The following is a 56,421-nucleotide window of genomic DNA, read 5'->3' as shown; positions in this document are numbered from 1 at the left end:
GCCGCTTCCCGTCATGGTCTGGCTACACGGCGGGGGGTTTACCATTGGCGCGGGTGGCCTGCCGCCCTATAACGGTAAGGCGCTGGCAACGCGCGGCGTGGTGGTTGTGACGATCAATTACCGTCTTGGTCACCTTGGCTTCTTTGCCCATCCCGCGCTGGAAGGAGAAGAAGACCGGGTGGTGCATAACTTTGCGCTGCTGGATCAGATTGCCGCCCTTGAATGGGTTCGGGAGAATATTGCCGCTTTCGGTGGCGATCCTGACAACGTCACCCTGTTTGGCGAATCCGCCGGCGCGCGCAGCGTGCTGTCGCTGCTGGCGTCTCCGCTGGCGAAGGGACTCTTCCACAAGGCGATTGTGCAAAGCGGATACACCCTGCCGGATACGCCGCGGGAACAGGCCCTGCAAAAAGGGGAAGCGCTGGCGGCGCATTTCGGCCTTGAGGAGGCGTCAGCAGAACAGTTACGTGCCATTCCCCCCGAAGCGTTCTGGCCGCTGGCCGCGCCGCTGAACATCGCCCCGGCACCCATCGTCGGAGACTGTGTTCTGCCGGAATCAATGCTCGATGTGTTCTTTGCCGCGCGTCAGCATCCTGTTCCGGTGATGATCGGGTCGAACAGTGACGAAGCCAGCGTGATGGCGGTATTTGGTATCGATCTCGCCGGTCAGATCCAGAAGCTTCGCCGTGAACGTCGTTTTGGACTGGGGCTGATCAAACTGCTCTATCCGGGTGTGAAAGGGGATGTGGAGCTTGGCAGGCAGGTGTGCCGGGATATGGCTTTTACCACCATGGGATATGTGGTGATGCAGGCCCAGCAGCGCGTGGGCGGCTTGTGCTGGCGTTACTGGTTCGACTATGTGGCGGAAGCAGAGCACGCAACCTATATCAACGGTGCCTGGCACGGTAATGAGGTGCCGTACGTGTTTGACACCCTTGGTGAGATTGAGCCTTCCTGCCACTACGTTAATGCGCGAGACCGGCAATTCGCTGCGCAGGTTGCAGATTATTGGGTGAGCTTTGCGCGTGACGCCGGTCACCGGGAAAGTCTTCCTGGCCCGACGCACTGGCCGGCCTGTCGAAAAGGAAGGGACGTGCTGCTACGTATCGGCGTGAATAAACATGCAGGTTTCAGGCTTGAAAACCGCTTTATGCGCGCGCGCATGAGCCTCTTTAAGCGCGTTATGAAACACCATGTGAGCCTCGACTGAGCAGGCAGGCGCGAAACGCCGCCAGCCCATTTTCCTGGCCAGGCGATTCGCGCAGAACCAGTCTGTAGCTCGCACCCGTTTTGATGCTGCTCTCAAAAGGCCGCGCCAGCCTCCCGGCGCGGACGTCTTCTTCCACCAGCGTTTCGTCAGCAATGGCCACCCCCAGCCCCTGAATGGCGGCCGTGATGGCAAGGTCCATCGTGTCGAAGTGTTGATTTTTGTGCATAACAACCCCCGGGCCTTCCTGCTTCGCCAGCCACAATGACCAGTCTGTCTTATCCCGTGTCGGGTGAAGGAAGGTTAACGCACCCAGTTCGCAACCTGCTCGCAGGGGGCTCATTACCGGGGTTAACGCCTCTTCAAACAACAGATCGCCCGCGCTCATATGGGTGCCAAATACAATGGCCGCGTCGTAAGATTCCGTTTTGAAATTGACGTTATGGTCGGTAGTGGTGGTCAATGCGATCTGCAGATCCGGCTGCTCACGCTCCACCTCCAGCAGACGAGGCACCAGCCAGCGCATGGCGCAGGTGGGTGCTTTGAGTCGGATCACGGTTTGCTGGGTACGGGCCCGATCGGCCAGGGTCAGCAGCGTTTCAAAAGTGGATTGCAATTCCGGAAGCAGGGCGCTGCCCTGTGGGGAGAGGCGCAGGCCGCGCGCATGGCGCTCGAACAGCGGAAAGCCGAACCACGCTTCAAGGGTGGCGATTTTACGACTTACGGCTCCCTGCGTCAGACAGAGTTCTGTTGCGGCATGGGTCAGATTCAGATGACGCGCGGTGACTAAAAAGGCATCGATGGCATTAAGCGGGAGCGAACGGCGCGACATTAAACACCTCAGGTATGCGTTTTTCTCATGGCTATTATGACAACAATTCGATTGTCCCGACAACTGACTTGTTGTTTGAATAGTTATGCATTCATCAAGAGAAAGGAAAGAGGATGACGTTACACACTCCGGTGCACACCCGTTCCAAATTACCCGATGTGGGGACCACGATTTTTACCGTTATCGGCCAGCTCTCCGCCCGGCATAACGCCATCAATCTTTCTCAGGGTGCACCCAATTTTTCCTGCGATCCTAAACTGGTCGCCGGGGTGACCCGGGCGATGGAGGCAGGGCACAACCAGTACGCGGCAATGACCGGCCTGCAGCCGCTTAAAGAGCGTATTGCGGATAAAATTGCCACCCTCTACGGCACGCACTATGACCCGGCCAGCGAAGTGCTGGTCACCGCCAGTGCCAGTGAAGGACTCTATTCGGCGATCAGCGGGCTGGTGCACCCGGGCGACGAAGTGATCTACTTTGAACCGTCGTTTGACAGTTACGCCCCGATTGTTCGCCTGCAGGGGGCCACGCCGGTTGCCATTAAACTGACGGTGCCGGATTTTGCCGTCAACTGGGATGAAGTCCGTGCGGCGATCACCCCGCGTACGCGCATGATTATCATCAATACCCCGCACAACCCGAGCGGGCAGGTCTTCTCGGCAGAGGACCTGCAGCAGCTGGTGGCGGTGACCCGCAATAACGATATCATTATTTTGTCTGACGAAGTGTACGAACACGTCGTCTTTGATGGTGAACCGCACCACGGTATGGCGACACATCCGCAGCTGGCGGAGCGGAGCGTCATTATCTCTTCCTTCGGAAAAACCTATCACGTGACCGGCTGGCGCGTGGGTTACTGTGTTGCTCCGGCGGTACTGATGGATGAGATTTGTAAAGTCCATCAATTTCTGATGTTTTCTGCCGATACGCCAATGCAGCATGCGTTTGCAGAGCACATGATTGACCCGCAAACCTGGCTGTCGCTGGCGGCGTTTTATCAGCGCAAACGCGATCTGCTGCAAAGTTTGCTGGAAGCATCACCGTTCAGACTCTTGCCGAGCGCCGGTTCGTTTTTCCTGCTGGCCGACTACAGCCAGTTTAGCGATGAGCGCGACAGTGAACTGGTGAAACGGCTGATCGTTGAATATGGAGTGGCCACCATTCCGCTGTCGGCGTTTTATGCGGATGGTACGGATAATAAATTGATTCGTCTCTCTTTTGCGAAAGATGAGGCGACGTTACGGGCAGGTGCCCAGGCCCTGTGTCGGGTTAAACCACGCTAAGGAGTTGGAGATGAAATTACGCGCGTTAGTTGTCGGCATGGGATTGCTGTGTACGTTTTCGTCATTCGCGGCTACCGAACTGCGGTACGGGCTGGAGGCGGAATATCCGCCGTTTGAAAGCCGAAATGCTGCTGGCGAACTGGAAGGGTTTGACGTTGAGCTGGGCAATGCCATCTGCAAAGCCGCAGCGCTGAAATGCACCTGGGTTGAAACCTCTTTTGATGCGTTAATACCGGGCCTGGTGGCGAAGAAATTTGATGCCATTAACTCGGCGATGAACATCACCGAACAGCGACGTAAAAGTATTGATTTTACCCAGCCGATTTACCGCATCCCATCGCAGCTCGTTGGCAAGGCCGGTACCGCGGTAGAGGCAACGCCCGCGGGGCTTAAGGGCAAAACCATCGGTGTCCTGCAGGGCTCCATTCAGGAAACCTATGCGAAAGAGCACTGGGAAAAGCAGGGTGTCACCGTGGTGTCTTATAAAGATCAGAATATGGCCTGGGGCGATCTGCTGAATGGCCGTATCGACGCCTCGCTGGTCATGTCCGCGGCCGGGCAGGCAGGTTTCCTCAGCAAGCCGCAGGGGAAAGGGTTTGGCTTTATCGGCAAACCGGTGTCGGACGACACTATCCTCGGCAGTGGGATCGGCTTTGGGTTGCGTAAAGGGGACGAGGCCACCAAAAAGCAACTTGATGCCGCAATTGATAAAGTGCGTGCCGATGGCACGATCGCTAAACTCGCTGATAAGTACTTCCCAGGTATCGATGTCAGCGTAAAATAACCGCCTCATTTGCCCCGACTGACGATGTCCAGCCGGGGCATTTTTATACACGTCTTTATACCTTTCTTTACACCTTTTTCGGGTCGTTCTGGTCGACAGAAAATATTTCGCACTTTGTACAGATAATCGCCGCCCAACAATTGGATTCTTAACCATTTTTGTTTAGGCTGTGCGTTCTTTCTTGCCGTCATTTCGCCGAGTGCGAAACACATTCACACGACCATAAGGACGTTTTTCCAGGCATGAATCGCAGACGTTTTCTAAAAGGCTCGCTGGCAATGGCAGCCCTGAGCGGCACAACTGGCCTTGCTTCCCTGTTTTCCAAAGCGGCTTACGCTGCTGACTCTGACATTGCTGACGGTCAGAGCCGTCGTTTTGACTTCTCCGTACTGCAATCCATGGCCCATGACCTGGCGAAAACCCCATGGGGCGGAGCACCGCGACCGTTACCGGACACGCTGGCGACCATGACGCCGCAGGCCTATAACGCCATCCGTTACGATGAAAAACAGTCACTGTGGAATAACATTGAAGGCCGTCAGCTGGATGTGCAGTTCTTCCATATGGGCATGGGTTTCCGTCGCCGCGTGCGCATGTTCTCGCTGGATCAGTCAACGTCACAGGCGCGCGAAATCCACTTCCGTCCTGAGCTGTTCAGCTACGGTGAAACCGGTGTTGATACGAAGCAGCTGGAAGGGCAAAGCGATCTTGGGTTTGCCGGTTTCCGCGCCTTCAAGGCACCAGAACTGGCGCGTCGTGATATCGTCTCATTCCTGGGGGCGAGCTATTTCCGTGCGGTTGATGATACCTATCAGTATGGTCTTTCCGCGCGGGGTCTGGCGGTGGATACCTTTACCGACACGCCGGAAGAGTTCCCTGACTTCACCGCGTTCTGGTTTGAAACCGTCAAACCGGGCGATACTACCTTTACCGTCTATACGCTGCTGGACAGCCCAAGCATCACCGGTGCGTATAAGTTCGTGATCCACTGCGAGAAGAGCCAGGTGATCATGGAGGTGGAAAACCATCTCTATGCGCGTAAAGACATTAAACAGCTCGGCATTGCGCCGATGACCAGTATGTTCAGCTGCGGTACAAACGAACGCCGCATGTGCGATACCATCCACCCGCAAATTCATGACTCCGACCGTCTCGCCATGTGGCGCGGTAACGGGGAGTGGATTTGCCGTCCGCTGAACAACCCGCAGAAGCTGCAGTTTAATGCGTTTGTGGACAAAAACCCGAAAGGGTTCGGCTTGCTCCAGCTCGATCGCGATTTCTCGCATTATCAGGACGTCATGGGCTGGTATAACAAACGCCCAGGCCTCTGGGTGGAGCCGCGTAACGACTGGGGTAAAGGTGCGGTTGGCCTGATGGAGATCCCGACAACGGGTGAAACACTGGATAACGTGGTCTGCTTCTGGCAGCCAGAAAAACCGGTGAAAGCGGGCGATGAGCTGGACTTTAAATACCGTCTTTACTGGAGCGCCATGCCGCCGGTCCGTTCCCCACTGGCGAATGTCTTCGCGACCCGTACCGGTATGGGTGGGTTCCCGGAAGGCTGGGCGCCGGGCGAAAACTACCCGAAAGTGTGGGCACGTCGCTTTGCTATCGACTTCGTCGGGGGCGATCTGAAAGCTGCCGCGCCAAAAGGCATTGAGCCGGTCATTACCCTCTCCAGCGGTGAGGCGAAGCAGGTTGAGATCCTCTACGTTGAGCCGTTTGACGGCTATCGCATTCTGTTCGACTGGTATCCTACCTCGGATTCAACCGATCCGGTGGACATGCGCATGTTCCTGCGCTGTCAGGGAGATGCGATCAGTGAGACCTGGCTGTATCAGTATTTCCCGCCTGCGCCGGACAAACGTAACTACGTTGACGATCGCATCATGCGTTGACCATTTATTCCCTCTCCCCGGCGGGGAGAGGGTGACGGGAAGGGACCATGACCGCCACTGAATCTGAAATAATCCCGGTGACTGACCATCTCGAGCTTCGCGCCGTCGAAGAGCGCTATACCGCCGATCTGCACAACATGGTCATCAGAAACAAAGCCTGGCTGCAAACCGCCTTTGACTGGGCGCAGCATGTGGGCACCGAAGATGACACCCGTCGTAATGTGCTGAGTAATCAGATGCTGCACCAGCGCGGCTACGCCAAAATGTTTCTGATTTTCAAGGATGAGGACCTGGTCGGCGTGCTGTCGTTTAATGCGATTGAACCCGCCAACAAAGCCGGATACATCGGTTACTGGCTGGACGAGGCGCATCAGGGTCAGGGCATTTTGTCGCAGGCGCTGCAGGCGTTTATGCGCTATTACGTCGAGCAAGGTGAGATCCGCCGTTTTGTCATTAAGTGTCGGGTGGCGAATAAACCCAGCAACAACGTTGCCCTGCGCAACGGTTTTACGCTGGAGGGGTGCCTGCGGGAAGCAGAGTTCCTGAATGGCCGTTTTGACGATGTGAATCTCTACGGCAAAATTTACCCGCTATAACGCCCCCAACAGAGGCGTACGGGTGATGCGCTGGTCGCCGTTAATCACCTTTTCGCCGCGCAGGTGGATGTTCTCACCGGCAAAAGCCTCAATCACCGCATCGTCGGTGATTTCAACCCGATGCTCAATAAGCACATCGCCGCTGATACGCGCCCGTCCCTGGATCACGACCTTATCGTCAAGCAGGATAGGGCCGCCGCGCAGCCAGGCCTGACCGCCAATCAGGACGTGGTGTTTAATGACACAATTTCCTTCCACCACCGCGTTCTCTGCCACCTGAGAGCTGTAGCGGACGGTAGGGATGGCATCGTCGTCAAAACCGGCAATGACGCGGGCGTTACCGTACACTTTTGCGCAGTCACATACCCAGACGTTATTGAGATCGTTGCCTTCGAGGATGGCGCTGTCGAAAACCTCCGCCCGGTGTTCAACGAAGGCATAATTAACCATTGCCTCGCCGTAGATTTGCGCCTGATGCACAATGCGTGACTGGCTCACCGTCGCCTTGTCATAAATTTTCAGGATCTGCTCATGGTCCGGCGTAAGCCCTTTGGCAGCAATCACCACGCTGTTATGAAGCACCCGCGCCTCGCCGAAAATATGGCATTCGCCGCGCACGCAGGATTGCTGTATCGTGACGTTGTCACTTATGCGTGCGCCGTGACTGACCTCTGCGCCGTCGAGCCAGCAGTTGTCGCCAATCTGCGCGTCATGACTGACGATGCAAGGCAGGGTAAGGCGCGCGTTGCCGGACACCGTCGCACCGGCAAAGACGACGCTGTTTTCATCGTAGATCCAGCAGTCGCCTTCGTGCGCGAGGGCGCTCTCATCTTCAACCCAGCCGCCTTTCGTGCCGCTCACGATGTCGTTAAAATTCGCCGTGGCAATAATCTGTCGTAACGACGTCGTGTGCGTTGTCTCGCCGTTTTTCCATTGCCAGAGGCGGGTGTCCTCGCTGAGCCTGTACTTTTTCATCATGGAGTCTCGGGTAAGCGTCTCCACTAAACGTAGCAAACTTTCGGCGTTTCGTAGTGCTGGCATCCGTCGCGGAAACCCCTTAAAATGGCATTTAAAATACATTTTAAAAATTCAAATTAATGAATAAAAATAACAACGCTCAACAAGTGCTTAACCTGCCCGCGGGTTACTTCGGTATGGTGCTTGGCATCATTGGGATGGGGTTCGCCTGGCGATACGCCAGCACGCTCTGGCCCGTGACGCGCTGGCCGGGTGAGAGCCTGGTGGCCCTTGCGATTGTGATTTGGTTTTTGCTGACGGTGGCGTTTATCGCCCGGGCGATCCGTTTCCCGCGAAGTGTGCTGGCCGAGATGCGCCACCCGGTGATGAGCAGTTTTGTCAGCCTTTTTCCCGCCACAACGATGCTGGTCGCCATCGGTTTTGTGCCCTGGCTGCGCCCGGTGTCACTGGTGTTATTTGGCGTCGGGGTGGTGATACAGCTGGCCTATGCTGCCTGGCAAAGCGCCGGATTATGGCGCGGTAACCATCCGCAAGAGGCCACCACGCCGGGGTTATATCTGCCCACGGTAGCAAACAACTTTATCAGCGCCATGGCGTGCGGCGCGCTGGGGTTTAACGATGCCGGGCTGGTGTTTCTCGGGGCGGGCGTTTTTTCCTGGCTCAGCCTTGAGCCGGTGATTTTGCAACGACTTCGTAGCGCCGGGGAGTTGCCTTCCGCGCTGCGAACCTCGCTGGGTATTCAGCTGGCCCCCGCGCTGGTGGCCTGCAGCGCCTGGTTTAGCGTCAATGGCGGTGAGGCGGATACATTTGCCAAAATGCTGTTCGGCTACGGCCTGTTGCAACTGCTGTTTATGTTACGGCTGATGCCATGGTATTTATCCCAGCCGTTTAACGCCTCGTTCTGGAGCTTCTCGTTTGGCGTGTCGGCCCTGGCCACCACGGGGCTTCATCTGGGGCAGAGCAGTCCGTCGGGCTTTTTCCACGCCATTGCCGTCCCACTGTTTATCTTTACCAATGTCATCATCGGGATGCTGCTGGTACAAACGTTTATCTTGCTGATACAGGGCAAACTTCTGGTGCGCACTGATAAAGCGCTGCTTATGCAATCTGAGGAAAAATAATGGCTGTTGATGAAAATTACTTCACAGAGAAATATGGCTTAACCCGTACGCACTCAGAAGTGCTGTACAGCGCGGGCATTGTGAAACCGGGTAAAACGCTGGATCTGGGCTGTGGTAACGGGCGTAACAGCCTCTATCTGGCAGCCAACGGTTACGACGTGACCGCGTGGGATAAAAATCCACTGAGTATCGAGAATATTGAGCGCATCAAAGCGGAAGAAGGCATCGTAAACCTGCAGACGGCAATCAAAGATCTGAACAACCTGAGCTTTGAGGGCGAATACGATTTTATTCTCTCTACCGTGGTGCTGATGTTCCTGGAAGCGAAAACCATTCCGGGTCTGATCGGCAATATGCAGCGCTGCACCAGACCCGGCGGTTATAACCTGATTGTTGCCGCGATGGACACGGCGGATTACCCGTGCACCGTCGGCTTCCCGTTTGCGTTCAAAAGCGGTGAACTGAGCAACTACTACGAGGGCTGGGCGTTGCTCAAGTACAACGAAGAGGTGGGCGAACTGCACCGCACCGACGAGAACGGTAACCGCATCAAACTGCGTTTTGCCACGCTGCTGGCGCGCAAGCCCGCTTAACGGGCGGCCAGCAGGCAGAGCTGCAGGGCCGTGTTGTATGAGGCCTCGAACGACGACAGCGGCAAAAACTCAAACTTTGAGTGGAAGTTATGCGCGCCGGTGAAGAAGTTTGGCGTGAGCAGGCCTTTTGCCGAGAGCGCCGCGCCGTCAGTACCGCCGCGCATTGGCGTCGGTTTCGGCGTGATCCCAAGGGATTTCATAGCCTCAAACATCAGGTCGATAGCGCGACGATCCTCACCAATCGCATTGCTGATATTGCTGTAGGTATCTTCAATGCGATACTCCACCTTTGCCGTAGGATGCTGTCCGGCAATCAACGCCGCGACATCGGCAATCTGCTGCTTGCGGGCGGCAAACTGTGCTTTATCGAAATCACGGATATTCGCTTTTAAGACGGCCTCGTTTTGCCCCGCCTGAATGCCGTTAAACCAGATATAGCCTTCACGCCCCTCGGTGCATTCCGGGGTTTGCTGGCGGTCAAAATGGCTGATGAAGTCTGTCGCCATCAGCAGTGGGTTAACCAGCACGCCTTTGGCGGACATGGGGTGAGCCGTTACGCCGGTAAAGCGAATCTCTGCCGCCGCGGCGTTGAAGTTCTCGTAAACAATCTCACCCAGCTCACAGCAGTCGATGGTCCAGGCAAAATCAACGTCAAAGCGTTTTAGATCCAGCGCCTTCGCGCCACACAGGCCGATCTCCTCATCCGGCACAAACGCGACCACAATGTCGCCATGCTGATGTTCTGGCGTCAGGTTTTCCAGCAGCGTCATGACCACGGTGACGGCGGCTTTATTATCTGCGCCTAATACGCTGGTCCCGTCGCTGAAAATAATCTCTTCACCCGGGTAAGCCAGAATTTCCGGATGCTCTTTTACGCGTAACCAGATTGATTTCTCTTTATTCAAACAGAGGTCTTCACCCGTAAATTTTAATATTTGTGGATGAATATCCGGTGATAAACCGACATCGACGGTATCAATATGGGTAATAAAACCGATGCGTGGCGCCCCGGCTACATTACCTTTTTTAACCGCAGTAACCGTCGCGTATTCATCAATCACAATATCGTCTAAACCCAGCTGGGCCAGCTCCTGGGCCAGCTCACGCGCCATGTCGTGCTGGCCCGGCGTAGAGGGAAGGGTGTTCACTCTGGGATCGCTCTGGCTGGTGATGGCGAGATAGCGGAAGAAGCGGTGCGTTAATTGTCTGGAGAGTGCCGAGCCCATAGTGATTCCTTCTGTATTTATTTTTCAGGTGTTTGCTACATCACTTTAATGATATTTATGAAATGGCAAAAGAATTAATTAGCCGTCGAATTAAAAAGACAGGAATAAATGATGAAAAGCAAACTCACAATGTTAACGCTGGCACTTGCTGCGCTCACGGTCAGTTCCACCGTTGCGGCAAAAACGCTGGTGTATTGCTCTGAAGGATCGCCGGAAAACTTTAATCCTCAGTTATACACGTCGGGAACCAGCGTGGATGCCAGTGCCGTGCCGGTCTATAACCGGCTGGTCGATTTCAGGGCGGGTACAACGGAACTGGTCCCGAGCCTGGCGGAACGCTGGGAGGTGAGCGAGGACGGCAAGGTTTATACCTTCCATCTGCGTAAAGGGGTGAAATTCCAGAGTAATAAATCGTTCAGGCCGACGCGCGACTTTAACGCCGACGACGTGATTTTCTCGTTTATGCGCCAGAAGGATGTAAATCATCCCTATCACAACGTCTCTAACGGCAGCTATTCCAACTTCGAGAGCCTTGAGTTCGGTAGCCTGATCACGGCCATTGATAAAGTCGATGAGCACACCGTGCGCTTTACGCTCGCCCATCCGGAAGCGCCGTTTGTCGCCGATCTGGCGTGGTATTTCGCCTCGATCCTGTCGGCGGAGTATGCCGACGCGATGCTGAAAGCCGGCACGCCGGAAAAGGTGGATATGGACCCGATTGGCACCGGGCCGTTTAAGCTGGCGCAGTACCAGAAAGATTCGCGCATCCTGTTCACTGCGTTTCCGGAGTACTGGCAGGGCAAATCGAAGCTGGATCGGCTGGTGTTTAGCATCACGCCCGATGCCTCGGTGCGTTTTGCCAAAATCGAGAAGAACGAATGTCAGGTGATGCCGTTTCCAAACCCGGCGGACCTACCGCGCATGAAGGCGAACAAAGACATTAATCTGATGAGTAAAGCCGGGCTGAATACCGGTTTTCTGGCCTTCAATACGCAAAAACCTCCGCTGGATAACGTGAAGGTTCGCCAGGCGCTGGCAATGGCCATCAATAAGCCGGCCATCATTGACGCGGTATTCCATGGCACCGGTACGGCGGCGAAAAACCTGCTGCCACCGGGTGTCTGGAGCGCCGACAGCGAACTGAAGGATTACGACTACGATCCGGAAAAAGCGAAAGCGTTGTTGAAGGAGGCTGGTTTTGCAAACGGCATCAGCATCGATTTATGGGCGATGCCGGTTCAGCGCCCCTACAATCCGAACGCAAAACGGATGGCGGAGATGATTCAGGCCGACTGGGCGAAGGTTGGCGTCCAGACCAAAATCGTCACCTATGAATGGGGTGAGTATCTTAAGCGGGTGAAGGGCGGTGAACACCAGGCCGCGCTGATGGGCTGGACGACCGCAACCGGCGACCCGGATAACTTCTTTGGTCCGTTATTTACCTGTACATCGGCTAACGGTGGATCTAATTCCGCCAAATGGTGCTACAAACCATTTGATAAAATTATCGCTGAAGCGAAATCGATAACCGATCATGATAAACGCGTGGCGCTGTATAAAGAGGCCCAGCAGATGATGCATGACCAGATGCCGGCAGTAATGATTGCCCATTCGACGATTTTTGAACCGGTGCGCAAGGAAGTCACGGGCTATGAAATCGATCCGTTTGGCAAGCATTTGTTCTGGCAGGTTGATATTAATCAGTAGTTTTTCACTGCCCGGCGTTCAGTCGGGCAATCTTTTCGCAATTTGTGCTGCTTACATCATTTTTTGTCACAACAAACCCGCCAGACTTTTGCTATAACTTCAAATGCATACTTGCAGATAACATGGAATACCATCATGCGTACTCACACTTTTTTTAAAGTTGCAGTGCTTTCTGGTCTGTTGGCGTTAGCGGGCTGTTCGTCTAAAGTCGCCGCCCCCGAACAATATTCAGGCTTTTTAAAAGATTATTCTGGATTGCAGCAAACAACGTCCGCAACGGGTAAACCGACGCTGCGTTGGGTCGACCCGTCGTATAACGAGGCAAATTACGACAGTATTTTATGGACGCCAATCACCTATTATCCAGCGCCAAAACCAACGACCCAAATTGGTCAAAAAACGCTTGATGAGCTTCTGGCTTATACCAACACCAAAATGAAAGCGGCAATCAGCCAGCGTAAACCTGTTGTTACGACACCAGGTAAACACAGCCTGATTTTCCGCGGTGCGATTACCGGTGTGAGTTCACAGAAAGAAGGTCTGCAGTTCTATGAAGTAGTGCCCGTCGCGTTAGTGGTTGCAGGTACGCAGATGGCAACGGGGCACCGCACCATGGATACCCATCTCTTCTTCGAAGGCGAGCTGATTGATTCGGCGACGAATAAGCCGGTCATGAAGGTCGTGCGTAAAGGCGAAGGTAAAGAGCTGGCGAACGAAAACACGCCAATGGGCTTCGCAACGTTAAAACAGGTTGTGGATGACATGGCGACGGATGCCACCATGTTTGATGTTAAGAAAACCGCGAAATAATCAAAACGGCCTGCAGCAATGCAGGCCTTTTTTTTATGCCATACGCAAACGTCTGAACCAGGTTTCCGGTTTCGTAAACATCACCATATTCCCGCCCAGAATCAGCAGTAATCCAATGATGCCGTTGAGATGCCACACGTAACCTTCATAGACCGTGGAGATGGACAGCGCCACCAGCGGGAAGAGCAGCGTACTGTATGCCGCTTTGCCCGGGCCAATGCGTCCCACCAGCGTGAAGTAGGCACCAAAAGCGATGACCGAACCAAAAATGGCGAGATAAAGCAGCGCGCCAATGTAACTCACCGTCCATTCGGGGATAAAACTGTCACCCCGGAACAGGGCAATGCAGCCCATAATGACCGTACCGTAAAACATCGCCCAGGCGTTGGTGGTCATGGTCTCCAGCCCTTTTCGCTGGTGGCGCATGCTGATCATATTGCCCAGCGAGAACCCGTAGGTCCCCAGTGCTGAAAGGCCAATCCCCGTCAGCAGGGAGGCACTCCAGCCACTCGCCAGCAGGTCGTCCCAGAAGAGGGTGATGATCCCGATAAGTCCCAGGGCCGCCGCCGTCCAGAAGCGTGCGGGTGGGCGCTGACCGAAGAAAATAAAACTGTTGATAGCGTTATACAGTACGGCCATCGAGAAAATCACCGACTCCAGCCCGGTATTAATGTGCGCGGCGGCGGTATAAAAACACCAGAAGTTGAAGCAAAAAACGCAGCATCCTTGCAGCATGCAAAAGAGATGATCCCGCAAGGCCAGCTTACGAAGCCGGCGCAGGGCAATTAAGACGATCATGATCGTGGCGCAGGCCACGGCAAAACGCCAGAAAATTGACACCGGAGCTGCGACTGGCCCCTGTTGCAGGAAAATGGCAATCCAGGTTGTTCCCCATATCACCACCACCAGTCCATAGAGTAATGCGTTCATTGTTGCTCTCTTCTCACACAGCGAAAAGTGCAGTCTGGCGCGAGTGGCATGACATTGCTTTCACCGATTTGCGGTGGACTTGCATATTCTTGCGCTTTTTTGTGGCTGCAGATCTGGCATCGTGGCGCAACACTTCATAGACTGAGAGTCTGATTACTCACCCGTTAATAGCTATGTCTCGCGCTTACGATACCTTTGAAACGCTACGCCAGCAGAACGCCGTGCTGCGGGAAACCGTTGCGCTGAATTCCGGTATTCAACTGGCAGCCTGGTACAACAAGCACGACACGATAACCGTAAAAAGTAATCACCATACCCTCAGCCTGTACGTGGCGGACGGGTATGAGAGCTATCAAAAAACGCCGGGCGGCTGGAAAAACGGCGGCGGCCCGGACCGTTTCTGTCTGATGCCAAAAGAGAGTGAATCGACGTGGGATATTCGCGATGACCTGTCGTTTGTCCATCTCTACTGCACCGATGAGCATCTGCGTGATGTCGGGGAAAAAATCTGGGACAAGCGCCCGCTGTCCCTGACGCTGGATGAAAAGATTTTCGGCAGTGACCCGAAAATTACCGCACTTTACCGTCAGTTTTTGCTCGGCTGCGACTGGCAGCAAAAAGCTAACCAGCTCACCCTGAGTACCGCGTCTACGCTGTTGATGACCCACCTGTTACAGCATTACTCCAGTGTGCAGTGGAAGCTGCCGGTGGTGACCGGCGGGTTGTCACCGTTTGTGCTGCGTAACGTGCTGGCGTTTATCGAAGAGAACCTTTCCCAGCCGCTGACGCTGGCGGAACTGGCCGAACAGGCCGCGCTGAGCGAGTATCATTTCGCCAGAATGTTCCGTCAGTCCATGGGGCTGGCGCCACATCAGTACGTGATGCAGCGTCGAATGGAGAAAGCCAAAGCGCTGGTGCAGCACACAACCACACCACTCACGGATATCGCGCTGGCTTGCGGGTTTAACTCCGCCAGCCATTTCAGTAACCGCTTTCGCAGCATGATGGGCATAACGCCCTCGCAGCTACGCGCGGCGAAGGTGTGAAAAGACCGTATAACATACGCCGCCCAGCACCAGCCCCCAGAACGCAGAGCCAATACCCAGGATCGTGACGCCGCTGGCGGTCATCAGAAAGGTGACAATTGCCGCGTCGCGCTCCGTTTCGTTGTTCAGTGCCTGATACAAGCTCCCGCTGATGGTGCCCAGCAGCGCCAGGCCGGCGAGCATCTGGATCCAGCTCAGGGGAAGGGAGGCCATCAGCCCGGAAATGGATCCGCCAAAAATGCCCGCCAGCAGATAAAACCCGCCTGCGGCCACGGCGGCAAGCCAGCGTTTGCTGGCATCCGGGTGCGCATCCGGGCTCTGGCAAATCGCAGCGGTGATCGCGGCGATACAGATGGAAAAGACGCCGAGCGGGGATAACACCAGTGCCAGCCCTCCGGTGACGATCATCAGCGGTGATACGGCCAGCGGATAGCCGGAAGCCTGCATCGTGGCGAAGCCCGGCGCATTCTGGGACGCCATGGTGACCAGGAAAAAGGGCACGCCAATGCTTATCAAACTGGTAAACGTAAAGGTTGGCGCGATAAACGTGGGCATCACCACGGAAAGGGTTAACTCTTTTGTGACAACGTCACCTCCCGCCCAGGCCACTATACTACCCACCAGCAACGTGGCGACAATGGCGTAGCGGGGTGCCAGCGCTTTGGCGAACAGCCATGCCGCCAGCATGCTGCCGCACAGCAAAAAATGCCCCTCAAGATTGCTGAACGCCTGCAATCCAAACCTGAGCAGCACCCCGGCGAGCATAGCGGCGGCAAGGGAATGCGGGATAAGCTTCATCAGGCGAGCAAACAACCCGGTTACGCCGCACAGCAGAATGAGCGCGTTGGCAAAGATAAAAATCCCGATGGTCTCGGCAAGCGTTACCCCGTGCAGGCTGGTGGCTAACAGTGCCGCGCCGGGTGTAGACCAGGCGGTGAGCACCGGGGCTTTATACCGCCAGGAAAGCGCCAGCGTGCTGACCCCCATACCTATCCCCAGGGCCGTCATCCAGCCAGCGATCTGCTGCGCGTTTGCGCCTGCGGCGGCAGCGGCTTGCCAGATAATGGCGGCGGAACTGGCATATCCCACCAGAACGGCGACAAAACCGGCGAGAACGGCAGGAAAGAGTGAGGATGAAGGGCGCATAAAAACTCCGTTGTGCGTTATAACGTCCGCCCTAAGGTAACACTGTGCGTTATAGCGTACAAGTGGTATGATCGGTCGCATCAGGAGGGAACATGGACATCACACAACATCTTGCTTACACACTGAAAACCGAGCGTCAGGCGCGTGGCTGGAGCCTCGCCAGACTGGCGGAAGAGACCGGCGTTTCAAAGGCCATGCTCGGGCAAATCGAGCGTAATGAATCCAGCCCGACGGTATCCACGTTGTGGAAAATCGCCACGGGGCTGAACATCCCTTTTTCTGCCTTCATCACGGCGGCAGCTGACAGGCAGGCGGTATTCGACCCGGAACAGCAGGCGATGGTGGTGAAACCGTTATTCCCGTGGGATGAGACGCTAAAGTTTGACCACTTTTCGATAACCCTCGCTGCCGGCGCCCTGAGCGAATCCACGCCCCACGAGGCTGGCGTGATTGAACACGTGGTGGTGATCAGCGGCGAACTGGAGATGAACATTGATGGCGAGTGGCAGACCATTACTGCCGATTCTGGGGTGCGTTTTGCCGGGGATAAACCGCACGCCTATCGCAACAGCAGCGACCGGCCGGTGCATTTTCACTCCCTGATCCATTATCCCCGCTGAAGCGACGCAAAACTGTTTCGCTGCCGCATACTTCTGACTACAATAGCCGCCATTTTGACCATAACGGATAACGACGAAGTATGCGCCTGCAATCCCATCATCTCGAACTCTTAAGCCCGGCCCGCGACGCCTCCATCGCCCGTGAAGCGATCCTTCATGGTGCTGATGCCGTCTACATTGGTGGGCCTGGCTTTGGTGCCCGCCATAACGCCAGCAACAGCCTGAGCGATATTGCTGAACTGGTGCCGTTCGCCCATCGCTTTGGGGCGAAAGTGTTCGTGACCCTGAACACCATTCTGCATGATGATGAGCTGGAGCCTGCGCAACGTTTAATTACCGATCTCTACCAGACCGGCGTCGATGCCCTGATTGTGCAGGATATGGGCGTGCTGGAGCTGGATATTCCCCCCATTGAACTGCATGCCAGTACCCAGTGCGATATCCGCACGGTAGAGAAGGCGAAGTTTCTTTCTGATGTGGGTTTTTCCCAGATCGTGCTGGCGCGTGAGCTGAACCTGAACCAGATCCGCGATATTCACCAGGCGACCGACGCAACCATTGAATTCTTTATCCACGGCGCGCTGTGCGTCGCCTATTCTGGTCAGTGCAATATTTCCCACGCCCAGACGGGGCGCAGCGCCAACCGCGGCGACTGCTCTCAGGCCTGTCGTCTGCCGTATACCCTGAAAGACGATCAGGGCCGCGTTGTGGCGTTCGAAAAACACCTGCTCTCGATGAAAGATAACGATCAGACCGCCAACCTGGGTGCGCTGATTGACGCTGGCGTGCGCTCCTTCAAGATTGAAGGGCGTTATAAAGACATGAGCTACGTGAAGAACATCACCGCTCACTATCGTCAGATGCTGGATGCCATCATTGAAGATCGCGGTGACCTGGCGCGTGCGTCGGCCGGTCGTACCGAGCATTTCTTTATTCCGTCAACGGACAAAACTTTCCACCGCGGCAGCACTGACTACTTTGTGAATGCCCGTAAAGGGGATATCGGTGCGTTTGATTCACCGAAGTTTATCGGTTTGCCGGTAGGTGAAGTGCTGAAAGTGGCAAAAGATCACCTCGACGTGGAAGTGACCGAGCCGCTGGCCAACGGCGATGGACTGAACGTGATGATCAAGCGTGAAGTGGTGGGCTTCCGTGCGAATACGGTGGAAAAAACCGGTGAAAATCGCTATCGCGTATGGCCAAACGAGATGCCTGCGGATCTCTACAAAGCGCGCCCTAACGCGGCACTGAACCGTAACCTTGACCACAACTGGCAGCAGGCGCTGCTGAAAACCTCGAGCGAACGTCGTATCGCGGTGGACATTGAACTGGGCGGCTGGGAAGAGCAGCTGATCCTGACCATGACCTGTGAAGACGGTATCAGCGTGACGCACACGCTTGATGGTCTGTTCGAGGTGGCAAACAACGCGGAAAAAGCCCTTAACAACCTGAAAGATGGCGTGGCGAAGCTGGGGCAGACCCTTTACTACGCGCGTCATATCGACGTTAACCTGCCGGATGCCCTGTTTGTTCCGAACAGCCTGCTGAATCAGTTCCGCCGCGAGACGGCAGAAATGCTGGATGCCGCCCGCCTGGCTAACTATCCACGCGGCAGCCGCAAGGCCGAAACCGTTCCTGCGCCGGTTTACCCTGACACGCACTTGTCCTTCCTGGCGAACGTCTATAACCACAAAGCGCGTGAATTCTATCACCGTCACGGCGTACAGCTGATTGACGCAGCCTATGAAGCGCATGAAGAGAAGGGCGATGTGCCGGTGATGATCACCAAGCACTGTCTCCGCTTCGCCTTCAACCTCTGCCCGAAACAGGCGAAAGGGAATATTAAAAGCTGGAAGGCCACACCGATGCAGCTGGTGAATGGCGACGAAGTGCTGACCCTGAAATTTGACTGCCGTCCGTGCGAAATGCATGTGATTGGCAAGATGAAAAATCATATTTTCAAAATGCCGTCGCCGGGTAGCGTTGTGGCCTCCGTGAGCCCGGACGATTTAATGAAAACCCTGCCGAAGCGTAAGGGTAATTAATTACCGAAAGTGCGTGTCAGGTTTGCGCGATTTCTGCCACAGGTGGTGTTCGCGCAAACCTTCCGCTGACTCTTCTGCAACGCTGCGTAATTCATCGCTATCCGCTTCATGGCGGAGCTGATGCTCCACATTCTTTACCCACACATATTCATGGCCTTTATGTCCTGCCATCAGCTGACCTGAAAATAACCCACACACCAGCAATATCAGCGTTAACCCTTTTCTCATCATTATTTCACCGTTGAATGCCATCGCAGGACTATCATGCCAATAATTTCTTCGGGAAATTATTCAAAAAATCAAATTAGCGCAAAGAGAGTGTCAAATTCTGTGCGGCGACAGCTGTGATGAGACTTTTCCTAAAATTAGCATCAAGTTTGTTAACCGCCAATTCTGGTACGTAATTAGCCACTAGCTTTAAGGATAAATCCTATATAATGGTTAAACTCTGGCTAAGGAATGGGTCTTGTTAAATGAAAAAAATGATAGCGCTTGCGCTGCTGGTGGTTGCTGTTGGGGCGGGTGCAGGTATTTACTCTATTAGTAATGACGAACCAGAATATATTCAATCCGCGAAAGCGCGTGTTGGGTCATATTTAACCAGCGATTACGGACGCGTGGCCTGTAATAGCACCAAAATTGATGACCAGCGCTGGCAATTAGGCTGCACCAATCAGGCAAGAGGTAAAACATTCGAGTTCGCGGTTTATCCGTCTGAAAAAGCACCGTATGGTGTGTCGCGTTCGTTTTATCTGGAAGCCATCAATGATGATGCAAAACAGAGCGCGGAGCAGGGTCTGATGCGTTATTTGCAAATCAATACCAAAGCGGGTTAATCAGGCTGTTTACCTTTCATTGAGACTATGGATGTTAGTTTGTAAGAGATCCGCTGCCCGGCCATGGAGTGTCGGGACGTAGAGACCAAAATACAAATCTATCCATGCAAGCATTTACCGCCATATTATGGCGGTTTTTTTTGTCTGCAATCCGGCCACTAGCGGGCAGGACGCGAATAGTGTTTGCGATACTGGGCCGGGGAAAGGGCGAACTGCTGCCGAAAATGGTGACGCAGGGTCGATGCCTGACCGAATCCGGTCTGCTCCGCGATGCTGTCGATACTTAAGCGACTGCTTTCCAGATAATCTTTTGCCCTCAGCAGGCGCTCATTGAGCAGCCAGCGCGCGGGCGTGGTGCCGGTCGCATCCTGAAAGCGGCGCAGAAAGGTGCGTTGACTCATGCCGACCCGACGCGCCAGTGAATCAACGCTGTGCGATACGGCAAGATGGGTATGCAGAAAATCAAACAGCTGACCGAGACGCTGACTTTCGCGCAGTTGCGCCACCGGGCGGCTTAGCTGCTGCGGCTGTGAGCCATCCCGGTGCGGGGGAATGACCAGACGACGCGCTACGGTGTTGGCGATTTCCATCCCATAATCCCGCCGGACTACGTGCAGGCATAAATCGATGCCTGCCGCGCTGCCCGCCGAGGTGAGAATGTCGCCGTCGTCCTGATAAAGTACATCTTCAACCACCTCGATGGCCGGGTAACGGGCCTTAAGCGCCTCAATATAGCGCCAGTGCGTTGTGGCTTTACGCCCATCCAGCAGCCCGGCAGCGGCAAGAACAAACACGCCGGAACAGATCGACAAAAGCTGGCATCCCCGCGCATTGGCCTTACGTAATGCCGCGCAGAGCGCGGGCGGAACCGGTGAATCCAGTCCTCGCCAGCCGGGCACAACGATCAGGTCGGCCGTCTCAAGCAGGGTTAAATCACCGTCGGTGATGAGGCGAATCCCCCCGGTCGCCCGAAGTTCACCGCTGTCTACGCCCGCCACGGCAAAACGATACCATTCGTCTCCCAGCTCCGGACGCGGCAGACCAAAGATTTCCACTGCCACGCCAAACTCAAAGGTACACAAACCGTCGTACGCCAGCACAATGACCTGAGGGCGGGAAATCTGTCTTAAGTTTGTCATCTTTTTGCTGTTTTCTGGCATAAGCGAGCGCATTCACGGGCTGAATTTGTGGATAGAGTAGTGTTAACACAAACGCCAAAGATGAGGAAGGATCATGAGTTATGTTACTGAATTTCCGGCTGCTGAACCCCAGGAAGCCGTTACCCATTTTCTGCGCCGCCTGAGCGTCGAGACCGATTGCGCCGATGTGCATCATGCCATCACGAATCATGAACAGGATTTCGTCCTGCTGCACGTCGTCGGGAGCCCGCAGCATTTCGCCCGCCGTCACGTTCCCGGTGCGCTACATATGCCGTGGCGTCAGATCACCGCCGAACGCATGGCCCAGTGGCCTGACGGCACGCTGTTTGTGGTCTATTGCGCCGGGCCTCACTGCAACGGTGCGGACAGAGGCGCGCTGAAGCTGGCGCGTCTGGGGCTGCCGGTGAAAATTATGCTCGGCGGGATCACCGGCTGGGAAGATGAAAAGTTTGAGTTTGCGAGCCAGGAATCGCTCTCCGCACTGTGAAGATGAATTTTTTTCAACACCCGTGAAATTTTCTCGTTTGCCGGCTGGCGGCAGGTATGACATCTTTTTTTGGACATTTAGACATCCAGAAGTCTAAAGATTCAAATAATGAATTATCACTGCGGGCAATTATTGTCGGCAGATAAAGGAGATTTCCATGCAACGACACCATGCCCCATACCGCGCCGATGTAGTTGGCAGCTTTTTACGTCCGGATGCCATCAAACAGGCTCGCCTGAAATACGCCAGCGGCGAAATTGATGCCGGGCAGCTACGTGCGGTTGAGGATGAGGCGATCCGCCATGTTGTCGAGCTGCAGTGCGCCTGTGGGTTGCATGTGGTGACCGACGGTGAATTTCGTCGTGCCTGGTGGCACTTTGATTTCTTCGACGGTCTGCAGGGTGTTGAGCGTTACGATTCTCAGCAGGGTATTCAGTTCAACGGTGTTCAGACCAAAGCCCACGGCGTGCGCGTGACCGGCAAGCTGGGCTTTGGCGATCACCCGATGCTGGAGGATTTCCGCTACCTGAAAAGCATTAGCGGCAATGCTCAGCCGAAGATGACCATTCCCAGCCCGAGCGTGCTGCATTTCCGCGGTGGGCGCAAAGACATTGATGCGACGGTCTACCCGGATCTGAAGGACTATTTTGACGATCTGGCGACCACCTGGCGGGACGCGATTCGGGCGTTTTACGACGCGGGCTGCCGTTATCTGCAGCTGGATGACACTGTCTGGGCCTATCTCTGTTCGGACGATCAACGTCGTCAGATCCGCGAGCGTGGTGACGATGCCGACGAGCTGGCGCGTATATATGCCCGCGTTCTGAATAAGGCACTGGAGGGCAAGCCGGACGATCTCACCATCGGGCTGCATGTCTGTCGCGGAAACTTCCGTTCAACCTGGATTTCCGAAGGGGGCTATGAGCCGGTGGCTGAAGTGCTGTTCGGGACGGTCAACGTGGATGCCTTTTTCCTTGAGTACGACAATGACCGGAGCGGTGATTTTGCGCCACTGCGTTTTGTTCGCCCGGGCAAGCAGCAGGTGGTGCTCGGCCTTATCACCACCAAAAATGGCGAGCTGGAGAACCCGGAAGGGGTGAAGGCGCGTCTGGAGGAGGCGGCGAAATACGTGGCTAAAGAGCAGATTTGCCTGAGCCCGCAGTGCGGGTTTGCCTCTACCGAAGAGGGCAACAGCCTGAGCGAAACCCAGCAGTGGGACAAAGTCCGTCTGGTGACGCAGATCGCCAGCGAAGTCTGGTAAACCTTCCGCCACAGCGCTGCATTATAAAAGTGCAGCGCTGTACCATTCTGAGTCGTTCTTTTTACATCCTTCGTTACTTCTCCTGTCATAGCGCTTTATCCATCCTGGCATCCTTTTTGCTCTCTTTAAGCTGACGTTTTTATTTTCTGCGTCCACGCCGTAACGGACGCCTTTGCACAGCTTTCTTTTTCAGGAGTGAAAATATGCACCGTCGTACCTTATTAAAAGCCTTCGCATTGTCCGCGTCTGTCGTAGCTATGGGGATGAGTTTTGGCGCTCAGGCGGCCGATACCATCAAGGTGGGGATCATGCATTCCCTTTCCGGCACGATGGCGATTTCCGAAACGCCGCTTAAAGATGTTGCGCTGATGACCATCGATGAGATCAACGCCAAAGGAGGCGTGCTGGGTAAGAAGCTGGAACCGGTAGTGGTTGACCCAGCTTCGAACTGGCCGCTGTTTGCCGAAAAAGCGCGCCAGCTGCTGAGCCAGGACAAAGTGGCAGTGGTGTTTGGTTGCTGGACGTCGGTGTCGCGTAAATCGGTGCTGCCGGTGTTTGAGGAGCTGAACGGACTGCTGTTTTACCCGGTGCAGTATGAGGGTGAAGAGATGTCACCTAACGTCTTCTATACCGGTGCCGCGCCAAACCAGCAGGCAATCCCGGCGGTGGAGTACCTGATGAGTGAAGACGGAGGCAGCGCGAAACGCTTCTTCCTGTTAGGCACCGACTACGTTTATCCCCGCACCACGAATAAAATCTTGCGTGCTTTCCTGCATTCGAAAGGGGTGGAAGACAAAGACATTGAAGAGGTATACACCCCGTTTGGTCACAGCGATTACCAGACAATCGTTTCCAGTATCAAAAAATTCTCTGCCGGAGGGAAAACCGCGGTGGTTTCCACCATCAACGGCGACTCCAACGTTCCGTTCTATAAAGAGCTGGCTAACCAGGGCCTGAAAGCTACCGATGTTCCTGTTGTGGCCTTCTCCGTGGGAGAAGAGGAGCTGCGCGGGATCGACACCAAACCGCTGGTGGGCAACTTGGCGGCGTGGAACTACTTTGAGTCCGTTGATAACCCGACCAACCAGGCGTTTGTGGCGGATTACAAAGCGTATGCCAGGGCACACAAATTGCCGAACGCCGACACCGTGGTCACCAACGACCCGATGGAAGCCACCTACGTCGGGATCCACATGTGGGCGCAGGCGGTTGAAAAAGCAGGTACCACCGACGTCGATAAAGTTCGGGCGGCAATGGCCGGTCAGTCCTTCAAGGCACCTTCAGGCTTTACGCTCACCATGGATGCCACCAACCACCATCTGCATAAGCCGGTCATGATTGGCGAAATTGAAGGTAACGGCCAGTTTAATGTGGTCTGGCAGACGGAACAGCCGGTGCGCGCCCAGCCGTGGAGTCCCTTCATTGCCGGTAATGACAAAAAGCCCGATCAGCCGATGAAAACCGCCAGCAACTAAGTTATCACCGCAGGGAGAAAAGTCATGAACGCCATACGCACGATCATCGCTATTGTGTGGCTTACCGGACTGCTGCCAGGGATGGTGCAGGCATCGGATGCCGACCAATTCGTGGCCGCCAGTCGCAGCCAGCAGGCAGAACTGTTGACGCAGTGGGCAACCGCGCCGGAGGCGGCACGGTTGCCGCTGCTCCAGGCGCTGCAGAGTGAAAGTCTCTACACCGACAGCCAGAAACATGCGTTTGCACAACGCCAGGGGGCAATGGTTCCCCTGGGTGAAACAAAAGCCGCAGCAGGCCAAACCAAAGCCGTGCGTCTGACCAACCGGCTGCGCAATCTGGTGGCGACGGCAATGGCAACCCATCAGCTCGTGAGTGACAGTGTCACGGAAAGGCGTGCGGCAGCCCGTCAACTCCAGCGGGATGCGCAGCCTGAAATGCTCGATTTCCTGCAAAAACAGGTGAGCAGCGAAACGGATGATGTGGCCCGTCAGTCGCTGAAGCTGGCGCTGGCGAACCTCCAGCTGGCAAGTCCGAAGGCTGCGGTGCGCCTGAACGCTGTGGCGCTGTTAGGGCAATCAGACGATCCGGACGTTCAGTCCCGGCTGATGCCGTATACGCAGGCAGGATCGGAGCCGGATGCCGGCGTGCGTGCTGCCGCTGCCGAAAGTCTGAAACAGATTGAGCATCGCCTGATGTGGGGCGATCTGCTTGGTCAGGCGTTTATGGGGCTCTCGCTGGGGTCGGTACTGTTGCTCGCCGCGCTGGGGCTGGCAATTACCTACGGCCTGCTGGGGGTGATTAACATGGCTCACGGGGAGATGCTGATGCTGGGCGCGTACGCCACCTGGATGGTTCAGCAGCTGATGGCCGGCTTCGCCCCACAGTGGCTGGCGCTCTACCCGATCGTTGCGCTGCCGGTGGCGTTTATTGTGACCGCCAGCATCGGGATGGTGCTCGAGCGTACCGTTATTCGTCATTTGTATGGCCGACCGCTGGAAACGCTGCTGGCGACATGGGGTATCAGCCTGATGATTATTCAGCTGGTACGCATGACGTTTGGCGCCCAGAACCTGGAGGTGGCAAACCCGGCATGGCTGTCCGGTGGCGTGCAGGTGTTTGCCAATCTGACGCTGCCGTGGAACCGCATTGTGGTACTGGGTTTTGTGCTGCTGGTGCTGTTCTTCACGTGGCTCATTCTGAACAAAACCCGTCTTGGACTGAACGTGCGCGCAGTGACGCAAAATCGCAGCATGGCAGCCTGCTGCGGGGTACCGACAGGTCGCGTCGATATGCTGGCCTTTGGGCTTGGCTCGGGGATTGCGGGTCTGGGGGGCGTGGCGTTATCGCAGTTAGGCAACGTTGGGCCAGAACTGGGCCAGGGTTACATCATCGACTCGTTCCTCGTGGTGGTGCTTGGCGGGGTGGGTCAACTGGCAGGTAGCGTGGCCGCGGCGTTTGGGCTGGGGATCTTTAATAAAATTCTCGAACCGCAAATGGGGGCGGTATTGGGCAAGATCCTGATCCTGGTGGCGATTATTCTGTTTATTCAGAAACGTCCGCAGGGGTTATTCGCACTGAAAGGGAGGGTTACTGACTGATGAGCCAGCCGCTTACCTTAACGCTGGCGCGCAAAGCGCCACGCACGACGCAGATAGCCGGTAGCCTGATCGTGGCCTGCCTGCTGATTTTACCGTTTTTCGCCTTACTGCCCTCGACGCATCCGCTGGCGATCTCGACCTGGATGCTCACGCTCACGGGTAAGATCCTCTGCTATGCCATTGTCGCCGTGGCGCTCGATCTGGTGTGGGGCTATGCCGGAATGCTCTCCCTGGGCCACGGTATCTTCTTCGCGCTGGGCGGCTATGCGATGGGCATGTACCTGATGCGCCAGGCGGCGGGTGACGGGCTGCCCGCGTTTATGTCGTTTCTCTCCTGGAGCGAACTGCCATGGTTCTGGTGGGGGACGCAGCACTTTGTCTGGGCACTGGTATTAATTGTGATGGTGCCGGGGCTGCTGGCGCTGGTGTTTGGCTGGTTTGCCTTTCGCTCAAAAATCAAAGGGGTCTATTTTTCGATCATGACCCAGGCGCTGACGTACGCGGGGATGTTACTGTTCTTTCGCAATGAAACCGGCTTTGGCGGGAATAACGGCTTTACCGGTTTTACCACGCTGCTCGGGTTTTCCGTTACCGCGACCACCACCCGTATTGCGCTGTTTCTGGCTACCGTGATGCTGTTGCTGATAGCGCTGGGCACAGGCTTCGCGCTGGCGAAAAGTAAGTTCGGTCGCATTCTGACCGCGGTGCGTGACGCCGAAAACCGCCTGACGTTTTGTGGGTACGATCCCCGCGGTTTCAAGCTGCTGGTGTGGACACTTTCAGCCGTACTCTGCGGTCTGGCCGGTGCACTGTATGTGCCGCAGGTGGGCATTATCAACCCGGGTGAAATGTCGCCAACCAACTCAATTGAAGCGGCCATCTGGGTTGCGCTGGGGGGGCGCGGCACGTTGGTCGGCCCGGTGATAGGCGCGGCGCTGGTGAACGGTGCGAAGAGCGTCTTTACCGTTGCCCTGCCGGAATACTGGCAGCTGTTTCTGGGGCTGATTTTCATCGCCGTGACGCTGTTTCTACCGCGCGGTGTCTACGGTCTGTTTCGTAAGGGAGAACACTGATGCAGCCAGCCGAAGGATTATTTACCCGCCAGTTACCCGGGGATCGCTATCGCGACCAGACCGATCCGGTACTGCAGCTTGAAGCCATCAACGTGAATTTTGATGGTTTTCAGGCGCTGACGGACCTCTCACTGAACATTGGCGTGGGTGAATTGCGCTGTGTGATTGGCCCCAACGGTGCGGGAAAAACGACATTAATGGACGTGATTACCGGCAAGACGCGGCCTAAAAGCGGCAGAGCGCTGTACGATCAATCCATCGACCTGACGGCGCTTGAACCCGCCGAGATTGCCCGCCAGGGCATCGGACGTAAGTTCCAGAAGCCCACGGTCTTTGAAGCGCTCACGGTGTGGGAAAACCTTGAGATTGCGATGAAAACCGATAAATCCGTCTGGGCGAGCCTGCGGGCCAGACTCAACGGCGAGCAGCGGGATCGTATTGACGAGATGCTGCTCTTGCTGCGGCTTGGCGGTGAGCGCGATCGCCGCGCCGGGCTGCTTTCGCACGGGCAAAAGCAGTTTCTGGAGATTGGCATGCTGCTGGTGCAGGACCCGCATCTGCTGTTGCTGGATGAACCGGCGGCCGGAATGACCGACGCGGAGACCGACTATACGGCTGAGCTGTTCAGAACCCTTGCGGGCAAACACTCCCTGATGGTGGTCGAGCACGATATGGGCTTTGTCGAAACCATTGCCGATCACGTGACGGTACTGCACCAGGGACGCGTGCTGGCGGAGGGGTCACTTCGCCAGGTGCAGGCGAATGAGCAGGTCATAGAAGTCTATCTGGGACGCTAAGGAGCCGTCATGTTACAGGTGAATGAACTGAATCAGTATTACGGCGGCAGTCATATTCTGCGCGGGGTCAGTTTTGAAGCGGCGACCGGTGAAGTGACCTGTCTGCTGGGGCGCAACGGGGTGGGGAAAACCACGCTGCTCAAGTGTCTGATGGGCCTGATCCCGGTAAAAACAGGAGACATTATCTGGCAGGGAAAAAAAATCACCCACAGCAAACCGCACCAGCGCGTGCAGTCCGGTGTGGCCTATGTTCCACAGGGGCGTGAGATTTTTCCACGCTTAACGGTCGAGGAGAATCTGTTGCTCGGGCTGTCACGCTTCCCCGCCCGCGACGCAAAGCGCGTCCCGGAGGATATCTGGCAGTTGTTCCCGGTGCTTAAAGAGATGAAGCATCGTCGTGGAGGCGATCTCTCCGGCGGTCAGCAGCAACAGCTGGCGATTGGTCGCGCCCTGGCGAGCCGGCCACAGCTGTTAATCCTCGACGAACCTACGGAAGGTATTCAGCCGTCGGTAATCAAAGAGATAGGCCTGGTTATCCGCAAGCTGGCGGACAGAGGGGATATGGCAATCCTGCTCGTAGAGCAGTTTTACGATTTCGCCGCTGAACTTGCCGACAGCTATCTGCTGATGTCGCGCGGGACCATCATTCAGCGTGGACGGGGCGATACAATGGAACAAGAGGGCGTTCGCGGACTGGTTGCGATTTGAAATGTTATATTATAACATCCTCATTCTTATAAAACGGAGTGAGGAGTTTGTTTTGGCTGCACATATTGGCAAATTTGCAATGACTCTGGGGGCGCTGCTGGTAAGCGGTCAGCTGTTTGCCCATTCGCATGGACATCAGATGACGGAAGCGGAACAGAAGGCGGCGAGCGGCGTCTTTGAGGATAAAGACGTCAAAGACAGAAAGCTGTCTGACTGGGATGGGACATGGCAATCCGTCTATCCGTTTTTGCTCGATGGCGCGCTGGATCCGGTTTTTAAACAGAAAGCGCAGAAGGATAAAAAATCCTTCGACGAGGTGAAAGCCTACTACCGCACAGGGTATGCGACGGACGTTGAGGCTATCGGCATCGAAAACAACGTGATGGAATTCCACAAAGGTAAGGCTATCAGTCGCTGCCAGTATGATTACAGCGGCTATAAGATCCTGACTTATGCATCAGGTAAGAAAGGGGTTCGCTATCTGTTCGAGTGTAAAGATCCGGACAGCAAGGCGCCGAAGTTTGTCCAGTTCAGCGACCATACCATCGCCCCAAAAGCCTCTTCCCATTTCCATATCTTTATGGGCAACACCTCCCACGAGGCGCTGCTAAAAGAGATGGATAACTGGCCGACGTACTACCCGAACGAAATGTACAAACAGCAGGTGGTCGACGAGATGCTGCACCATTAATGGCCTGCCCGATGCCGGGTGGGCGTCATGCCGCCCGGCGTCGAGGACTTAAGCCACTTTCGGCATTTCGCACCACGCCTTCACGCTCATTCCACGCAAAATCATCAGCCAGGCAATCACGATGGCAACCATCATGATCGCAAACAATGACCAGTGCGGCAGGTTGGTAAGGATAATACCGGTGATCATCGGGTTTGCCGCCGCCCCAAGCCAGCCCAGCGCCTGTGCAGAGAAATAACTCGCTTTCATACCCGGCGGGGCAATATTGTCGATCAGCATATATTCGCCAGGTGCATAGATAATCTCACCCAGCGTAAACACCGCTGCCGCAATACCCCAGTAGACCAGGTTTTCCCCGGAGAGCATAAAACCGCCCAGACCCAGGACGAAGAAGAGTGTTCCCACCGTCATCAGCGGACGTATATTGGTGGCGGAGATCTTGCGACCGATAACGTATTGCAGGGTGACGACCACCGCAGCATTCACCGGCAGCACCACAGCGACCACGTTTTGCGCAAAGTTGCTGTCGGCATTCGCAGCCAACACGTACTGCGAAATACAGCTGGCGAATGACCCGCCCACATACGACGCCAGCAGGCCGGAAAGGGTATACCAGAAGAGCGCGCGGTCTTTAAGCAGTACTGACGGTTGCCACGGCATTTTCTCTTCGGTGGCATCGAGCGCAACGCTTTTTTGCACGAAGAAATGGATAAAACCGAGCGGCAGTGCGGCACAAAAAGCGGCCAGCCAGAACGGCAGCTGCAGGCTGTACATCACCAGTAAGGTGCCCACCGGCGGCCCGATCGTCCAGCCAATGTTCAGGAAGCTATAGTTTAGCGAGAAAACGCGCGCTTTTTGGCTCGAGGTCAGCACATCGGCAAACCAGGCCTTCAGCACCGTTGAAAATACCGAATAGGCGCAGTTAATCAGGGAAAAGAAGAGCACCACCAGCGTGACGTTATCCACCAGCGGGATAGCAACAAACCCGGCAATAAAGGCGACGATAGAAATCAGCATGTAGCGCTTTTTATCAAACTTATCGGCGAGGATGCCAAACCCCATACTGAATACCACACCGACGGTAAGCGCAATGGTCAGGGCATAACCAATATTCTCAACGCTCATATTAAATACGCGCGTGAGATAGATGGTCATAAACGGCAGCGTTGCCCCACGACCAATGGTTAATAATAACGACGACGCCAGCAGCGCTGCGGTTGAGCGCCTGAGTGATGGTTTCATATTCCTGCCTGACAATTGCGTTTGGTATTTTGAGCCGCAGAGATTCTGGCCGCGCTCGCTCGCCGCCATCCTGCAACGTGTATTATTTTAGGTATATATCAGGAGTATCACGACATAAGGGGCTTGTATAGCACCTAATTTATCCGTAAGTGCTTCAGTTGACTGCCAGAAATAATGATCTTCTCGTGGCATGTTTTTTTCGTTACCTTGAAGTGTTTACAAAAATTTAATCATTCAGGGGCAGAGTATGACGCGAAAAGACGGGCTGCTGGCGTTGCTGGTGGTCATCGTATGGGGTCTGAATTTTGTGGTCATCAAGCTTGGGTTGCATAACATGCCCCCACTCATGCTGGCCGGTTTGCGTTTTCTGCTGGTAGCCTTCCCGGCGCTCTTCTTTGTCGCGCGCCCGAAAATTCCGTTCAGACTCTTACTGGGATACGGCCTGACCATCAGCTTTGGCCAGTTCGCGTTTCTGTTCTGCGCCATTAAGTTCGGGATGCCCGCCGGTCTGGCTTCTCTGGTGTTACAGGCTCAGGCGTTCTTTACCATTATTCTCGGGGCGTTTGTCTTTGGCGAGCGTCTGCAGGGTAAACAGCTGGCGGGGATCACCCTTGCGGTGTTCGGCGTGCTGGTGCTGATAGAAGCCAGCCTGAACGGGCAGCACGTGGCGTTACTGGGCTTTATGTTAACGCTGGCGGCGGGGCTGAGCTGGGCCTGCGGGAATATCTTCAACAAGCTGATTATGCAGCATGAGGCGCGCCCGAAGGTGATGTCGCTGGTGGTCTGGAGCGCCTTGATCCCCATTGTTCCGTTTATGGTTGCGGCGCTCATTTTTGATGGGCCGGACGTGATGCTGAAAAGCCTGGTGGAAATCGATCTCACCACCATTTTATCGCTGATCTACCTGGCGTTTGTGGCCACCATTATTGGTTACGGGATCTGGGGATCGCTGCTGGGTCGCTACGAAACCTGGCGCGTTGCGCCGTTATCCCTGCTGGTTCCGGTGGTAGGGTTGGCCAGCGCCGCGCTGTTGCTCGATGAAAAGCTGAGTGCGCTGCAGCTGCTGGGGGCCGTGCTGATCATGGCCGGGCTGTACATCAACGTGTTTGGTTTGCGCGTGCGTCGGGTAACGCGGGCAAGAGGATAGGCATAAAAAAAGCCCCGCATCCGCGGGGCAAAAACGAATCAGAAGCTGTGCTGATTATAATAAGGCACGCCTAACTCGTCGGATTTGTCACTACCAGCACCCATGTGGTTGAAGTCATAAGGTGACTGGTCATGTGCTGACGGCAAAATCATCGTGTCACGATTATTTTGCTGCGTTGCACGAGGGGTTTGCTCCGCGAAGGTCTGGCTGGAAAACAGCACCAGCAAGGCGAGGGCGGCGGAGGCTGTAACTTTCATGATTTCCTCGGTTACGTCTTTACAGGCGATGATTAACTACAATGTTTTAGTGGATACAGGTATCGGGATTCACCCGGCACGCTGGTAATACGGTATTTGTGAGGCGGCACGTCGAAGTAGTTCTTAAACGTACGCGTCAGGGTTTGCTGTGATTCAAAACCGTAACGTTCCGCCAGATAAAGGATCGGCTCATTGCTTTCTTTCAGCTTCTGGGCAATTTCCGTCAGCTTGCGGCTGCGAATATATTGACCTAATGAATGGCCGGTCTCTTTTTTGAACATCCGTTGCAGGTGCCATTTGGAGTAACCTGAACGCTCTGACACTTTTTCAAGGGAGAGCGGCGATTCCAGGTTATCTTCGATCCAGTCCAAAATGCTATGAATAGTAATAGCGTCAGTATTGCGTCTGGACATCGTCATACCTCTTTTTCTGTTTACGGCAGTATTTTCTTAAGCAAAAGCTCAAGCGTTGCCACTTCATCTGCCGTTAAATTTTTTGTTAGTTCCTGATGCAGTGTTTGTCCTACTAGTTGATGACATTGCTCGCACATAGCCGCGCCATCGCTGGTGAGTTTCACCAGGACGCCGCGTTTGTCATTCGGGTTAGGGCTTCGTTCTATCCATCCTTTGCAAACGAGACGATCGAGCATGCGGGTTAGCGCACCCAGATCGACAGAGAGCACCTTTTTCAGCTCAACCGGCGTGATACACACTTCGCAGCGAATGGAGCACAGCACTTTGAACTGCGTGGCGGTGATATCCAGCGGTGACAGATAGTCATTGAGCAGGCGATCTTTTTTCTGGTTAACCATATGAATAAGACGACCCAGCGGAATAATGTCGTTAAAGAGATCACTGGTGCTTTTCACAATGGTTGCCCTGGCAAGTAGTTTAGTCACGGCAGATATTATTGCTCAGGCAAGTATAAGTCAACTGAATGGATCAGCGGATGCCACGAATTGCTAAAACGTTTCATGAACTTTTTTTGCATGCTTTCAATTCAAATAGATAACGAAGGGTTATCGTTAATGACCGTAAATAATCGTTACGTTGAGCGAATGGCTGAACGTCACACTTTCACCCTATAATTGCGGTGATAAACATGGATAAGGACAACGACGCACTATGTTGGATTTGATTAAAGCAATTAGTCTGGGGCTGGTGGTATTGCTGCCGTTGGCTAACCCGCTAACGACGGTTGCGCTCTTTCTGGGGCTGGCAGGGAACATGAACAGCGCCGAGCGTAACCATCAGTCGATGATGGCTTCAGTCTATGTGTTTGCCATCATGATGGTGGCTTACTACGCCGGACAGCTGGTGATGAACACCTTCGGAATCTCCATCCCGGGTCTGCGTATTGCTGGCGGACTGATTGTTGCCTTCATCGGGTTCCGTATGCTGTTCCCTGCGCAGAAAGCGCATGAGTCACCTGAGGCCAAAAGCAAATCCGAAGAGCTGGAAACCGAGCCCAGCGCGAATATTGCTTTTGTCCCACTGGCGATGCCCAGTACGGCGGGGCCAGGAACGATTGCGATGATCATCAGCTCCGCGTCAACGGTGCGGGATGGCTCGACCTTTCCCGACTGGGTCATCACGGTTGCGCCCCCGCTGATTTTTGCACTGATTGGTATCATCGTATGGGCATCCTTGCGCAGTTCAGGCGCGATCATGCGCTGGGTCGGCAAGGGCGGTATTGAGGCGATTTCCCGCCTGATGGGCTTCTTACTGGTGTGTATGGGCGTGCAGTTTATTATCAACGGCGTGCTGGAGATTATTAAGACGTACCATTAATCACCCGCCCGGTAACGTAAAACGGCAACCTTGGTTGCCGTTTTACGTTGACTGCGGTCTACCCGTGATGGGCCTGTTCTTCCAGTGCGACCGGCCATTTACGGAAGATGAGCAGGGACCAGATGAGCGCCACCAGTGCCGGAATGGCACCCAGATAGCCAATCGCCGACATCGACACGTGAAGGCTAATCTGATTTCCCAGCAGCGCGCCCGCGCCAATACCGAGATTGAAAATCCCCGAGAACAGTGACATCGCCACATCCGTTGCGTCCGGGGCGAGGGCCAGCACCTTCACCTGCATACCCAGACCGATAATCATGATCGCCACTCCCCAGAACAGGCTCAGGACGGCCAGATGACCCTCGCTGCCCGCCGCTGGCATGAGTAACACCAGGCACGCCAGCAGTAAACCAATGGCGCTGCTGACCAGCGCCGACGCGTGCTGATTGCCGAGCTTACCAAACAGAATACTGCCAATAATGCCCGCGCCCCCCAGGATCAACAGCAGAACGGTGGCAAAGTTGGCGCTAAAGCCGGCCACGACCTGAACGAACGGCTCAATATAGCTGTAGGCGGTGTAATGCGCCGTGACCACAATGACCGTCAGCAGATAGATACTCAGCAATGCCGGACGACGCATTAACAGCGGCAGGCTTTTCAGCGAGCCGGAGTGTTCGCTTGGCAGCTTCGGCAGCAGTTTAATCAGGCAGACCAGGGTGATCATTGCCCCCATGCCGATAGCGAAGAACGTGGTTCGCCAGCCAAAGTATTGCCCAACGATACGGCCAATCGGCAGGCCCAGGACCATAGCCAGTGCCGTGCCGGTGGCGATCAGGCTCAGCGCCTGCGCGCGTTTACCCGCAGGTGCCAGGCGGATGGCCAGTGACGCGGTGATCGACCAGAATACGGCATGGGCAAAGGCGATACCGACTCGGCTGATGACCAGCACCGTAAAGTTCCACGCCAGAAACGACAGGACGTGGCTGACGATAAACAGGGCAAACAGCCCGATCAGCAGCTTTCGCCGTTCCATCTGGCTGGTCAGCAGCATAAACGGCAGTGACATCAGTGCCACCACCCAGGCATAGATGGTCAACATAATGCCCACCTGCGCGGTTTCCATCTGGAAACTTTCAGCGATGTCAGACAACAGCCCAACCGGAACAAATTCTGTGGTATTAAAAATAAACGCGGCAATTGCCAGCGTGACCACGCGTAGCCACGCGACTCTGCGGGTAACTGTGTTCGTTGTCATAGCGATGTCGGAGATTCGTTGCTGAAAAGAAGAGGAGACGATCTTAAAACGTCAACCGGCGAAAACTCAACCATTATGTGATGCAGATCTCAAAATTCACCTGGTAAAAGCGGTAGCCGGGGGAATGGTTTTCATTGAATATAAAAGAACATCACAACAAAAACAGGCGGTAAGACAATGCAGGAGATTGATTTTTATCTGGTAGATGCGTTCAGCAATGCCTCGTTTGGTGGAAACCCGGCGGCCGTGTGCCCGTTAGACGCATGGTTGCCTGATGAGACACTGCTCAGAATGGCACAGCAGCATAATCAGTCGGAAACGGCGTTTTTCGTCTGCAGTAAAGCGGGAATTGAGTTACGCTGGTTTACCACCCTTACCGAAGTCAACCTTTGCGGACATGCCACACTGGCAGCCGCGTACGTCCTGTTTAATGAACTCAACTATCCTGACCCGCGTATCCACTTTGATACCGCCTCTGGCCAGCTGACGGTTAGCCGGGAAGGGGACTGGATGACGCTGGACTTCCCGGCATGCCCGACGCAGGAAGAGACGCCCCCGCCGGCGATGCTTGCAGCGCTGGGGATCGGCCATTACGTAGAAGCCCGTAAGGGGCGAGCCTGGGTGGTGGTTCTGGAAAACCGCCAGCAGGTTGAGGCGCTCTCGCCGAATATCTCGGCAATGACGCCTGGCGAACATAAGGTCAGCGTGACGGCGCGGGGAGAGGGGGATTATGATTTTGTGAGCCGCTTTTTCTCACCGGGAGTTGCCGTCTGGGAAGATCCGGTCACCGGATCCGCGCATACAATGCTTATTCCCTACTGGAGTGAAAAACTGGGTAAAACAGCGATGTTTGCCCGCCAGGTGTCGGCTCGTGGCGGTGATCTGCGCTGCGAACTGAAAGGTTCACGCGTGCTGATGAGCGGGCAGGCCTCGCTTTATCTGAAAGGCACCGTCTTTCTGCGCTAAATAACCATAACAAAAGAGGAAGAGACAATGCAGGAAATTGATTTCTATCTGGTCGATGCCTTCAGCGACAGGGCGTTTGGCGGCAACGCAGCGGCGGTTTGCCCCCTGGAAGAGTGGCTGCCGGACGAGACGCTGCTCAACATGGCGCAACAGCACAATCAGTCTGAGACGGCCTTTTTCGTACGCACTGACGGCGGATTCGAGCTGCGCTGGTTCACTACCCTTGACGAAATTAACCTGTGTGGACATGCCACACTGGCGGCATCGCATGTCATTTTCGAATACCTTGATTATCCACACACGGAAATCACCTTCACCACCCGTTTCGTCGGCGAGCTGACGGTAAAACGCAGCGGTGACTGGCTGACGCTCAACTTCCCGGCCTGGCCGACGGCGGTCGTCGACAATCCGCCAGCGCTGCTGTTGAGCGCGCTGGGCATTGAGCGGGCAAAAGAGGTGCGTGTCGGGCGCGACTACATGGTGGTGCTGGAGAACCAGCAGCAGGTAGAGGCCCTTACGCCGGATATCTCGGCAATGATTCCACTGGATAAGATGGTCTGCGTCACGGCACCGGGCGATGAATATGACTTCGTCAGCCGCTTCTTCTGTCCGGGAGAAGGGGTGCCGGAAGATCCGGTTACGGGGTCCACTCACAGCATGTTGATTCCCTACTGGAGCGAAAAGCTGGGCAAAACCGTGCTGAACGCGCGCCAGGTCTCGCGACGGGGCGGGGATTTACGCTGTGAGCTGGCGGGGGACCGGGTGTTAATCGGCGGTCAGGCCACCCTGTATCTGAAAGGGCATATCTATTTACGCCAGGCGATGTAAGCCAGGAATGGGCCACCGTCATTTCATCATCGGGAATGACGGTGGCTTGCGTTAATCAAACGTTCGTTTTTCCCCTTGCCAGCCAGACGTAATCAGAAATTCACGCCACGTTAAGGTGGCAGGGTTTATGGTTCTGCTCCAGGTGAGATCCCGGTCTTTTCCGTAATAGCCGTAGTTCACGGCATATTCCGTCATGCCGGTAATTTCACTGACCAGTGCCGCGTTGTCTGCGAAATCGGGGAAGTGGTGAAGGAGTGCTTCTCGCGTGTAGGCTGAGCGATACCGGGCTTTTATGCCGGTGACCTCCGTGAAGGTTTCCACCATCTCACGCGGCGAAAGACACTCACCGACAACGGGTAACGTCATGCCGTTGTAGTGTTCAGGGTTATCGAACATCTCAAGCACCGCAGGGCCGGTCGCCGTGAGCGGGTCGACAAAGGGCGCCCGAACGTCTTCCGGGAGATAGAGGGGAAAGATCAGCTCGTCGCCTTCTTTACGCGGCGGATAATATTCGGCCAGATTGGTGTAAAAGAACGCCAGTTGAATAAACGACGCGCTGACGGGGAGTGTGCGGATGTACTCCTCAATTCGGCCCTTATCGCTGAAATGAGGAGCCCATAGAGTTCCGCCCGTTATTCTCTCGACGTTTTCCAGACTGCTGAAGACAAGGTGTTTTACCCCGGCGTTGACGGCGGCATCTGTAAGCCTGTAGCCCAGCGCCGTTTCACCCGTTGGCATCTGCGTCGATACGGGGATGAAACCCGGTGTCATCAGAAACGCTCCGTCTGACTCGGCAAACGCCCCGATCAGATGCGCATCATTGCCCGTCTTAAGGGTGATTTGTCTCAGTTCAGCACCCCGTTCCGCCAGCTGTTTCGCCGCAGGAGAGTCCGTGTTTTGCGTTAAGGCGCGCACCCGATAGCGCCCACTTTGCAGCAAGGTTGTGGTTACGCTACGTCCTTGTTTACTGGTGGCACCAAAAACTGTTATGAGTGGTTTTTTATCATACGACATTTCATTCTCGCTCTGTGTTGTTGCGGTAGTGCATTATCGGAATGCGGGCGGCGAGCGTGAAATCGATTTATTTCTTACATGATATCCATCCTATGAATACCAAAAAGCCTGACGTAAACCTGCTGCTGACTCTGGAAGCGCTGGTCGCGGAGCAAAATGTCACCAGGGCCGCCAGCCGGCTTTGTCTTAGCCAGCCTGCCGTCAGCGCGCAGCTTAACCGGCTGAGGGGGATGTTTAACGATCCGTTATTGATCCCGGGGCGCAGGGGGATGACGCCAACCCCCAAAGCTCTAGAGCTGATGGCGACGCTTGGCGGGGCGCTGGCAAAAATACGGGATACGCTGCAATCACATGAGGACTTTGATCCGCTGCACGATTCGCTAACGGTCTCTCTGGCCTGTACTGATTACGTGCAGGCCGCGGTCATTATGCCGCTGATTGTGACCCTGCAAGAGATTGCCCCCGGCGTGCGTATTGCTGTCAGGAATTACGATCCGCATCAGCTAGCCCATCAACTGAGCTCAGGCGATGTTGATGCTGCCATTGCTACGCCAGACCCTGCGCAGGCGCAGCTCAGAACGCAACATCTTTATGACGAATCGTACGTGCTTATCGGGCGCCCTCAGCATCCTGAACTGAACGACCAACTGACAATGGAAGCGTTCGCAAAACTTGAGCATATTATCGTGTCCCCCTCGGGAGGCGGTTTTACCACGCCGCTCGATGTCATGCTGGCGGAGTCAGGGTTGCAACGTAAGGTTGCGGTGTCTGCGGCATCATTTCTGTTTGTTCCCGGCATGGTGCAGATGAGCCATCTGGTAGCACTGGTGCCCCGACGATTGATTATGGGAACCGTTAACCCGCTCACCGTGGTGGAACTCCCCTGGCTGAAAGAGACGTTTGACGTCAGTCTTATCTGGCATGAACGCAGCCATAACCACGCCGGACACCGCTGGTTAAGGAATACCCTCGTCAGCCTGAACGGCAATGCTGATATAAGTTAACGGTATGAAGCACGTGTGCAGGGCTGCGCTATGTTGAAATAAAAACAACAAGGAGCCCGCCATGTATTCCATTACCGCTGAATCTGCACATCACCCTGATATTTTGCATCTGATTGCCGCGCTTGACCGCTATCAGAGCGAACTCTATCCCGCTGAAAGTAACCACCTGCTCGATCTGACCGAACTGCCGACAGCCTCGCTGATCCTGATGATTATTCGGGACCGGCAGCTTCATGCCGTCGGGTGTGGTGCCGTGGTGCTCAACGGCGACGGGACCGGTGAAATGAAACGGGTGTATATCGATCCGGCTCATCGCGGGCAACATCTCGGCGAGATGCTGCTGGCGGCGCTGGAAGATGAAGCCCTGAGCCGTCACTGCCACACGCTTCGCCTGGAGACGGGCATCCGGCAACATGCCGCCGTCCGTCTGTATGAGCAGTGCGGCTATGAGCAACGTCCGGCGTTTCCGCCGTATGTTGATGACCCGCTGAGCCTGTTTATGGAGAAGGCACTGGTGGTTGACGTTCGTTTAGCAGCGCTATAAAAGCCTCCAGCGGGCGGGTCATAGCCCCGCGGCGCCAGACCAGCCAGGTGGTAAGCCAGCGCCAGTTTTCTGCCAGCGGCCAGGCTTCCACCTGATGGTGGCCTGGCATACTTTCCAGCATCGAACGAGGCATCAGCGCGATACCGGCGCCCGCGATGACGCAGGCGAGCATGCCGTGATAAGACTCCATCTCATGAATACGCCCGGGCGTGGCTCTGTCGGCGTGAAACCAGCTTTCCAGATGTCGGCGATACGAACAGTTTGCGCGAAAGGCGTAGACGTCACTGCCGCTTACCTGCGTGGCGCGTGCCACTTCTGCATGCCCGGCGGGCGTGACCAGCATCATCTCTTCCCGGTAAACCGGCATGCCTTCCAGCTCCGGATGCGAAAGGGGGCCGTCAACAAACGCGGCGCTTAAGGTTCCCTCCAGTACGCCGTCAATCATTGTGCCGGACGGCCCGGTAGAGAGGGCAAACTGGATACGTGGATAACGCTGGTTAAACTGCGCCAGGCTTTCCGGAATACGCACGGCGGCGGTACTCTCCAGCGCGCCAAGCGCAAATAATCCCTGTGGTTCATCACCGGCGACGACCATTCGTGCCTCATCGACCAGTGCCAGGATCTGCTTGCTGTAGCGCAGGAAGTTATGCCCGGCGGGAGATAAACGTAAACGCTGGTTCTCACGAATAAACAGCTCAACGCCAAGATCGGCCTCCAGCTGGCGGATGCGGGTGGTCAGGTTCGACGGAACGCGATGCACCTTTTGCGCCGCCTGGGTGATGCTGCCGGTGAGCGCCACGGCGTTAAACATTTCAAGCTGAGTTAAGTCCATACCATTCTCGATTCGTGAACAAGGTGGTTAGTATTATTCATTTTTAAGAAATAGCAGAGTGCGCCACAATGAATCAACCGTTATTACGTGGAGACCATCATGACTTATTCCTCTGCTACACATGCCCTCTCTGTTAACCCAGCCACCGGTGAGACGCTCGCGGCGTATCCGTGGGCGAGCACCGACGACGTTGAACGCGCAATTGCGCAGGCTGATGCCGGTTTTCGTCAGTGGAGACGCGTAAGCGTTTCAGACCGGGCGCAAAAGCTGCGCGATCTCGCCAGCGCGCTGCGCAACCGTGCAGACGAGATGGCCCGAATGATCTCCCGTGAGATGGGCAAACCCATTTTGCAGGCGCGTGCTGAAGTGGCAAAATCCGCCAGCCTCTGCGACTGGTATGCGGAACACGGTCCGGCAATGCTGCAGCCTGAACCGACCCTGGTAGAAAACCAGAACGCGGTGATTGAATACCGACCGCTGGGACCTGTTCTTGCCGTCATGCCGTGGAACTTCCCGCTCTGGCAGGTACTGCGTGGCGCGGTACCCATCCTGCTGGCCGGGAACAGCTATCTGCTCAAGCATGCGCCAAACGTACTCGGCTCGGCTGACCTTATTGCGCAGGTATTTGCTGACGCCGGTTTTCCGCAGGGTGTCTTTGGCTGGGTGAATGCCACGAATGAGGGCGTGAGCCAGGCGATCAACGACCGTCGTATTGCCGCCGTAACCGTAACCGGCAGCGTGCGCGCGGGTGCGGCGATTGGTGCGCAGGCAGGGGCAGCACTGAAGAAATGCGTTCTGGAGCTGGGCGGTTCAGATCCGTTTATTGTGCTCAATGATGCTGATTTGGATCTGGCGGTGAAAGCAGCCGTGGCCGGACGTTATCAGAATACCGGACAGGTTTGCGCCGCCGCTAAGCGCTTTATTGTGGAAGAGGGCATCGCTGATGCTTTCACCCAGCGTTTTGTCGAGGCGACGGCAGCCCTGAAGATGGGGGCGCCGGATAGCGAAGAAAACTTTATTGGCCCGATGGCGCGATTTGACCTGCGTGATGAACTGCATCAGCAGGTGCAGGCCACGCTGGCCGAAGGCGCCACGCTGCTGCTTGGCGGGGAGAAAGTTGCCGGTGAAGGTAACTACTATGCACCGACCGTGCTGGGGAATGTCACTGCCAGCATGACGGCATTTCGTCAGGAGCTGTTTGGTCCGGTTGCGGCGGTTAGCGTTGCGAAAGACGCGGAGCACGCCCTGCAGTTGGCTAACGACAGCGATTTTGGTCTGTCCGCAACCGTCTTTACCGCGAACGATACGCTGGCGGAGAAATTCTCCCGTGAGCTGGAGTGCGGTGGGGTGTTCATCAATGGTTTCAGCGCCAGCGATGCGCGCGTGGCCTTTGGCGGCGTGAAGAAGAGCGGTTTTGGTCGTGAGCTTTCCCACTTCGGTCTGCACGAGTTCTGTAACGTGCAGACGGTATGGAAGAACAGAGTCTAGTTCGCTCTCCGATGACGGCCTTCAGCACGAAGGCCGTTGTCATTTTCCTGCAATGGTTCTGTCATTTTCGTTTCGTAGACTCGCACGCGTCTAACGTCTTGTTACTGAAGAAAATTATGAACCTAACGCAAATTTTTCGCCGTATTGCGCAGCGCCTCATCCCTCGTCAGTTTGGCCTGCTGACCGGTATTTTCTGTATTATTGGTCTTTTCTCCGCACTGCAACTCTCCTCTTCATTTTTGCTCAATGCTTCCCTGAAGGACGCTCAGCGCAACGAGCAGCAAAATCTGCTGGCGTACCAGCAACAGAGCAAACTGGATCTGGCCCGCGTGTCTCTGCTGGCAGCAAGCGATCTGCTTAACCGCTCCGGCGTCTGGTTTATGCAGGATAAAGAGACCGGCTCTGAAGGAAGCTGGCACAGCCTGATGGACGAAGCTCAGGCGTCGCTGACGGTTTCTCAGCAGGCCTGGAACGCCTGGCTGGCGCTCAATCCGCCAAAAGATGATGCCCTGATCACCAGCTACCAGCTTTTCTACGGTGCCATCAAGGAGCAGGCGGAAGGGCTCATCAAGACCAACACGATCGACGCCTTTTTTGCCGTACCTGCCCAGGCTTTTCAGACTGACTTCAACGAAAACTATGCCCGCTATCAGCAGGCCAGCGAGAAGCAGGCGATGCAGGGCCGCCAGAGTCTGATGGCGCAACTCTCTGGCCTGCAAACGCTTTTTCTGATAGCGCCGGTTCTGCTACTTGCCATCGCCGTTCTGGTGTGGTTCGGCATGTCCCGCTGGGTCATTACGCCGCTGCATCGGTTGATTGCTCACATTAACCAGCTGGCGGCAGGAGACCTGTCCGGTACACCGCCGGGCGTACTGCGCTTTAACAAGGAGATCGGACAGTTAAGCGACAGTGTTTCCACCCTGCAGCACGGACTGCAGGAACTGGTGACCCAGGTCAGCAATGCCACCCACGCAATGGTCGAAAATATAGGCTCGCTGGCGCAGGGCAACCAGAAGCTGTATCTGCAGTCGGCTCGTCAGGCGAAAGAGCTTGAGGATGTGACGACACACATTGCCGCGCTGGAAAACCACGTGGAAGGGAATACAGGTTATGCAAAACTCGCCAGCTCCAGGGCGGACGAGGCGCGCCAGGTAGCCGCGGGTGGCGATCGGATGATGACGACCGTCAATGCCTCCATGCAGGCGATCGTTGACCGATCGTCAGAGATGCGCGGGATCGTGGCGATGATCGACAGCGTGGCGTTTCAGACCAACATTCTGGCACTGAATGCGGCCATCGAGGCCGCCCATGCGGGGAACCACGGGCGCGGGTTCGCCGTTGTCGCCCGGGAAGTGGGGCTGCTGGCCAGAAAGAGCAGCCACTCGACGCAGACTATTCAGGCGCTGATCAATCACTCTTTGCAGGGCATCGAAGACGGTTCCCGGGCCGTTAACCTGCTGGAAGATAATCTGCAGCAGGTGATCGGGCTGGTGGCTAATTTAAGCAGTCTGCTGAATGAGATCTCGGTCGCGACCCTGAGCCAGGGGGAGAGCATTCATCAGATGACGCGGCAGCTTCAGGCGCTGAATCAGGTTTCCCGTCAGACCGACATGCTGGTGTCTGACGCGTCGGATGCCTCTGAACGGCTGCATAAGCAATCCGATCTTTTATTGCAGGCGGTTTCGCGTTTTCGTCTTAGCGCCTGACGCAACATATAAGCCTCTGTTATACTCGCAGCCCGTTTTAGCCTGAGGGCAAGGAGCAAAGTGTGGCTGCGGTCATCCATAATGAGATGTTGGACGAGATTCTGTCGCAGGTTCGTCCGTTAATTGGAAAAGGGAAGGTTGCCGACTATATTCCGGCCCTTGCCTCGGTCAGCGGGAATAAGCTGGGTATTGCCATTTGTACGGTAGACGGGCAGCGTTACCAGGCCGGTGACGCCACCGAGCGTTTTTCAATTCAGTCCATTTCAAAAGTACTCAGTCTGGTTGCGGCCATGCGCCAGTATGAGGAAGACGAAATCTGGCATCGCGTGGGGAAAGATCCGTCCGGGCAGCCTTTCAACTCACTGCTTCAGCTCGAAATTGAACAGGGTAAACCGCGTAACCCGTTTATCAATGCCGGTGCGCTGGTGGTTTGCGATATGCTGCAAAGCCGTCTCAGCGCCCCTCGCCAGCGTATGCTTGAAATTGTCCGCCAGCTCTCGGGCGTCGCCGATATTGCCTACAATGCGGTGGTGGCGCGCTCGGAGTTTGAACACTCCGCCCGTAACGCGGCTATCGCCTGGCTCATGAAATCGTTTGGTAACTTCCATAACGATGTCGCCACCGTGCTGCAAAACTATTTTCATTACTGCGCGCTCGAAATGAGCTGTGTTGAACTGGCACAGACATTCTTGTTCCTCGCCCATCAGGGGCATGCGCCGCACCTCGCGCAAGATGTTGTCTCGCCCATGCAGGCGCGTCAGGTGAATGCCCTGATGGCGACCAGCGGGATGTATCAGAACGCCGGAGAGTTTGCCTGGCGCGTCGGTCTTCCGGCTAAATCGGGTGTCGGGGGCGGGGTGGTGGCAATCGTGCCTCACGAAATGGCGATTGCCGTCTGGAGCCCGGAGCTGGATGAAACGGGAAATTCACTTGCCGGTGTGGCAGTTCTGGAGAAACTGACCCAACGTCTGGGACGTTCCGTATACTGATGTCGACCCTGGATCCGCTTTTTGCCCGCCTGGCACGATCGCCTTTTCGTTCGCGCTTTCGCTTAGGCACGAAGGAACGGCAGTACTGCTGGGACAAAGGTGCCGAAACCATTGACCAGCACGCCGCCGATTTTATTGCCCGGCGTCTTGCACCGGCCCATCCCACCAATGACGGGAAACAGACGCCCATGCGCGGTCATCCGGTGTTTATCGCTCAGCATGCCACCGCCACCTGTTGTCGTGGCTGTCTGGCAAAGTGGCATAACATTCCGCAGGGTGTTCAGCTCAGCGCGCAGCAACAGCATTATATCGTCAGCGTGATCCACCACTGGCTGGTGCTGCAGATGAACGCCTAAATTTGACGAGTTATGATCCTGTTGTATTTGTGTTATAGATGCAGGTTAAGTTAGTTCAGATCCTGCTGACGATCGACATAATCGCCATAAGTTATTATACGGAATGATATTTAATGCGTTCTGCTCTCTCTGCCTTCAGGTTTTTTCAACCCGATACTCCGCTGCGTAATGCGTCGTGGATCTTTATTCTCACCACCTTATTCTATTTTGTGGGTGCTGAATTGCGTCTGGTTGAAGCGTTGTCGCTGTTCTGGCCACTGAATGGCGTTATGGCGGGAGTATTCGCCCGTTATGCTTATCTGAATCGTCTGCATAACTACGCGGTCGCGTATGTTGCCATGCTGATGTACGACGCGGTCACCACCAGCTGGGGAATGGCCTCGCTGGTGATTAACCTGTCGAATATGATTTTTATCGTCGTGGTCGCCATACTGGTTCTGCGTGATAAACGGCTGATGAAAACCCCCGATCCGCTTAATGCGCTGCGTCTGTTTAACTACTGCCTGATTGCTGCGCTGCTGTGTGCCTTGCTTGGCGCGGTGGGGTCGGTCGGTATCGACAGTCACACCTTCTGGCCGCTGTTTGCCGACTGGTTTAGCGAGCAGTTTTCAACGGGGGTGCTGATTGTGCCGTGTATGCTGACGATTAGCCTGCCCGTGCGTGATATTCAGTTACGCCTGGAACAGCTGTTCCCGGTTATGGCGTTGATTGTCTCGGTGGTCGCGTCGGTGGTGATTGGCGGCGCGGGGAGCCTCTGTTTCCCGCTGCCGGCGCTTATCTGGTGTGCGGTACGCTTCCCGCTGCCCGTCACCTGTTTACTGACGTTTCTCACGGGCGCCGTTGAGATCATTCTGGTTGCCAACTCCATTATCAATATTGCCGTCGCGACACCGCTTTCGACCCCGATGATGTTCTCAGCCCGGCTGGGCATTGCCACCATGGCTATCTGTCCGGTGATGGTCTCCGTCAGCGTGGCGGCCATTAATTCACTGATTCGTCAGGTGTCACTGCGGGCAGATTATGATTTTCTGACGCATGTCTATTCCCGCTCCGGGCTTTATGAAGCGTTAAAGCAAGAAGAGGCGCACCGGCATTCGCGTTTTTTAACCGTCATGCTGCTGGATATCGATTACTTCAAAAGCATCAATGATAACTACGGTCACGAGTGCGGTGACCGCGTACTGGCGGCCTTTGCCCGGCAGGTTCAGCAGGTTGTCGGTGAGGACGGTATGGTAGCGCGAATGGGCGGAGAAGAGTTCGCGGTGGTCGTGAACTCCGGGGATGCGCAGCACGGTTTTGAACTGGCTGAACGCATTCGAACCACCGTCGCACATCATCCGTTTACCTGGCGCCAGCAGACGCTGTATCTGACCGTCAGCATTGGCCTGGGCAGCGGTAAATCTGAGTCATGGCAGTTGACGGAGGTCTTTAATAAGCTGATGGCTGAAGCGGACGATCATCTCTATCGTTCAAAGAAAGCGGGGCGAAATCGGACCAGCGCCCGGTTGTCGGATGAGCAGGTTACTGCAACGTCCGGCAGCGAAACATCACTGCATTAGTCGTCATGAGCCAGTGACGTTAACAAATAGCGTCTGAACAGGATATTCGTACACTGACAATGTCTCTGTTTAAGCTACGCTTTTAGTAAAGCTTGCGTCAGGAGACGTTATGAAAACACCTGCAACCCCTGAAAACGAAACGGAACGTCTGAACTCGCTGCGCGAATCAGGCCTGCTTGAAATCGACAGTTCGCCGGCCTTTGACCGCCTGACGCGTCTGGCAAAACGCTTTTTCCAGGTGCCGCTGGCGATGGTCAATCTTATCGATGAGCATTCGCTGATCGTGAAGTCGGCTGATGGCCAGGCACCGGACTCTGTCCCGCGCAATATCTCATTTTGTGGCCATACGATCCTCAGCGAAGCGCCGCTGGTGGTGGGGGACATGCGTCAGGATGACCGCTTTGCCGATAATCCGCTGGTGGCCGGTGAGCCCGGCGTTCGTTTCTACGCTGGTTTCCCGCTGCGTCTGCGCGACGGCGCGAGCGTCGGATCGCTTTGCCTGATTGATTATTCTCCGCGCGAGTTTACGGCGGCCGATCTTGCCGTGCTGGGAGACCTGGGCGCGCTGGCAGAAGATGAATTTGCCGCCGTCAGTGCGGCGACTACCGATGAACTCACCGGCTTATTCAACCGTCGGGGCTTTAATCAGCTCGTCCGGTTTACCCTGTCCGTCGCCCGACGCCGTGCAGAGCCGTTAACCCTTGGCTGGCTGGATCTGGATCGTTTTAAGGAGATAAACGATCGGTACGGCCACGAGGAAGGGGATAAGGCGCTGAACGTGATGGCGCAACTGATGCGTTCCTCCTTCCGTGAGGCGGATCTGCTGGTTCGCTTTGGCGGGGATGAGTTTGCCGTGCTGTTCGCCGATACGGATGAGCAGGGGGCCTGGATTGCGATGCAGTATCTGGCCGAGCAGGTCGAAAATTATAATGCCCGCAAACTGCATCCGTGGTCGCTTCTGTTCTCGTGGGGACTCAGTGAATTCGACCACAATGGCCATGACCTGCAACAGTGGCTAAAAGAGGCCGATGAAAAGATGTATGCCATGAAGCAGCAACGCCACCGCGAAAGATGACATAACAAAAGCCTATGATCGATCCGTTTGCGTTAATAAGATGTTAATTGCACAGTGACGGTATTCAACGTAAGGAAAAACAATGAATACCTCACTGCACATCAAAAACCTCACCCGGGAAGAGATCCTCACCCACCTTGATGCGTTGTCCGCGATCCTCGAAAACTGCGTTAACGGCGGCGCATCCGTCAGTTTTATGTTGCCCTTTAGCCCGGAAAAAGCGCGTGCTTTCTGGCGCGGTATTGCTGAGAGCGTGGGACGCAATGAACGTCTTGTGCTGGCCAGTATCGATCCGCAGGACGGTGTTATCGGCACGGTACAGTTGATCACCGATCAGCCGGAGAATCAGCCGCATCGCGCGGATGTGGCAAAACTGCTGGTCCATGAAAAAGCGCGCCGTAAAGGGGCGGCAATGGCCCTGATGGAAGAACTTGAAGTACAGGCCAGAGCCAGAGGCATTTCGGTCCTGGTACTGGATACGTCCACCGGCAGCGGTGCCGAGACGTTCTACCAGCGTGCTGGCTGGCAAAAAGTGGGGGAGATCCCGCGCTATGCATTGATGCCGGATGGCGAGATGACCGCCACCTCCGTGTTCTATAAGTTCTTATAATTATTTTTCACAACTCCATCATGAATTGATCAAAACAGGGTTCCCGGTCGTAAAGTTTTGATAAGTTATCGTACCAATCTTATCAGGCTGTATGACTAATTATAAAAGGAACCCATTGTGAACACACTTAACCGTCATGATTTTCCCGGTCCACACTATCCGGAACGTATCATTCAGTTTGGTGAAGGCAATTTCCTGCGGGCGTTTATCGACTGGCAAATCGACCTGTTAAACGAACATACCGATCTCAACGCCGGTGTGGTGGTCGTTCGTCCCATTCAAAGTGATTTTCCGCCGTCGCTGAATACGCAGGATGGTCTGTATACCACGATCATTCGCGGCCTGAACGAGAAAGGCGACGCGGTGAGCGATGCACGTCTTATCCGTTCCGTTAACCGCGAAATCAACGTTTATAATGAATACGATGCGTTCCTCAGGCTGGCTCATAACCCGGAGATGCGCTTTGTGTTCTCGAATACCACGGAAGCGGGGATCGGTTATCACGCGGGCGACACCTTTGAAGATGCGCCTGCCGTCAGCTACCCGGCGAAACTGACGCGATTGCTCTTCGAGCGTTTCAGTCATTTTAACGGTGCGCCAGACAAAGGCTGGGTCATCATTCCGTGTGAACTGATTGACTACAACGGGGATGCGCTGCGGGAGCTGGTGCTGCGCTACGCGCAGGAGTGGGCGCTGCCGACGGCCTTTACTGAATGGTTGAACGATGCCAACTGCTTCTGCTCGACCCTGGTTGACCGCATTGTAACGGGTTACCCGCGTGACGAAGTGGCCGCCCTGCAGACTGAACTGGGTTATCAGGACGGGTTCCTGGATACCGCCGAACACTTCTATCTGTTTGTGATTCAGGGCCCTGACTCCCTTGCCAGCGAACTGCGTCTTGATAAATTCCCGCTCAACGTATTGATCGTGGATGACATCCGGCCTTACAAAGAGCGTAAAGTCGCCATTCTGAACGGTGCGCACACGGCGCTGGTACCGGTAGCCTTCCAGGCCGGGCTGGACACGGTAGGCGAGGCGATGAACGATGCTGACGTGTGTGCTTTTGTCGAAAAAGCTATCTATGAGGAAATTATTCCGGTACTGGATTTGCCGCGTGATGAGCTGGAATCGTTCGCCAGTGCGGTAACGGGCCGTTTCCGTAACCCTTATATCCGACATCAGCTGCTGTCGATTGCCCTCAACGGGATGACCAAGTACCGCACCCGCATTCTGCCGCAGCTGCTGGCAGGGCAGAAAGCAACCGGGTCATTGCCTGCGCGACTGACGTTTGCTTTAGCGGCACTGATTGCGTTTTATCGCGGGGAGCGTAACGGGGAAAGTTACCCGGTTCAGGACGACGCGAACTGGCTGGCGCGTTTCCAGCAGCTGTGGACACAGCATCACGATCGCCAGATCACTACCCGCCAACTGGTAAAATCGGTACTGAGCGTGAGCGAACACTGGGAGCAAGATCTTACGCAGGTTAACGGCCTGGTCGAGCAGGTTACACGGGATCTGGATGCTATTCTGCTTCAAGGAATGCGTGCGGCCGTTAAACCGCTCTGTTAACACCGTTGCCCGGCTTCGGCCGGGTTTTAATGGGGATCTTATTAGTTACAACATACTATTTGCTCTGTTTTTAAAAAACACCTCTGGCACCGTGCGGTTTAGGCTAGCCAGGTCAGAAAATTCAATGTTTTATTAACATGCTTGCAACCGTGAGGGGGATCACGTTTAATAGCCACGCTCTTTTTCTTTCCTGAAACTCACTATGATTGTTCGTCCTAAACAGCACTGGTTACAACTCATCTTTGTCTGGCATGGCTCGGTACTGCCAAAAATTTATACCCGCTTGCTACTCAACTTTTTGCTTTCTATCGCCGTGATCCTGATGCTGCCGTGGTACACGTCCCTTGGCATCAAATTTACCGTTGCGCCCTTTAGCATTCTCGGTGTGGCGATCGCTATCTTTCTCGGTTTCCGAAACAACGCCTGCTATTCACGCTACGTTGAGGCGCGCCAGCTTTGGGGGCAACTGATGATAGCGGCACGCTCTCTGTTTCGCGAGGTAAAAAACACCTTGCCGGACGATAAACATCTCGGCGAGTTTGTCCGCCTGCAGATTGCCTTTGCCAACTGTTTGCGCATGACCCTGCGCCGGGAAACGAACGCCGAACAACTTTCCCGTTATCTTACGGAAGATGATTTACGCAAGGTGATGAACGCCAACTCGCCGGCGAACCGTATTTTACTGATCATGGGGGAGTGGCTTGCCGTCAGGCGTCGCAATGGTGAGCTCTCAGATATCCTGTTCCACAGTCTCAACAACCGACTGAACGACATGTCCATCGTCCTGTCGGGTTGCGAGCGTATTTTGACGACACCCGTACCGTTTGCTTACACGCTGATCCTTCATCGTACGGTGTATCTGTTCTGCATCATGCTGCCGTTCGCGCTGGTCGTCGATCTGCACTACATGACGCCTTTTGTGTCGGCGCTGATTTCTTACACCTTTATCTCGCTGGATACGCTGGCGGAAGAGCTGGAAGACCCGTTTGGTACCGAAGATAACGACCTGCCGCTGGACGCCATCTGCAACATGATGGAACGTGACCTGTTGCAGATGAACGATGAAGAAGAGATCCCCGAAAGACTGTTACCGGATAAATATTATCAACTGACCTGACGGGCATTCCATTCGTCACGGGTGATTTCCCACAGCTCGGAATCCAGCATGCCGCTGACGTACGCTTTCTTTTCTGTCCTGATAAGCCGCATGCCGCTACTGTCTGAAATACGGCGGGAGCGGCTGTTAGCAGCCGCTTTTGGCGCACGCAACACCGGCTTGTTCAGGGTGTTAAACCAATAATCCGTCGCCGCAATACTGGCCTCACGCATGTATCCCTTACCCTGAAACTCCGGCGCCAGCCAGAACCCACGGTTGTTATCTTCGACATCGTACAGGCAGATAATCCCCATCAGCTCATCCGGCGCCTCGCGACGTCGAATACTCCAGAACCAGGCAATGCCTTTTTCCATATCCGGCAGCGCAACGTTATTAACATAATACTCCGCGCCGTTATCCGGGTAGGGCCAGGGCACTGAGGAGACCATATAGCGAACGATTTCCCAGCGCGGATAAAGCCGCTGTATCTGGACGGCATCTTCCGCGACCAGGGGAATGAGTAACAGGCGGTCTGTCGTTAGCGTCGGTATTGTCATCCGTGGTTCTCCCTGTTTAAGCGTTATGTTTTTGTTCACCTTCTGGTATTTTCATCTCTATCACATTCTTTTTCGGTGTGCTGGAATTCTTTACTACCAATAACTGCTTTTAAAAGGCTTTCGATTTGTAATATGAGGAATATATGGCTGTTACGGTAAGAGCTTTACGCGCAGAAGATTATTCCCAGTGGCGTCCGCTGTGGGACGGCTACACCCATTTTTATGACTGTGTCCTCGATGAGTCCGTGACCGCCGCGACATGGCAAAGGGCGATCGACGAGCGATCATCGATGTTTTGCCGGGTTGCGGAAAGCGACGGCAACGTCATCGGCTTCGCCATGTGTATTTTGCACGAAGGAACCTGGTCGACAGCGCCCGTTTGTTATCTGGAAGATCTGTTTGTTGCTGCCAGCCAACGGGGAGCAGGGACCGGAAAAGCACTCATTGACGCCCTGATGGACGAAGGCAAGCGCGAAGGGTGGTCAAAACTTTACTGGGTCACGCGGCAGAACAACCCGGCACGTAAACTCTACGACCAATATGGCGAAGCCGACGATTACGTTCGTTATCGCGTCTCGCTTTAAGACGCAATGACCTGTGTTTGTATCACATTGTATCAACGCCTCTGATACATACACAGGCTTGCAATAAAGGCCCATTCGCACATATCCGCTATACAAACCGATGTTGTTATATCCCCGTGAATCGTACTCAATCGGAGATAACAACATGTTCAGCAAACTCGCATACTCAACTCTCGCATTAACCGTTTCTCTTGGTACCGTCATGTCCTGTCAGGCCGAAGCAACCGGTACTGATTTCACGACGGCGTTTGATCATCCTCAGCAGATTAACGCCGGCGACCTTAACGTCGGTTATGTCGACATCGGCCCGAAAGATGGCCAACCGATCATTTTATTACACGGCTGGCCCTACGATATCCATAGTTATGCGCAAGTTGCTCCCGCGCTGGCTGCCAAAGGATATAGGGTGATTGTGCCTTCTCTGCGTGGCTACGGAACTACCCGTTTCCTCTCAGACAAAACGCCGCGTAACGGCCAGCCTTCGGCCATGGCGAAAGACGTTGTGAACCTGATGGATGCCCTGAACATCAAGCAGGCCGTTTTTGCAGGATACGACTGGGGGGCTCGTACGGCGGACATCGTCGCGGCGCTGTGGCCAGAACGCGTTAAATCGCTGGTCTCCGTCAGTGGATACCTGATCAGCAGCCAGCAGATTGGCAAACAACCCTTACCGCCGAAAGCAGAAGTTCAGTGGTGGTATCAGTTCTATTTCGCCACCGAACGTGGCGCTGAAGGCTACGCCAAAAACACCCATGACTTCGCCCGTTTGATCTGGTCACAGGCATCACCTGACTGGAAATTTAGCGATGCAACGTTTAACGCCAGTGCCAAATCCCTTGATAACCCGGACCATGTCGCGGTGACGCTCAGTAACTATCGCTGGCGTTTAGGGCTGGAAAAAGGGGAGCGCAAATACGACAGTTATGAGCAAAAACTGGCAACGCTTCCGAATATTACCGTCCCGACGATCACCATTGAAGGCGGAAACAACGGGGCGCCGCATCCTGCTCCACAGGCCTACGCCGGGAAGTTCACCGGCAAGTATGAACACCGTACCTTTGGCAAAACCGTAGGCCACAACCCACCACAGGAAGATCCGCAGGATTTCGTCAACGCAGTTGTGGACGCAGATAAACTCTGAAATGTGCTATTTTCAATACGTTACCCTTCAGTCTGGAGATTTCTGTGGAGCATATTGATCATATCCTTGTCGTCGATGACGACAGGGATATTCGTGAGCTGATTGTCGATTACCTCGTTAAGTCCGGATATCGCGCCTCTGGCGCGGCAAATGGCAAAGAGATGCGAGTTGTGCTTGATAAACAGCATATCGATCTTGTGGTGCTGGATGTCATGATGCCCGGCGATGACGGATTAACGCTGTGCCGTCAGCTCCGAAGCGGTAAACATAAAGACTTGCCCATTCTGATGCTCACGGCGCGTAACGAGGAAACAGACCGGATCCTGGGGCTGGAGATGGGGGCAGACGATTATGTCGTGAAGCCTTTTGTTGCACGCGAGTTACTCGCGCGGATCAAAGCCATTTTACGTCGTTTCCGCACAATGCCCCCCAATTTACAGGTGACGGAAGCCGGGCGACTGGTCACGTTCGGAGAATGGCAACTGGACACCGTGGCCCGTCATTTAATCGACAGTGAAGGGATGGTAGTGGCGCTCAGCGGAGCGGAATATCGTCTGCTGCGCGTGTTCCTCGATCACCCTCAGCGTGTCCTGACCCGGGATCAACTGCTAAATCTGACCCAGGGGCGCGATGCCGAGCTTTTTGAACGATCGATTGATCTGCTGGTGAGCCGGGTGCGTCAGCGTCTGAATGAAGACGCCCGCACGCCGGCCTATATCAAGACCGTGCGCAGTGAAGGCTATGTCTTTACAATGCCGGTGACCATAAAAGAGGCCAATGAATGACGCTTTGGCCACGCTCGTTGCTGTCCCGGCTGTTGGTCATCGTGCTGGCTGGACTCTTACTGGCCAATACCCTCAGCCTGACGCTGGTGATGGTTGAACGTATGCACAGCGCCCGCACCGTAATGCTGGGTAATCTGGAAAACGATGTAGCCACTAGCGTGGCCATTCTTGACCGGCTTCCCGCCCAGGAGCGGGCGGCCTGGCTGCCGCGGCTGGAGCGCGGTAACTATCGCTATATTCTTGGGCCTGGAGAACCGGGCGCACCGCCTGAGGATAAGCGTTCACGCGATGCCATTCGAACGCTAAAAGAGACCCTTACGGCTGACTACCCGCTCACGTTTACCGCCGTTCCCGGTCCCATTTCCCATATTCAGGCGCATCTCACCTTACGTGATGGGGCACCGTTGACCATCGATCTGACGCCACGCATGCCACCGGTCGCCAGCTGGTTACCTGTCGTGCTGGTATTGCAGCTGCTGCTGCTTGCGGCCTGTGCCTGGATCGCCGTGCGTCAGGTGATTCGGCCTTTTTCTCAGTTTACCCGTGCGGTTGACGCGCTGGACCCGGCGGCAAACACACCAATGACGGAGAAAGGGCCGGTAGAAGTGCAAAGAGCCGCGCATGCCTTTAACGCGATGCAGGCGCGCATTCAATCCTATCTTCGCGAACGCGCGCAGATCCTGGCATCCATTTCTCACGACCTGCAGACGCCCATCACGCGCATGAAATTGCGCGTCGAGATGGCCGATCAACCCGAGTTACGCGACAAGTTATTGAACGACCTCGATAACATGACCCGCCTGGTGCGGGAGGGGATTGCCTATGCCCGGTCATCAGAATCCCTGGAAGAGACCTCGCTAAAGCTGGAGCTCCATGCCTGGGTAAACAGCATTGCCTGTGATTATCAGGACATTGGTAAAAATGTGCAGTTTCAGGCAAACGACGCCCGCCTGCCGATAGTGACTCGGCCGCAGGCACTTCGCCGGGTGATGACCAACCTCCTGGATAACGCGCTTAAGTTTGGTGGCTATGCCGTTATTGAGATTGATGATTCTTCTGCCGGACACATTGCTATCCATATTCTGGACGGCGGGCCGGGGATACCTGAGGCTGAACTCGACGCGGTATTACAGCCTTTTTATCGGGTAGAAACATCGCGTAACCGTGATACCGGCGGAACCGGCCTGGGGCTGGCGATTGCCGCGCAGCTGACCGCGCAGCTTGACGGGAAACTGCGGCTGGCAAACCTTCCTGAAGGCGGGCTGAAGGTCACGGTAACGCTGCCGCGTCGCTGATTGTACGGTTTTGTATCCGGTTGCGTGACCGATACGAGAGCAGACAAATCGTCCCGTTTTGCACACATCCCAAACACATCCGTACGATGAAATACCCTCACTGCAGCGTCGCAGGCCATCTGTAATGTGAGGTTTTTATGTTTTTGATAATCGCGTTTCTGGGCGGGATGATAAGCCTGCTCAGTCCATGTACGCTCCCGGTAATACCTCTTCTGTTTGCCGGTTTTCAGGGGCAGCGAAGACATATCCTGGCTCTGCTGGCAGGGATGATCGTGATGTTTACCGTGGTGGCGATGGTTGTCACGGTTGCCAGCGAATGGATCACGGATGCCACGATAATAGGGCGCTGGCTGGCACTCATTATTCTGGCTACAGCCGCGCTGGCCTTAATTTTCCCGTCCTTCGCCCAGCGTATAGCCGGGCCTGCGGTCAGCGCGGGCAATATCCTCAATACCCGCAGCGGACAAACGCGCGGAATGTTTTCCGCTTTCCTGGCCGGACTGGCCGTCGGTCTGCTCTGGTCTCCCTGCGCCGGACCGATCCTCGGGGCTATTTTCAGTATCAATATTGCGGGTCATTCGGCCATCACCACCGGCGCGCTGTTGGCGGCGTATGGCAGCGGATGTGCGCTTATGTTGGGCCTGCTTATGGCCGGCGGTCGGAAACTGATGACACCGCTGCGGGCCAAATCAGCGCTGATGGAAAGGTTGCGCAAGGGGGCGGGCGTGGTGATGTTAGCGGCTGTGGCGTTCAACGCCACGGGGATGAACTCGGTGCTGAAAGGTGCAAATGGGGTGGCAGACCGTCTTGAAACGACGCTGTTGACCCTGGCGAAGCCCGCCACTGCGCCAGTAAAACTGCAGCCGGTCGTAATGACCGAACCCAGCAGTCAGTTGCCTTCGTTAAGTGGCGGAACCGGATGGGTTAATGGTGACCCTGTCACGTCTGAATCATTGCGAGGTAAAGTCGTCCTGATTGATTTCTGGACCTGGGACTGCATCAACTGCCAGCATACGCTCCCGCATGTCCGCGACTGGGCCACGCGATATCAGTCCCAGGGTCTGGTGGTCATCGGCGTGCATACGCCTGAATATCCGTGGGAAAAACCGCTCTCGTCGGTGAAAAACGCGGTGAACAAATGGCAACTGCCGTATCGGGTCGTGACGGATAATAACTACCAGATCTGGAACGCCTTCGGGAACCAGTACTGGCCGGCACATTACTATTTCGATGCCAAAGGGCAGTTACGTTATACCTCTTTTGGCGAAGGTAACTATGAAGAACAGGAAAAAGTTATCCAGCAGCTGCTTAAAGAGGCCCGCTCATAACGTTGCTCAGGGCTGACGTTGAGCAATGATAAACAACCGTGGAAAAGCCAGCAGTATCTGCCCGTTTTCCTGGAGCGGATACTGCTCTTCCAGCATTTCATGGTAGCGCTTGAGAAAACGTTTCTGCTCGCTCTCATTAAGCTCCTGCAGCCACGGACGTAAACCGGTCGCGCTTACCCAGTCAATAATGGCCTGGTGTGAGCTCATTTTATGGAAATAGGTTGTCCGCCAGATATCCACATCACAACCGGCGTCTGTCAGAATGTCGTAATAGGCATGCACGCCGGGCAAGGCTTCACGACCCCGATCGGGATAGCCTTGTTCCCAGGCAACTTCACGCATCGCCACATGAGTGGGCTCAAGCCAGTTGTCAGGCATCTGAATGGCCAATACGCCATTTAACGTGAGCAGAGAGACCAGGTGCGGCAGGAGATCGTAGTGGTCGGGCACCCACTGCAACGAGGCATTGGCGTAAATCAAGCTCAGCGGCTGGCC

The 56,421-nt window shown here is 55.2% G+C and carries 57 protein-coding genes (2 of these 57 only partly in view); 41 read left to right on the top strand and 16 right to left on the bottom strand.

All coding sequences use genetic code 11. The features are described from left to right. Positions 1 to 1,210: the 3' portion of a carboxylesterase/lipase family protein gene (locus tag L466_RS09600; RefSeq protein ID WP_032681038.1), read on the top strand. The gene continues 296 nt to the left of window position 1, outside the view; the window shows 1,210 of its 1,506 coding nt (coding positions 297–1,506); the start codon falls outside the window, past its left edge; the stop codon is at positions 1,208 to 1,210. Here L466_RS09600 and L466_RS09605 read toward each other — a convergent pair. Next, complete coding sequence (locus tag L466_RS09605; protein WP_020884185.1) at positions 1,182 to 2,039, bottom strand: LysR family transcriptional regulator; 858 nt, start codon at positions 2,037 to 2,039, stop codon at positions 1,182 to 1,184. The genes L466_RS09600 and L466_RS09605 overlap by 29 nt on opposite strands. A gap of 113 nt (positions 2,040 to 2,152) precedes the next feature. Here L466_RS09605 and L466_RS09610 point away from each other — a divergent pair, with 113 nt between their 5' ends. The 4 genes from L466_RS09610 to rimL all read left to right on the top strand — a co-directional run bounded on the left by L466_RS09610 (position 2,153) and on the right by rimL (position 6,600). Beyond that, a complete protein-coding gene (locus L466_RS09610; protein ID WP_032681037.1) occupies positions 2,153 to 3,322 on the top strand; it encodes a pyridoxal phosphate-dependent aminotransferase in 1,170 nt (389 codons plus the stop codon). Between the two features lie 10 nt (positions 3,323 to 3,332). Further along, entirely contained in the window at positions 3,333 to 4,106 is a 774-nt protein-coding gene (locus L466_RS09615; RefSeq protein ID WP_025204230.1) for a transporter substrate-binding domain-containing protein, read from the top strand. Positions 4,107 to 4,348: 242 nt separating this feature from the next. Next, positions 4,349 to 6,004, top strand: a complete 1,656-nt coding sequence (locus tag L466_RS09620) for a glucan biosynthesis protein D (protein WP_032681034.1) — start codon at positions 4,349 to 4,351, stop codon at positions 6,002 to 6,004. Positions 6,005 to 6,051: 47 nt separating this feature from the next. Next, the gene (rimL, locus tag L466_RS09625) at positions 6,052 to 6,600 is read left to right on the top strand and encodes a 50S ribosomal protein L7/L12-serine acetyltransferase (RefSeq protein WP_032681033.1); all 549 of its coding nucleotides are present in this window, start codon (positions 6,052 to 6,054) and stop codon (positions 6,598 to 6,600) included. Here the strand turns inward: rimL and ydcK are convergent. After that, entirely contained in the window at positions 6,595 to 7,575 is a 981-nt protein-coding gene (ydcK, locus tag L466_RS09630) for a YdcK family protein (protein ID WP_025204226.1), read from the bottom strand. The genes rimL and ydcK overlap by 6 nt on opposite strands. Before the next feature lie 122 nt (positions 7,576 to 7,697). Here ydcK and tehA point away from each other — a divergent pair, with 122 nt between their 5' ends. Together tehA and tehB are read left to right on the top strand one after the other, a co-directional pair. Continuing rightward, positions 7,698 to 8,699, top strand: a complete 1,002-nt coding sequence (tehA, locus tag L466_RS09635) for a dicarboxylate transporter/tellurite-resistance protein TehA (protein ID WP_032681030.1) — start codon at positions 7,698 to 7,700, stop codon at positions 8,697 to 8,699. Next, positions 8,699 to 9,292, top strand: a complete 594-nt coding sequence (gene tehB / locus L466_RS09640; RefSeq protein ID WP_032681029.1) for a tellurite resistance methyltransferase TehB — start codon at positions 8,699 to 8,701, stop codon at positions 9,290 to 9,292. The genes tehA and tehB overlap by 1 nt, the downstream gene beginning before the upstream one ends. Here tehB and pepT read toward each other — a convergent pair. Then, positions 9,289 to 10,518: a peptidase T gene (gene pepT, locus L466_RS09645; RefSeq protein ID WP_032681028.1), complete on the bottom strand. Its 1,230-nt coding sequence runs from the start codon at positions 10,516 to 10,518 to the stop codon at positions 9,289 to 9,291. The genes tehB and pepT overlap by 4 nt on opposite strands. Before the next feature lie 111 nt (positions 10,519 to 10,629). Between pepT and L466_RS09650 the strand changes: the two genes are divergently transcribed. Beyond that, on the top strand, positions 10,630 to 12,225 hold the full coding sequence (locus L466_RS09650; RefSeq protein WP_032681027.1) for an ABC transporter substrate-binding protein: 1,596 nt from the start codon (positions 10,630 to 10,632) through the stop codon (positions 12,223 to 12,225). A 135-nt stretch (positions 12,226 to 12,360) separates the two neighbouring features. After that, complete coding sequence (locus tag L466_RS09655; protein ID WP_020884175.1) at positions 12,361 to 13,035, top strand: DUF3313 domain-containing protein; 675 nt, start codon at positions 12,361 to 12,363, stop codon at positions 13,033 to 13,035. A 33-nt stretch (positions 13,036 to 13,068) separates the two neighbouring features. On the opposite strand, the gene L466_RS09660 is transcribed toward L466_RS09655, so the two are convergent. Further along, the gene (locus L466_RS09660) at positions 13,069 to 13,965 is read right to left on the bottom strand and encodes a DMT family transporter (RefSeq protein WP_014170023.1); all 897 of its coding nucleotides are present in this window, start codon (positions 13,963 to 13,965) and stop codon (positions 13,069 to 13,071) included. A gap of 173 nt (positions 13,966 to 14,138) precedes the next feature. Between L466_RS09660 and L466_RS09665 the strand changes: the two genes are divergently transcribed. Beyond that, positions 14,139 to 15,011, top strand: coding sequence for a helix-turn-helix domain-containing protein (locus L466_RS09665; protein WP_032681026.1), 873 nt, complete (start codon positions 14,139 to 14,141; stop codon positions 15,009 to 15,011). On the opposite strand, the gene L466_RS09670 is transcribed toward L466_RS09665, so the two are convergent. Further along, entirely contained in the window at positions 14,991 to 16,157 is a 1,167-nt protein-coding gene (locus L466_RS09670; RefSeq protein ID WP_032681025.1) for a benzoate/H(+) symporter BenE family transporter, read from the bottom strand. The two genes, L466_RS09665 and L466_RS09670, sit on opposite strands and share 21 nt — an antisense overlap. A gap of 92 nt (positions 16,158 to 16,249) precedes the next feature. Here L466_RS09670 and L466_RS09675 point away from each other — a divergent pair, with 92 nt between their 5' ends. Continuing rightward, entirely contained in the window at positions 16,250 to 16,777 is a 528-nt protein-coding gene (locus L466_RS09675; protein WP_032681024.1) for a helix-turn-helix domain-containing protein, read from the top strand. 80 nt (positions 16,778 to 16,857) lie between these two features. After that, on the top strand, positions 16,858 to 18,822 hold the full coding sequence (locus tag L466_RS09680; RefSeq protein ID WP_014170027.1) for a peptidase U32 family protein: 1,965 nt from the start codon (positions 16,858 to 16,860) through the stop codon (positions 18,820 to 18,822). Here L466_RS09680 and L466_RS09685 read toward each other — a convergent pair whose 3' ends face one another. Then, the gene (locus L466_RS09685) at positions 18,823 to 19,053 is read right to left on the bottom strand and encodes a DUF2554 family protein (protein ID WP_025204219.1); all 231 of its coding nucleotides are present in this window, start codon (positions 19,051 to 19,053) and stop codon (positions 18,823 to 18,825) included. It abuts the gene before it with no gap. A gap of 242 nt (positions 19,054 to 19,295) precedes the next feature. On the opposite strand from L466_RS09685, the gene L466_RS09690 reads away from it, so the two are divergent. Beyond that, entirely contained in the window at positions 19,296 to 19,658 is a 363-nt protein-coding gene (locus L466_RS09690; RefSeq protein ID WP_020884170.1) for a hypothetical protein, read from the top strand. 158 nt (positions 19,659 to 19,816) lie between these two features. Here the strand turns inward: L466_RS09690 and ftrA are convergent, their stop codons facing one another. Next, complete coding sequence (gene ftrA, locus L466_RS09695; protein WP_032670382.1) at positions 19,817 to 20,818, bottom strand: transcriptional regulator FtrA; 1,002 nt, start codon at positions 20,816 to 20,818, stop codon at positions 19,817 to 19,819. 73 nt (positions 20,819 to 20,891) lie between these two features. Here ftrA and L466_RS09700 point away from each other — a divergent pair, with 73 nt between their 5' ends. The 8 genes from L466_RS09700 to zinT all read left to right on the top strand — a co-directional run bounded on the left by L466_RS09700 (position 20,892) and on the right by zinT (position 28,909). After that, a complete protein-coding gene (locus tag L466_RS09700; RefSeq protein WP_032681023.1) occupies positions 20,892 to 21,305 on the top strand; it encodes a rhodanese-like domain-containing protein in 414 nt (137 codons plus the stop codon). Positions 21,306 to 21,462: 157 nt separating this feature from the next. Further along, a complete protein-coding gene (locus L466_RS09705) occupies positions 21,463 to 22,566 on the top strand; it encodes a cobalamin-independent methionine synthase II family protein (protein WP_032681022.1) in 1,104 nt (367 codons plus the stop codon). 203 nt (positions 22,567 to 22,769) lie between these two features. Then, positions 22,770 to 24,041, top strand: a complete 1,272-nt coding sequence (gene urtA / locus L466_RS09710; protein WP_020884166.1) for an urea ABC transporter substrate-binding protein — start codon at positions 22,770 to 22,772, stop codon at positions 24,039 to 24,041. Between the two features lie 24 nt (positions 24,042 to 24,065). After that, positions 24,066 to 25,640, top strand: a complete 1,575-nt coding sequence (urtB, locus tag L466_RS09715) for an urea ABC transporter permease subunit UrtB (protein ID WP_032681020.1) — start codon at positions 24,066 to 24,068, stop codon at positions 25,638 to 25,640. Then, positions 25,640 to 26,713, top strand: a complete 1,074-nt coding sequence (gene urtC / locus L466_RS09720) for an urea ABC transporter permease subunit UrtC (RefSeq protein ID WP_032681019.1) — start codon at positions 25,640 to 25,642, stop codon at positions 26,711 to 26,713. Before urtB ends, urtC begins: the two co-directional genes overlap by 1 nt. Next, positions 26,713 to 27,510, top strand: a complete 798-nt coding sequence (gene urtD, locus L466_RS09725) for an urea ABC transporter ATP-binding protein UrtD (RefSeq protein ID WP_020884163.1) — start codon at positions 26,713 to 26,715, stop codon at positions 27,508 to 27,510. Before urtC ends, urtD begins: the two co-directional genes overlap by 1 nt. Before the next feature lie 9 nt (positions 27,511 to 27,519). Beyond that, the gene (gene urtE / locus L466_RS09730) at positions 27,520 to 28,218 is read left to right on the top strand and encodes an urea ABC transporter ATP-binding subunit UrtE (protein WP_014170038.1); all 699 of its coding nucleotides are present in this window, start codon (positions 27,520 to 27,522) and stop codon (positions 28,216 to 28,218) included. A 52-nt stretch (positions 28,219 to 28,270) separates the two neighbouring features. Next, the gene (zinT, locus tag L466_RS09735; RefSeq protein WP_032682001.1) at positions 28,271 to 28,909 is read left to right on the top strand and encodes a metal-binding protein ZinT; all 639 of its coding nucleotides are present in this window, start codon (positions 28,271 to 28,273) and stop codon (positions 28,907 to 28,909) included. A 48-nt stretch (positions 28,910 to 28,957) separates the two neighbouring features. Here the strand turns inward: zinT and ydeE are convergent, their stop codons facing one another. Continuing rightward, a complete protein-coding gene (ydeE, locus tag L466_RS09740) occupies positions 28,958 to 30,151 on the bottom strand; it encodes an efflux MFS transporter YdeE (RefSeq protein WP_025204210.1) in 1,194 nt (397 codons plus the stop codon). A gap of 247 nt (positions 30,152 to 30,398) precedes the next feature. On the opposite strand from ydeE, the gene eamA reads away from it, so the two are divergent. After that, on the top strand, positions 30,399 to 31,298 hold the full coding sequence (gene eamA / locus L466_RS09745) for an O-acetylserine/cysteine exporter (RefSeq protein ID WP_020884160.1): 900 nt from the start codon (positions 30,399 to 30,401) through the stop codon (positions 31,296 to 31,298). A 38-nt stretch (positions 31,299 to 31,336) separates the two neighbouring features. On the opposite strand, the gene marB is transcribed toward eamA, so the two are convergent. From marB to marR, 3 genes are read right to left on the bottom strand one after another with little or no spacing between them, the layout of a single operon-like run. Beyond that, entirely contained in the window at positions 31,337 to 31,555 is a 219-nt protein-coding gene (gene marB, locus L466_RS09750; protein ID WP_014170042.1) for a multiple antibiotic resistance protein MarB, read from the bottom strand. Between the two features lie 32 nt (positions 31,556 to 31,587). Beyond that, the gene (gene marA / locus L466_RS09755; protein WP_008502237.1) at positions 31,588 to 31,968 is read right to left on the bottom strand and encodes an MDR efflux pump AcrAB transcriptional activator MarA; all 381 of its coding nucleotides are present in this window, start codon (positions 31,966 to 31,968) and stop codon (positions 31,588 to 31,590) included. Between the two features lie 20 nt (positions 31,969 to 31,988). Beyond that, positions 31,989 to 32,423, bottom strand: coding sequence for a multiple antibiotic resistance transcriptional regulator MarR (gene marR / locus L466_RS09760; protein WP_020884159.1), 435 nt, complete (start codon positions 32,421 to 32,423; stop codon positions 31,989 to 31,991). Positions 32,424 to 32,679: 256 nt separating this feature from the next. Between marR and L466_RS09765 the strand changes: the two genes are divergently transcribed. Beyond that, positions 32,680 to 33,345 carry a MarC family NAAT transporter gene (locus tag L466_RS09765; protein WP_025204209.1) on the top strand — a complete coding sequence of 222 codons (666 nt, stop codon included), beginning with the start codon at positions 32,680 to 32,682 and terminating at the stop codon, positions 33,343 to 33,345. Between the two features lie 58 nt (positions 33,346 to 33,403). Here the strand turns inward: L466_RS09765 and L466_RS09770 are convergent, their stop codons facing one another. Beyond that, the gene (locus L466_RS09770; RefSeq protein ID WP_020884157.1) at positions 33,404 to 34,600 is read right to left on the bottom strand and encodes a sugar transporter; all 1,197 of its coding nucleotides are present in this window, start codon (positions 34,598 to 34,600) and stop codon (positions 33,404 to 33,406) included. Positions 34,601 to 34,777: 177 nt separating this feature from the next. Between L466_RS09770 and L466_RS09775 the strand changes: the two genes are divergently transcribed. Both L466_RS09775 and L466_RS09780 read left to right on the top strand, forming a co-directional pair. Beyond that, positions 34,778 to 35,566: a PhzF family phenazine biosynthesis protein gene (locus L466_RS09775; RefSeq protein ID WP_032681018.1), complete on the top strand. Its 789-nt coding sequence runs from the start codon at positions 34,778 to 34,780 to the stop codon at positions 35,564 to 35,566. A gap of 27 nt (positions 35,567 to 35,593) precedes the next feature. Beyond that, a complete protein-coding gene (locus tag L466_RS09780; protein ID WP_032681016.1) occupies positions 35,594 to 36,394 on the top strand; it encodes a PhzF family phenazine biosynthesis protein in 801 nt (266 codons plus the stop codon). Between the two features lie 51 nt (positions 36,395 to 36,445). Here L466_RS09780 and L466_RS09785 read toward each other — a convergent pair whose 3' ends face one another. Further along, complete coding sequence (locus tag L466_RS09785) at positions 36,446 to 37,408, bottom strand: NmrA/HSCARG family protein (RefSeq protein ID WP_032681015.1); 963 nt, start codon at positions 37,406 to 37,408, stop codon at positions 36,446 to 36,448. Positions 37,409 to 37,500: 92 nt separating this feature from the next. Between L466_RS09785 and L466_RS09790 the strand changes: the two genes are divergently transcribed. Beyond that, a complete protein-coding gene (locus L466_RS09790; protein ID WP_226876130.1) occupies positions 37,501 to 38,412 on the top strand; it encodes a LysR family transcriptional regulator in 912 nt (303 codons plus the stop codon). A 61-nt stretch (positions 38,413 to 38,473) separates the two neighbouring features. Further along, positions 38,474 to 38,956, top strand: a complete 483-nt coding sequence (locus L466_RS09795; protein WP_014170050.1) for a GNAT family N-acetyltransferase — start codon at positions 38,474 to 38,476, stop codon at positions 38,954 to 38,956. Here L466_RS09795 and L466_RS09800 read toward each other — a convergent pair. Next, a complete protein-coding gene (locus L466_RS09800) occupies positions 38,910 to 39,788 on the bottom strand; it encodes a putrescine utilization regulator PtrR (protein WP_014170051.1) in 879 nt (292 codons plus the stop codon). The genes L466_RS09795 and L466_RS09800 overlap by 47 nt on opposite strands. A gap of 99 nt (positions 39,789 to 39,887) precedes the next feature. On the opposite strand from L466_RS09800, the gene sad reads away from it, so the two are divergent. The 9 genes from sad to L466_RS09845 all read left to right on the top strand — a co-directional run bounded on the left by sad (position 39,888) and on the right by L466_RS09845 (position 50,257). Next, positions 39,888 to 41,276 (top strand): succinate-semialdehyde dehydrogenase, encoded by a 1,389-nt coding sequence (gene sad / locus L466_RS09805; RefSeq protein ID WP_032681013.1) that lies wholly within the window; start codon positions 39,888 to 39,890, stop codon positions 41,274 to 41,276. A 116-nt stretch (positions 41,277 to 41,392) separates the two neighbouring features. Further along, positions 41,393 to 42,982: a methyl-accepting chemotaxis protein gene (locus tag L466_RS09810; protein ID WP_032682000.1), complete on the top strand. Its 1,590-nt coding sequence runs from the start codon at positions 41,393 to 41,395 to the stop codon at positions 42,980 to 42,982. Between the two features lie 62 nt (positions 42,983 to 43,044). After that, positions 43,045 to 43,971, top strand: coding sequence for a glutaminase B (glsB, locus tag L466_RS09815; RefSeq protein WP_025204200.1), 927 nt, complete (start codon positions 43,045 to 43,047; stop codon positions 43,969 to 43,971). Then, positions 43,971 to 44,327, top strand: a complete 357-nt coding sequence (locus tag L466_RS09820) for a DUF4186 domain-containing protein (RefSeq protein ID WP_014170055.1) — start codon at positions 43,971 to 43,973, stop codon at positions 44,325 to 44,327. Before glsB ends, L466_RS09820 begins: the two co-directional genes overlap by 1 nt. 113 nt (positions 44,328 to 44,440) lie before the next feature. Continuing rightward, positions 44,441 to 45,886, top strand: a complete 1,446-nt coding sequence (locus L466_RS09825) for a sensor domain-containing diguanylate cyclase (protein WP_032681012.1) — start codon at positions 44,441 to 44,443, stop codon at positions 45,884 to 45,886. A 109-nt stretch (positions 45,887 to 45,995) separates the two neighbouring features. Then, on the top strand, positions 45,996 to 46,961 hold the full coding sequence (locus L466_RS09830; protein WP_014170057.1) for a sensor domain-containing diguanylate cyclase: 966 nt from the start codon (positions 45,996 to 45,998) through the stop codon (positions 46,959 to 46,961). An 82-nt stretch (positions 46,962 to 47,043) separates the two neighbouring features. Continuing rightward, positions 47,044 to 47,571: a GNAT family N-acetyltransferase gene (locus tag L466_RS09835; protein ID WP_032678147.1), complete on the top strand. Its 528-nt coding sequence runs from the start codon at positions 47,044 to 47,046 to the stop codon at positions 47,569 to 47,571. A 117-nt stretch (positions 47,572 to 47,688) separates the two neighbouring features. Next, positions 47,689 to 49,140, top strand: a complete 1,452-nt coding sequence (locus L466_RS09840) for a tagaturonate reductase (RefSeq protein WP_032681011.1) — start codon at positions 47,689 to 47,691, stop codon at positions 49,138 to 49,140. A gap of 202 nt (positions 49,141 to 49,342) precedes the next feature. Further along, positions 49,343 to 50,257: a bestrophin family protein gene (locus tag L466_RS09845; protein ID WP_032681009.1), complete on the top strand. Its 915-nt coding sequence runs from the start codon at positions 49,343 to 49,345 to the stop codon at positions 50,255 to 50,257. On the opposite strand, the gene L466_RS09850 is transcribed toward L466_RS09845, so the two are convergent. Then, positions 50,245 to 50,793, bottom strand: coding sequence for a GNAT family N-acetyltransferase (locus tag L466_RS09850; protein WP_020884145.1), 549 nt, complete (start codon positions 50,791 to 50,793; stop codon positions 50,245 to 50,247). The genes L466_RS09845 and L466_RS09850 overlap by 13 nt on opposite strands. 143 nt (positions 50,794 to 50,936) lie before the next feature. On the opposite strand from L466_RS09850, the gene L466_RS09855 reads away from it, so the two are divergent. The 5 genes from L466_RS09855 (at position 50,937) to L466_RS09875 (ending at position 55,926) form a co-directional block, all read left to right on the top strand. Beyond that, positions 50,937 to 51,377 carry a GNAT family N-acetyltransferase gene (locus L466_RS09855; protein WP_032681007.1) on the top strand — a complete coding sequence of 147 codons (441 nt, stop codon included), beginning with the start codon at positions 50,937 to 50,939 and terminating at the stop codon, positions 51,375 to 51,377. A 145-nt stretch (positions 51,378 to 51,522) separates the two neighbouring features. After that, complete coding sequence (locus L466_RS09860; RefSeq protein ID WP_032681006.1) at positions 51,523 to 52,518, top strand: alpha/beta fold hydrolase; 996 nt, start codon at positions 51,523 to 51,525, stop codon at positions 52,516 to 52,518. A gap of 44 nt (positions 52,519 to 52,562) precedes the next feature. Continuing rightward, positions 52,563 to 53,303, top strand: coding sequence for a response regulator (locus L466_RS09865; RefSeq protein WP_025204193.1), 741 nt, complete (start codon positions 52,563 to 52,565; stop codon positions 53,301 to 53,303). After that, positions 53,300 to 54,598, top strand: coding sequence for an ATP-binding protein (locus L466_RS09870; protein WP_032678152.1), 1,299 nt, complete (start codon positions 53,300 to 53,302; stop codon positions 54,596 to 54,598). Before L466_RS09865 ends, L466_RS09870 begins: the two co-directional genes overlap by 4 nt. Positions 54,599 to 54,735: 137 nt before the next feature. Next, complete coding sequence (locus L466_RS09875; RefSeq protein ID WP_032681004.1) at positions 54,736 to 55,926, top strand: cytochrome c biogenesis protein/redoxin; 1,191 nt, start codon at positions 54,736 to 54,738, stop codon at positions 55,924 to 55,926. Positions 55,927 to 55,932: 6 nt separating this feature from the next. On the opposite strand, the gene tam is transcribed toward L466_RS09875, so the two are convergent. Continuing rightward, positions 55,933 to 56,421, bottom strand: the 3' portion of a protein-coding gene (gene tam, locus L466_RS09880; RefSeq protein WP_020884139.1) for a trans-aconitate 2-methyltransferase. The gene runs 270 nt beyond the window's last position; 489 of the gene's 759 nt are visible here — the last part of the coding sequence; its start codon lies beyond the right edge, outside the window; its stop codon occupies positions 55,933 to 55,935.

Origin of the sequence: Enterobacter sp. BIDMC 30 (genome assembly GCF_000534355.1) — a bacterium.
Lineage (GTDB): Bacteria > Pseudomonadota > Gammaproteobacteria > Enterobacterales > Enterobacteriaceae > Enterobacter > Enterobacter ludwigii.
The sequence above is the reverse complement of the archived record's forward strand: the minus strand, read 5'-3'. Positions and strand labels throughout refer to the sequence as shown.

Excerpts from the sequence above, each read along its gene's own strand:
- L466_RS09605 (WP_020884185.1), bottom strand. The coding sequence starts at position 2,039 with ATGTCGCGCCGTTCGCTCCCGCTTAATGCCATCGATGCCTTTTTAGTC.
- L466_RS09610 (WP_032681037.1), top strand. The coding sequence starts at position 2,153 with ATGACGTTACACACTCCGGTGCACACCCGTTCCAAATTACCCGATGTG.
- L466_RS09615 (WP_025204230.1), top strand. The coding sequence starts at position 3,333 with ATGAAATTACGCGCGTTAGTTGTCGGCATGGGATTGCTGTGTACGTTT.
- L466_RS09620 (WP_032681034.1), top strand. The coding sequence starts at position 4,349 with ATGAATCGCAGACGTTTTCTAAAAGGCTCGCTGGCAATGGCAGCCCTG.
- rimL (WP_032681033.1), top strand. The coding sequence starts at position 6,052 with ATGACCGCCACTGAATCTGAAATAATCCCGGTGACTGACCATCTCGAG.
- ydcK (WP_025204226.1), bottom strand. The coding sequence starts at position 7,575 with ATGAAAAAGTACAGGCTCAGCGAGGACACCCGCCTCTGGCAATGGAAA.
- tehA (WP_032681030.1), top strand. The coding sequence starts at position 7,698 with ATGAATAAAAATAACAACGCTCAACAAGTGCTTAACCTGCCCGCGGGT.
- tehB (WP_032681029.1), top strand. The coding sequence starts at position 8,699 with ATGGCTGTTGATGAAAATTACTTCACAGAGAAATATGGCTTAACCCGT.
- pepT (WP_032681028.1), bottom strand. The coding sequence starts at position 10,518 with ATGGGCTCGGCACTCTCCAGACAATTAACGCACCGCTTCTTCCGCTAT.
- L466_RS09650 (WP_032681027.1), top strand. The coding sequence starts at position 10,630 with ATGAAAAGCAAACTCACAATGTTAACGCTGGCACTTGCTGCGCTCACG.
- L466_RS09655 (WP_020884175.1), top strand. The coding sequence starts at position 12,361 with ATGCGTACTCACACTTTTTTTAAAGTTGCAGTGCTTTCTGGTCTGTTG.
- L466_RS09660 (WP_014170023.1), bottom strand. The coding sequence starts at position 13,965 with ATGAACGCATTACTCTATGGACTGGTGGTGGTGATATGGGGAACAACC.
- L466_RS09665 (WP_032681026.1), top strand. The coding sequence starts at position 14,139 with ATGTCTCGCGCTTACGATACCTTTGAAACGCTACGCCAGCAGAACGCC.
- L466_RS09670 (WP_032681025.1), bottom strand. The coding sequence starts at position 16,157 with ATGCGCCCTTCATCCTCACTCTTTCCTGCCGTTCTCGCCGGTTTTGTC.
- L466_RS09675 (WP_032681024.1), top strand. The coding sequence starts at position 16,250 with ATGGACATCACACAACATCTTGCTTACACACTGAAAACCGAGCGTCAG.
- L466_RS09680 (WP_014170027.1), top strand. The coding sequence starts at position 16,858 with ATGCGCCTGCAATCCCATCATCTCGAACTCTTAAGCCCGGCCCGCGAC.
- L466_RS09685 (WP_025204219.1), bottom strand. The coding sequence starts at position 19,053 with ATGATGAGAAAAGGGTTAACGCTGATATTGCTGGTGTGTGGGTTATTT.
- L466_RS09690 (WP_020884170.1), top strand. The coding sequence starts at position 19,296 with ATGAAAAAAATGATAGCGCTTGCGCTGCTGGTGGTTGCTGTTGGGGCG.
- ftrA (WP_032670382.1), bottom strand. The coding sequence starts at position 20,818 with ATGCCAGAAAACAGCAAAAAGATGACAAACTTAAGACAGATTTCCCGC.
- L466_RS09700 (WP_032681023.1), top strand. The coding sequence starts at position 20,892 with ATGAGTTATGTTACTGAATTTCCGGCTGCTGAACCCCAGGAAGCCGTT.
- L466_RS09705 (WP_032681022.1), top strand. The coding sequence starts at position 21,463 with ATGCAACGACACCATGCCCCATACCGCGCCGATGTAGTTGGCAGCTTT.
- urtA (WP_020884166.1), top strand. The coding sequence starts at position 22,770 with ATGCACCGTCGTACCTTATTAAAAGCCTTCGCATTGTCCGCGTCTGTC.
- urtB (WP_032681020.1), top strand. The coding sequence starts at position 24,066 with ATGAACGCCATACGCACGATCATCGCTATTGTGTGGCTTACCGGACTG.
- urtC (WP_032681019.1), top strand. The coding sequence starts at position 25,640 with ATGAGCCAGCCGCTTACCTTAACGCTGGCGCGCAAAGCGCCACGCACG.
- urtD (WP_020884163.1), top strand. The coding sequence starts at position 26,713 with ATGCAGCCAGCCGAAGGATTATTTACCCGCCAGTTACCCGGGGATCGC.
- urtE (WP_014170038.1), top strand. The coding sequence starts at position 27,520 with ATGTTACAGGTGAATGAACTGAATCAGTATTACGGCGGCAGTCATATT.
- ydeE (WP_025204210.1), bottom strand. The coding sequence starts at position 30,151 with ATGAAACCATCACTCAGGCGCTCAACCGCAGCGCTGCTGGCGTCGTCG.
- eamA (WP_020884160.1), top strand. The coding sequence starts at position 30,399 with ATGACGCGAAAAGACGGGCTGCTGGCGTTGCTGGTGGTCATCGTATGG.
- marB (WP_014170042.1), bottom strand. The coding sequence starts at position 31,555 with ATGAAAGTTACAGCCTCCGCCGCCCTCGCCTTGCTGGTGCTGTTTTCC.
- marA (WP_008502237.1), bottom strand. The coding sequence starts at position 31,968 with ATGTCCAGACGCAATACTGACGCTATTACTATTCATAGCATTTTGGAC.
- L466_RS09765 (WP_025204209.1), top strand. The coding sequence starts at position 32,680 with ATGTTGGATTTGATTAAAGCAATTAGTCTGGGGCTGGTGGTATTGCTG.
- L466_RS09770 (WP_020884157.1), bottom strand. The coding sequence starts at position 34,600 with ATGACAACGAACACAGTTACCCGCAGAGTCGCGTGGCTACGCGTGGTC.
- L466_RS09775 (WP_032681018.1), top strand. The coding sequence starts at position 34,778 with ATGCAGGAGATTGATTTTTATCTGGTAGATGCGTTCAGCAATGCCTCG.
- L466_RS09780 (WP_032681016.1), top strand. The coding sequence starts at position 35,594 with ATGCAGGAAATTGATTTCTATCTGGTCGATGCCTTCAGCGACAGGGCG.
- L466_RS09785 (WP_032681015.1), bottom strand. The coding sequence starts at position 37,408 with ATGTCGTATGATAAAAAACCACTCATAACAGTTTTTGGTGCCACCAGT.
- L466_RS09790 (WP_226876130.1), top strand. The coding sequence starts at position 37,501 with ATGAATACCAAAAAGCCTGACGTAAACCTGCTGCTGACTCTGGAAGCG.
- L466_RS09795 (WP_014170050.1), top strand. The coding sequence starts at position 38,474 with ATGTATTCCATTACCGCTGAATCTGCACATCACCCTGATATTTTGCAT.
- L466_RS09800 (WP_014170051.1), bottom strand. The coding sequence starts at position 39,788 with ATGGACTTAACTCAGCTTGAAATGTTTAACGCCGTGGCGCTCACCGGC.
- sad (WP_032681013.1), top strand. The coding sequence starts at position 39,888 with ATGACTTATTCCTCTGCTACACATGCCCTCTCTGTTAACCCAGCCACC.
- L466_RS09810 (WP_032682000.1), top strand. The coding sequence starts at position 41,393 with ATGAACCTAACGCAAATTTTTCGCCGTATTGCGCAGCGCCTCATCCCT.
- L466_RS09820 (WP_014170055.1), top strand. The coding sequence starts at position 43,971 with ATGTCGACCCTGGATCCGCTTTTTGCCCGCCTGGCACGATCGCCTTTT.
- L466_RS09825 (WP_032681012.1), top strand. The coding sequence starts at position 44,441 with ATGCGTTCTGCTCTCTCTGCCTTCAGGTTTTTTCAACCCGATACTCCG.
- L466_RS09830 (WP_014170057.1), top strand. The coding sequence starts at position 45,996 with ATGAAAACACCTGCAACCCCTGAAAACGAAACGGAACGTCTGAACTCG.
- L466_RS09835 (WP_032678147.1), top strand. The coding sequence starts at position 47,044 with ATGAATACCTCACTGCACATCAAAAACCTCACCCGGGAAGAGATCCTC.
- L466_RS09845 (WP_032681009.1), top strand. The coding sequence starts at position 49,343 with ATGATTGTTCGTCCTAAACAGCACTGGTTACAACTCATCTTTGTCTGG.
- L466_RS09850 (WP_020884145.1), bottom strand. The coding sequence starts at position 50,793 with ATGACAATACCGACGCTAACGACAGACCGCCTGTTACTCATTCCCCTG.
- L466_RS09855 (WP_032681007.1), top strand. The coding sequence starts at position 50,937 with ATGGCTGTTACGGTAAGAGCTTTACGCGCAGAAGATTATTCCCAGTGG.
- L466_RS09860 (WP_032681006.1), top strand. The coding sequence starts at position 51,523 with ATGTTCAGCAAACTCGCATACTCAACTCTCGCATTAACCGTTTCTCTT.
- L466_RS09870 (WP_032678152.1), top strand. The coding sequence starts at position 53,300 with ATGACGCTTTGGCCACGCTCGTTGCTGTCCCGGCTGTTGGTCATCGTG.
- L466_RS09875 (WP_032681004.1), top strand. The coding sequence starts at position 54,736 with ATGTTTTTGATAATCGCGTTTCTGGGCGGGATGATAAGCCTGCTCAGT.